This window comes from Salipiger mucosus DSM 16094 (assembly GCF_000442255.1).
Lineage (GTDB): Bacteria > Pseudomonadota > Alphaproteobacteria > Rhodobacterales > Rhodobacteraceae > Salipiger > Salipiger mucosus.
Window position 1 is genome coordinate 88836 of the sequence record NZ_KE557277.1, and the last position, 56208, is coordinate 145043.

At 70.2% G+C, this 56208-nt stretch carries 51 protein-coding genes, 1 tRNA gene and 2 pseudogenes (1 of these 54 cut by a window edge); 40 read left to right on the forward strand and 14 right to left on the reverse strand.

All coding sequences use genetic code 11. The annotated features are described in order from the left end of the window. The coding region (locus SALMUC_RS14375) for an NAD(P)H-hydrate dehydratase (protein ID WP_281168853.1) at positions 1-319 on the forward strand (319 nt) is incomplete at its 5' end. A 40-nt stretch (positions 320-359) separates the two neighbouring features. On the opposite strand, the gene SALMUC_RS14380 is transcribed toward SALMUC_RS14375, so the two are convergent. Beyond that, positions 360-854, reverse strand: coding sequence for a Hint domain-containing protein (locus tag SALMUC_RS14380; protein ID WP_020038818.1), 495 nt, complete (start codon positions 852-854; stop codon positions 360-362). 135 nt (positions 855-989) lie between these two features. On the opposite strand from SALMUC_RS14380, the gene SALMUC_RS14385 reads away from it, so the two are divergent. From SALMUC_RS14385 to SALMUC_RS29890, 25 genes and pseudogenes are all read left to right on the forward strand, one after another. Then, positions 990-1074, forward strand: a tRNA-Leu gene (locus SALMUC_RS14385). A gap of 303 nt (positions 1075-1377) precedes the next feature. Then, on the forward strand, positions 1378-2196 hold the full coding sequence (locus SALMUC_RS14390; RefSeq protein ID WP_020038817.1) for a polysaccharide deacetylase family protein: 819 nt from the start codon (positions 1378-1380) through the stop codon (positions 2194-2196). Beyond that, a complete protein-coding gene (locus tag SALMUC_RS14395; RefSeq protein ID WP_020038816.1) occupies positions 2193-3125 on the forward strand; it encodes a LysR family transcriptional regulator in 933 nt (310 codons plus the stop codon). The genes SALMUC_RS14390 and SALMUC_RS14395 overlap by 4 nt, the downstream gene beginning before the upstream one ends. A 119-nt stretch (positions 3126-3244) precedes the next feature. Then, entirely contained in the window at positions 3245-5293 is a 2049-nt protein-coding gene (locus SALMUC_RS14400; protein WP_020038815.1) for a hydantoinase/oxoprolinase family protein, read from the forward strand. Beyond that, the gene (locus SALMUC_RS14405) at positions 5290-6990 is read left to right on the forward strand and encodes a hydantoinase B/oxoprolinase family protein (RefSeq protein WP_020038814.1); all 1701 of its coding nucleotides are present in this window, start codon (positions 5290-5292) and stop codon (positions 6988-6990) included. The genes SALMUC_RS14400 and SALMUC_RS14405 overlap by 4 nt, the downstream gene beginning before the upstream one ends. Continuing rightward, the gene (locus SALMUC_RS14410) at positions 6990-8171 is read left to right on the forward strand and encodes a M20 family metallopeptidase (protein WP_020038813.1); all 1182 of its coding nucleotides are present in this window, start codon (positions 6990-6992) and stop codon (positions 8169-8171) included. The genes SALMUC_RS14405 and SALMUC_RS14410 overlap by 1 nt, the downstream gene beginning before the upstream one ends. Positions 8172-8303: 132 nt before the next feature. Next, positions 8304-9224, forward strand: coding sequence for a LysR family transcriptional regulator (locus SALMUC_RS14415; RefSeq protein WP_020038812.1), 921 nt, complete (start codon positions 8304-8306; stop codon positions 9222-9224). Positions 9225-9590: 366 nt separating this feature from the next. Then, positions 9591-11252, forward strand: coding sequence for an ABC transporter substrate-binding protein (locus SALMUC_RS14420; protein ID WP_020038811.1), 1662 nt, complete (start codon positions 9591-9593; stop codon positions 11250-11252). Positions 11253-11351: 99 nt separating this feature from the next. After that, positions 11352-12362: an ABC transporter permease gene (locus SALMUC_RS14425; protein WP_020038810.1), complete on the forward strand. Its 1011-nt coding sequence runs from the start codon at positions 11352-11354 to the stop codon at positions 12360-12362. Further along, positions 12359-13255, forward strand: coding sequence for an ABC transporter permease (locus SALMUC_RS14430; protein WP_020038809.1), 897 nt, complete (start codon positions 12359-12361; stop codon positions 13253-13255). Before SALMUC_RS14425 ends, SALMUC_RS14430 begins: the two co-directional genes overlap by 4 nt. 31 nt (positions 13256-13286) lie before the next feature. Then, positions 13287-14588 carry an ArgE/DapE family deacylase gene (locus SALMUC_RS14435; RefSeq protein ID WP_020038808.1) on the forward strand — a complete coding sequence of 434 codons (1302 nt, stop codon included), beginning with the start codon at positions 13287-13289 and terminating at the stop codon, positions 14586-14588. Further along, positions 14585-15307 (forward strand): aspartate/glutamate racemase family protein, encoded by a 723-nt coding sequence (locus SALMUC_RS14440; protein WP_020038807.1) that lies wholly within the window; start codon positions 14585-14587, stop codon positions 15305-15307. Before SALMUC_RS14435 ends, SALMUC_RS14440 begins: the two co-directional genes overlap by 4 nt. A 2-nt stretch (positions 15308-15309) precedes the next feature. After that, positions 15310-17067 (forward strand): M20/M25/M40 family metallo-hydrolase, encoded by a 1758-nt coding sequence (locus SALMUC_RS14445; protein ID WP_020038806.1) that lies wholly within the window; start codon positions 15310-15312, stop codon positions 17065-17067. A gap of 85 nt (positions 17068-17152) precedes the next feature. After that, positions 17153-17746: a thiamine pyrophosphate-binding protein gene (locus SALMUC_RS28285; RefSeq protein WP_198014596.1), complete on the forward strand. Its 594-nt coding sequence runs from the start codon at positions 17153-17155 to the stop codon at positions 17744-17746. 9 nt (positions 17747-17755) lie between these two features. Continuing rightward, positions 17756-18811 (forward strand): thiamine pyrophosphate-dependent enzyme, encoded by a 1056-nt coding sequence (locus tag SALMUC_RS14450; RefSeq protein WP_020038804.1) that lies wholly within the window; start codon positions 17756-17758, stop codon positions 18809-18811. 7 nt (positions 18812-18818) lie between these two features. Next, positions 18819-19265 (forward strand): annotated as a pseudogene (locus tag SALMUC_RS31840) (ATP-binding cassette domain-containing protein); the annotation flags it as partial. Next, positions 19219-20490 carry an ATP-binding cassette domain-containing protein gene (locus SALMUC_RS14455; protein ID WP_281168854.1) on the forward strand — a complete coding sequence of 424 codons (1272 nt, stop codon included), beginning with the start codon at positions 19219-19221 and terminating at the stop codon, positions 20488-20490. The pseudogene SALMUC_RS31840 and the gene SALMUC_RS14455, both read left to right, overlap by 47 nt. After that, positions 20487-21317 (forward strand): NADPH-dependent oxidoreductase, encoded by an 831-nt coding sequence (locus SALMUC_RS14460; protein ID WP_198014598.1) that lies wholly within the window; start codon positions 20487-20489, stop codon positions 21315-21317. The genes SALMUC_RS14455 and SALMUC_RS14460 overlap by 4 nt, the downstream gene beginning before the upstream one ends. 198 nt (positions 21318-21515) lie before the next feature. Further along, positions 21516-22196 carry a hypothetical protein gene (locus tag SALMUC_RS14465; RefSeq protein WP_020038801.1) on the forward strand — a complete coding sequence of 227 codons (681 nt, stop codon included), beginning with the start codon at positions 21516-21518 and terminating at the stop codon, positions 22194-22196. Continuing rightward, the gene (gene bcsA / locus SALMUC_RS14470) at positions 22193-24571 is read left to right on the forward strand and encodes a UDP-forming cellulose synthase catalytic subunit (protein WP_021120429.1); all 2379 of its coding nucleotides are present in this window, start codon (positions 22193-22195) and stop codon (positions 24569-24571) included. Before SALMUC_RS14465 ends, bcsA begins: the two co-directional genes overlap by 4 nt. 7 nt (positions 24572-24578) lie before the next feature. Continuing rightward, positions 24579-26801, forward strand: coding sequence for a cellulose biosynthesis cyclic di-GMP-binding regulatory protein BcsB (locus tag SALMUC_RS14475; RefSeq protein WP_020038799.1), 2223 nt, complete (start codon positions 24579-24581; stop codon positions 26799-26801). After that, positions 26798-27865 carry a family 8 glycosyl hydrolase gene (locus SALMUC_RS14480; protein ID WP_020038798.1) on the forward strand — a complete coding sequence of 356 codons (1068 nt, stop codon included), beginning with the start codon at positions 26798-26800 and terminating at the stop codon, positions 27863-27865. The genes SALMUC_RS14475 and SALMUC_RS14480 overlap by 4 nt, the downstream gene beginning before the upstream one ends. Beyond that, on the forward strand, positions 27862-29337 hold the full coding sequence (locus tag SALMUC_RS14485; RefSeq protein WP_020038797.1) for a hypothetical protein: 1476 nt from the start codon (positions 27862-27864) through the stop codon (positions 29335-29337). Before SALMUC_RS14480 ends, SALMUC_RS14485 begins: the two co-directional genes overlap by 4 nt. A gap of 331 nt (positions 29338-29668) precedes the next feature. Beyond that, positions 29669-29800 (forward strand): hypothetical protein, encoded by a 132-nt coding sequence (locus SALMUC_RS31550; protein WP_020038796.1) that lies wholly within the window; start codon positions 29669-29671, stop codon positions 29798-29800. A 392-nt stretch (positions 29801-30192) separates the two neighbouring features. Beyond that, complete coding sequence (locus SALMUC_RS29890) at positions 30193-30336, forward strand: hypothetical protein (protein ID WP_156883522.1); 144 nt, start codon at positions 30193-30195, stop codon at positions 30334-30336. Between the two features lie 75 nt (positions 30337-30411). Here the strand turns inward: SALMUC_RS29890 and SALMUC_RS31680 are convergent, their stop codons facing one another. The 4 genes and pseudogenes from SALMUC_RS31680 to SALMUC_RS14500 all read right to left on the reverse strand — a co-directional run bounded on the left by SALMUC_RS31680 (position 30412) and on the right by SALMUC_RS14500 (position 34385). After that, entirely contained in the window at positions 30412-31203 is a 792-nt protein-coding gene (locus SALMUC_RS31680) for a gamma-glutamyltransferase (protein ID WP_342663040.1), read from the reverse strand. Positions 31204-31270: 67 nt separating this feature from the next. Beyond that, positions 31271-31996 (reverse strand): annotated as a pseudogene (locus tag SALMUC_RS31685) (gamma-glutamyltransferase); the annotation flags it as partial. 20 nt (positions 31997-32016) lie between these two features. Continuing rightward, on the reverse strand, positions 32017-33591 hold the full coding sequence (locus SALMUC_RS14495) for a GMC family oxidoreductase (RefSeq protein WP_020038793.1): 1575 nt from the start codon (positions 33589-33591) through the stop codon (positions 32017-32019). Further along, a complete protein-coding gene (locus tag SALMUC_RS14500; RefSeq protein WP_020038792.1) occupies positions 33588-34385 on the reverse strand; it encodes a substrate-binding periplasmic protein in 798 nt (265 codons plus the stop codon). The genes SALMUC_RS14495 and SALMUC_RS14500 overlap by 4 nt, the downstream gene beginning before the upstream one ends. A gap of 117 nt (positions 34386-34502) precedes the next feature. Here SALMUC_RS14500 and SALMUC_RS14505 point away from each other — a divergent pair, with 117 nt between their 5' ends. Both SALMUC_RS14505 and SALMUC_RS14510 read left to right on the forward strand, forming a co-directional pair. After that, positions 34503-35654, forward strand: a complete 1152-nt coding sequence (locus tag SALMUC_RS14505) for a mandelate racemase/muconate lactonizing enzyme family protein (protein ID WP_020038791.1) — start codon at positions 34503-34505, stop codon at positions 35652-35654. Continuing rightward, on the forward strand, positions 35651-36415 hold the full coding sequence (locus SALMUC_RS14510; protein ID WP_020038790.1) for an AroM family protein: 765 nt from the start codon (positions 35651-35653) through the stop codon (positions 36413-36415). Before SALMUC_RS14505 ends, SALMUC_RS14510 begins: the two co-directional genes overlap by 4 nt. Before the next feature lie 19 nt (positions 36416-36434). Here SALMUC_RS14510 and SALMUC_RS14515 read toward each other — a convergent pair whose 3' ends face one another. From SALMUC_RS14515 to phnF, 4 genes are all read right to left on the reverse strand, one after another. Then, positions 36435-37208 (reverse strand): maleate cis-trans isomerase family protein, encoded by a 774-nt coding sequence (locus tag SALMUC_RS14515; protein WP_020038789.1) that lies wholly within the window; start codon positions 37206-37208, stop codon positions 36435-36437. Further along, positions 37205-38353, reverse strand: a complete 1149-nt coding sequence (locus tag SALMUC_RS14520; RefSeq protein WP_020038788.1) for a M24 family metallopeptidase — start codon at positions 38351-38353, stop codon at positions 37205-37207. The genes SALMUC_RS14515 and SALMUC_RS14520 overlap by 4 nt, the downstream gene beginning before the upstream one ends. A gap of 162 nt (positions 38354-38515) precedes the next feature. Beyond that, positions 38516-39697: an alpha-D-ribose 1-methylphosphonate 5-triphosphate diphosphatase gene (locus tag SALMUC_RS14525; RefSeq protein WP_037372016.1), complete on the reverse strand. Its 1182-nt coding sequence runs from the start codon at positions 39695-39697 to the stop codon at positions 38516-38518. A 47-nt stretch (positions 39698-39744) separates the two neighbouring features. Then, on the reverse strand, positions 39745-40479 hold the full coding sequence (gene phnF, locus SALMUC_RS14530) for a phosphonate metabolism transcriptional regulator PhnF (RefSeq protein WP_037372048.1): 735 nt from the start codon (positions 40477-40479) through the stop codon (positions 39745-39747). Between the two features lie 111 nt (positions 40480-40590). Here phnF and phnG point away from each other — a divergent pair, with 111 nt between their 5' ends. The 7 genes from phnG (at position 40591) to phnN (ending at position 45678) form a co-directional block, all read left to right on the forward strand. Beyond that, positions 40591-41046 (forward strand): phosphonate C-P lyase system protein PhnG, encoded by a 456-nt coding sequence (phnG, locus tag SALMUC_RS14535; protein WP_020038785.1) that lies wholly within the window; start codon positions 40591-40593, stop codon positions 41044-41046. After that, the gene (gene phnH / locus SALMUC_RS14540; RefSeq protein ID WP_020038784.1) at positions 41046-41615 is read left to right on the forward strand and encodes a phosphonate C-P lyase system protein PhnH; all 570 of its coding nucleotides are present in this window, start codon (positions 41046-41048) and stop codon (positions 41613-41615) included. Before phnG ends, phnH begins: the two co-directional genes overlap by 1 nt. Before the next feature lies 1 nt (position 41616). Further along, positions 41617-42708 (forward strand): carbon-phosphorus lyase complex subunit, encoded by a 1092-nt coding sequence (locus SALMUC_RS14545; protein WP_021120435.1) that lies wholly within the window; start codon positions 41617-41619, stop codon positions 42706-42708. 52 nt (positions 42709-42760) lie between these two features. Beyond that, positions 42761-43627: an alpha-D-ribose 1-methylphosphonate 5-phosphate C-P-lyase PhnJ gene (locus tag SALMUC_RS14550; RefSeq protein WP_020038782.1), complete on the forward strand. Its 867-nt coding sequence runs from the start codon at positions 42761-42763 to the stop codon at positions 43625-43627. Next, entirely contained in the window at positions 43624-44394 is a 771-nt protein-coding gene (phnK, locus tag SALMUC_RS14555) for a phosphonate C-P lyase system protein PhnK (RefSeq protein WP_020038781.1), read from the forward strand. Before SALMUC_RS14550 ends, phnK begins: the two co-directional genes overlap by 4 nt. A gap of 61 nt (positions 44395-44455) precedes the next feature. Further along, a complete protein-coding gene (gene phnL, locus SALMUC_RS14560) occupies positions 44456-45139 on the forward strand; it encodes a phosphonate C-P lyase system protein PhnL (protein ID WP_020038780.1) in 684 nt (227 codons plus the stop codon). After that, complete coding sequence (phnN, locus tag SALMUC_RS14565; protein ID WP_020038779.1) at positions 45136-45678, forward strand: phosphonate metabolism protein/1,5-bisphosphokinase (PRPP-forming) PhnN; 543 nt, start codon at positions 45136-45138, stop codon at positions 45676-45678. Before phnL ends, phnN begins: the two co-directional genes overlap by 4 nt. On the opposite strand, the gene SALMUC_RS14570 is transcribed toward phnN, so the two are convergent. After that, positions 45660-46343, reverse strand: coding sequence for a DUF1045 domain-containing protein (locus SALMUC_RS14570; RefSeq protein WP_037372049.1), 684 nt, complete (start codon positions 46341-46343; stop codon positions 45660-45662). The genes phnN and SALMUC_RS14570 overlap by 19 nt on opposite strands. 56 nt (positions 46344-46399) lie before the next feature. Here SALMUC_RS14570 and SALMUC_RS14575 point away from each other — a divergent pair, with 56 nt between their 5' ends. Continuing rightward, entirely contained in the window at positions 46400-47542 is a 1143-nt protein-coding gene (locus SALMUC_RS14575) for an alpha-D-ribose 1-methylphosphonate 5-triphosphate diphosphatase (RefSeq protein WP_020038777.1), read from the forward strand. A 10-nt stretch (positions 47543-47552) separates the two neighbouring features. Here SALMUC_RS14575 and SALMUC_RS14580 read toward each other — a convergent pair whose 3' ends face one another. Further along, on the reverse strand, positions 47553-48293 hold the full coding sequence (locus tag SALMUC_RS14580; protein ID WP_020038776.1) for a hypothetical protein: 741 nt from the start codon (positions 48291-48293) through the stop codon (positions 47553-47555). Positions 48294-48404: 111 nt separating this feature from the next. Between SALMUC_RS14580 and SALMUC_RS14585 the strand changes: the two genes are divergently transcribed. Continuing rightward, positions 48405-49277 (forward strand): glycosyltransferase family 2 protein, encoded by an 873-nt coding sequence (locus SALMUC_RS14585; RefSeq protein WP_020038775.1) that lies wholly within the window; start codon positions 48405-48407, stop codon positions 49275-49277. Positions 49278-49296: 19 nt separating this feature from the next. Here the strand turns inward: SALMUC_RS14585 and SALMUC_RS14590 are convergent, their stop codons facing one another. The 3 genes from SALMUC_RS14590 to SALMUC_RS14600 all read right to left on the reverse strand — a co-directional run bounded on the left by SALMUC_RS14590 (position 49297) and on the right by SALMUC_RS14600 (position 51826). Further along, the gene (locus SALMUC_RS14590) at positions 49297-49848 is read right to left on the reverse strand and encodes a hypothetical protein (RefSeq protein ID WP_021120436.1); all 552 of its coding nucleotides are present in this window, start codon (positions 49846-49848) and stop codon (positions 49297-49299) included. A 155-nt stretch (positions 49849-50003) separates the two neighbouring features. Then, on the reverse strand, positions 50004-51395 hold the full coding sequence (locus tag SALMUC_RS14595; RefSeq protein ID WP_020038773.1) for a M20/M25/M40 family metallo-hydrolase: 1392 nt from the start codon (positions 51393-51395) through the stop codon (positions 50004-50006). Between the two features lie 149 nt (positions 51396-51544). After that, the gene (locus SALMUC_RS14600; RefSeq protein WP_021120437.1) at positions 51545-51826 is read right to left on the reverse strand and encodes a hypothetical protein; all 282 of its coding nucleotides are present in this window, start codon (positions 51824-51826) and stop codon (positions 51545-51547) included. Positions 51827-52156: 330 nt separating this feature from the next. On the opposite strand from SALMUC_RS14600, the gene hemA reads away from it, so the two are divergent. The 3 genes from hemA to ispG all read left to right on the forward strand — a co-directional run. After that, complete coding sequence (hemA, locus tag SALMUC_RS14605) at positions 52157-53380, forward strand: 5-aminolevulinate synthase (protein ID WP_020038771.1); 1224 nt, start codon at positions 52157-52159, stop codon at positions 53378-53380. Between the two features lie 372 nt (positions 53381-53752). After that, positions 53753-55396, forward strand: coding sequence for a helix-turn-helix domain-containing protein (locus tag SALMUC_RS14610; RefSeq protein WP_020038770.1), 1644 nt, complete (start codon positions 53753-53755; stop codon positions 55394-55396). A gap of 148 nt (positions 55397-55544) precedes the next feature. Continuing rightward, positions 55545-56208, forward strand: partial view of a flavodoxin-dependent (E)-4-hydroxy-3-methylbut-2-enyl-diphosphate synthase gene (ispG, locus tag SALMUC_RS14615; RefSeq protein ID WP_020038769.1) — the 5' portion only. The gene runs 470 nt beyond the window's last position; only the first 664 of its 1134 coding nucleotides appear in the window; the start codon lies at positions 55545-55547; its stop codon lies beyond the right edge, outside the window.

Sequence of the window (56208 nt, forward strand, 5' to 3'; positions counted from 1 at the left end):
AGGCCGCGATCTGCGCGCGGGCTGCCAGGTGCTGCTCAAGGGGGCGGACACGGTCATCGCCGGGCCGGACGGCACGGCCTCGCTCCACGCGGCGGCATACGGGCGCGCGGTGCCTTGGCTGGCCACGGCGGGGGCCGGGGACGTGCTGGCGGGTCTCATCGCGGGGCTGGCCGCGCCGGCGGCCAGTGCAGACCTGCACGAGATGGCGGCGGCGTCGGCCTGGCTGCACGTGGAGGCCGCGCGTGAGGCAGGCCCCGGGCTGATCGCCGAGGATCTGCCCGAGCAGCTTCCGGCGGTCTTTCGCGCCCTCGCGGGGTAGGGTGCGAGGAATTTTCGTCCGAAAATTCCCGGGCGCTGCCTCAGGCCTGTGTCGCCATCGCGGAGGAGGCCAGTTCGAGCCCCTCGGCATAGAGGATGTGGGGCCGGTCGAAGACAAGCTCGACGAGGTCGGCCTCGCGCGGCTCCGTGAGGTGCAGGCCGTCTCCAGCGGCGAGGTGACCGGCCCGGACCAGCGCCGGGGCGGTGCCGAAGAGCGCGCGCGCCCGCCCGTCGCGCAGCAGCACCTGTTGTGTCGGCGGCAGGACCACCCGCGCCTCGGGCCGCCGCCGCCCGAGACCGCCCGCCGCCACCGAGACCATGCGCAGCCGCGCGCGGTGATGGCGCAGCGCGGCCAGCCGCATGGCGCCGCGGTCGCGGGTGACGATCCGGTCGCCGGGTGCGAGGAATTCCACCGGCAGCGCGCCATCCAGCGTCAGCACGCTGGTGCCCGCGAGGAGGGCGTTCAGCCGCAGGCCGGCCCCCGCGAGATGCGCGGGGCGGGTACCGTCATCGGGCCGGTTGCTGTTCGAGTGCATGCCGTGCGTCCCCCTTGGGCCAGCTCGGGCCACACCTGCACCGGGATCGCCCAACATCCGGTAAATTCCGCCCCGTCCGGTGCGATGTTTTTTGCTCGCCTTGGCGGCGGGGCTTTGCTAGGTATCCGCTCCGACGCGGGTGTGGCGGAATTGGTAGACGCACCGGATTTAGGTTCCGGCGCCGCAAGGCATGGGGGTTCAAGTCCCTTCACCCGCACCATTCCCGATCCGCAAGGCGTTGATACGGCGTCGTTTCGGAACCCGGCGCCCCGACAGCCCACCAGCTCACCCGCCAGTCGCTCGGCGACGGCCCCGATCGCGGCGCGCGTCCGGAGAGCCATTCCGCCCCTTCGCCCGCACGGCCGATGCCCGATCCCGCGGATTTTGCTCAAACTTCGCGCAGGCGGCACCGCCGGGTGCCATGTCTTCGCCGTTTTCGCCTGCCGTCGCCGGCTCGTGAATGGACCGGCTTCCCGGTGCCGCCTAATCCGGACAGCGAAGCGGATTTCAGGAAGACTTGCCCATGCTCTGGCCAAACGGGGCGCGCTGCGCCGTCATGCTCACCTTCGATTTCGACGCCGAAACGCTCTGGCTTTCGCGCGATCCGGCGAATGCCCGAAAGCCGGGGGTTCTGAGCCAGGGGATCTACGGCGCCCGTCGCGGGGTGCCGGAGATCCTCAAGGTGCTGAAATCGCACGGTCTGCCGGCCACGTTCTACGTGCCCGGCTGGACGGCCGAGACCTATCCCGACCGGATTCACGCGATCCTCGAGGCCGGGCACGAGATCGGGCATCACGGCTACCTGCACGAGTGGATCGACCCCTCGCAGCCCGAGGCCGAGCGCGAGGCCTTCGAGAAGGGGCTCGAGGCGCTCGACCGGGTGGCCGGGATCGTGCCCACGGGCTACCGCTCGCCGGCGGGCGAGACCTCGCCGAACCTCATCACCATGATCGAGCGCTACGGGCTGCTCTACGATTCCTCGCTCATGACCGATATCGAGCCCTACCGGCACGTGCTTGAGGACGGCGCGCCGGGCCCGGTCGAGCTGCCGTGGCACTGGTCCAGCGACGATGCCCCGCACATGATGTTCGCGATCCAGTCGCCGCGGGCGATCCGCAACAACGACGAGGTCTTCACGCTGTGGCGCGACGAATTCGACGCGATCCGCGAGATGGGGGGCCTGTTCAACCTCGTGATGCACCCGCAGTTCATCGGGCGCCCGGCGCGGCTGGCGCTGCTGCACCGGATGATCGAGCACATCGAGGCCTCGGGCGACGCCTGGATCGCCACCGGCGACCAGGTCGCGCGGCACTGGGCCGCGCAGGACGTGGCGGGACGGTGAGCGACCAGCCGTCGCTTGCCGCGCTGCGCGCCTTCGTGGCGGTGGGCGAGGCGGGCAGCATCCGGGGCGCGGCGCAGGCCATGGGCGTCGATCACGCCGCCGTCTCGCGGCACCTGCGCCGGGTCGAGCAGGCGCTGGGGGTCGCTCTCGTCGAGCAGCGGGGGCGCCGGCAGGAGCTGACAGAGGCCGGGGCGCGATACCACGCGCGGCTGCGCGCCGCCTTCAACGACATCCGGACCGCCACCGAGGAGGTGGCCGGGAACCGGCGGCCGGTCTTCGAGATCCATGCCCAGCCGGGCATCGCGCATCGCCTGCTGCTGCCCGCGCTGCCCGCGCTCTCGGCGCGGCTGAGCGAAGTCGACGTGATGATCCACACGGCGAACGAGCAGCTGGAGACGGAGCCGGAGAACTGCTTCGTCGAGATCTACTTCGGGGTCGAGCCGCGCCATGCCTCGGGCTACCGCGACCATGTCCTCGCGGCGCCGAGGTTCTTCCCGGTGGCCAACCCGGGCGCCGATCCGCGCTGGTTCGCGGTCGAGAGCGCCGAGGACCTCATGGCCTTCCCGATCATCAACGCGCAGAACGCGGCGGGCCTGTGGGAGATCTGGCTGGGCGAGCTCGGCAGCCGGGCCGAGATCCCGCGCTCGGGCCTGCAGATGCCGAACACGCACCTTGCCCTGGAAGCCGCCCGTTTCGGGCAGGGCATCGCGCTGGCCAACGAGATGCTGGTGCGGGCGGATTTCGCCTCGGGTGACCTGCGCGAGATCCTGCGGACGGATACGCGGATCGAGGGTTACCGCCTCGCGGTGCCGGACCGCTGGGCCGGGAGCGCACCGGTGCGCGCGCTGCACGGGTGGCTGAACGAGACGCTGGGCACGCCGGCGCGGCAGGCAGGAGAGAAGAGAGGGGACATGCCGGCAGCGCCCTAGTCCGCGGTGATCTGCGGTCACGGATGCGGTGCCATGAAGGCATTTGATTGCACCGGGACTTCGCCGTCTTCTTGGACCGGCCCGCATCGCAGCGGGGCAGGACATCCGAGAGGCAGCAGATGGACGGAACGATCGCCGCAACGACGCGGACCCTCGTGGGCGTGGAGGTGGGGGGCACCTTCACCGACCTGGTGTGGATCGACCACGCGGGAGCGGTCCGCACCGGCAAGACGCCCTCGACGCCGAGCGAGGTGCAGAAGGCGGTGCTCGAGGTGATCGATGCCGCTGGCGTTCCGGTCGAGGAGGTGGCGCGGGTCACCCACGGATCCACCGTGGCGACCAATGCGCTGATCACGCGGCGCGGGGCGCAGGTGGGCGTCCTGACGACCACGGGTTTCCGCGACGTGCTGATCCTGGGGCGGGCCGACCGGAACCACTCGATCTACGACATGCAGTATCGCCGGCCCGAGCCGCCGATCCGGCGCGCCATGCTGCGCGAGGTCACCGAACGCCTCGGACCGGAGGGCGAGGTGATCGCGCCGCTCGACGAGGCGCAGGCCCGCGCGCAGATCGCGGCCTTTCTCGCGCAGGGTGTCGAGGGCATCGCGATCAGCCTGCTGCATGCCTACCGCAATCCCGCGCACGAGAAACGCCTGGTCGAGATCGTGCGCGAGCTCGCGCCGGGGCTGCCGGTCTCTGCCAGCCACGAGGTCTCGCCCGAGTTCCGCGAGTACGAGCGCAGCGTGACCACGGCGGTCAATGCCTTCGTCGGCCCGGTGGTCGAGCGCTATATCGCGCGGCTCGACGAAGGGCTCGCGACGCGCGGCTATGGCGGCGTGCTGCAGGTGATGCAGTCGAACGGCGGCACCATGCCGGCGGCGCAGGCGGGGCCGAACGCGGTCCGCATGCTGTTGTCGGGACCGGCGGCCGGCATCTCGGCGGCGATGTGGTTCGCGCGGCGCAACGGGATCTCGGATCTCGTGACGCTGGACATGGGCGGCACGAGCACGGACGTGGCGCTGGCCGAGGGCCGGGTGCTGGCCACCGTGCCCGAGCTGGTGGTCGACGGCCTGCCGGTGCGCACGGCGGCGCTGGACATGGCGACCATCGGCGCGGGCGGCGGGTCGATCGCGGCGATCGACGCGGGCGGCTTCCTGGCCGTCGGACCGCAGAGCGCCGGCGCCGATCCCGGTCCCGCCTGCTACGGTCGCGGCGGCGCCGCGCCCACGGCGACCGACGCGCAGGTCGTTGCCGGGCTGCTCAGGCCGGAGCGGTTCTTCGGCGGCAAGATGGCGCTGCGGCCCGACCTGGCCGAAACGGCGATCGCGGGGCTGGGGCAGGGCGGCACCCCGCAGCAGACGGCGGACGCGATCCTGCGGATCGTCAATGCCAACATGGCATCGGCCGTGCGGCTGGTCTCGACCGAGCGGGGGCTCGACGCGGCGCGCTTCGCGCTGGTGGCCTTCGGCGGCGGAGGGCCGGTGCACGCCGCGATGGTGGCCGACGAGCTGGGCATCGGCACGGTGCTGGTGCCGTGGTCGCCCGGCCTGGCCAGTGCCTTTGGCCTGCTCGTGGCCGATACCGTGATCGACGTCACCGAGAGCGCCATCCAGCCGCTGGGGGAGGGCACGCTCGACGCGTCGCGGCTGGCCGCGCTGGAGCGCCGCGCCGCGGAGGAGGCCGCCGCCGCAGGGCTCGAAGACGCCGCGCTGCGGGTCGGGCTGGACATGCGCTATGCCGGGCAGGCCTTCGAGCTGACGGTCTGGACCAACGCGCCCGGCGACGCGCCCGTCGCACTGGATGCGGCGAGCCTGCGCGGCCTGTTCGAGGAGGAGCACCGGGCGCGTTACGGCTATGCCCGCGATGCGCTGAAGGTCGAGGTCACGGGCTACCGGCTGAGGCTGAGCCGCGCCTCCGAGGTCGCGATCGAGACGCCGCTGCCCGACGGGTCGGGCCCCACGCCCGAGACGCGCGACGCCACCATCGGCGGGCAGCGCGGGCCCACGGTGTTCCGGCCCCGCTGCGGGCTCATGCCGGGCGAGGCGCAGGCGGGCCCGGCGGTGATCGAGGAGCCGACCTCGACGGTGGTCGTGCCCCGCGGCTGGAGCGCGCGGTGCGCTCCGACCGGCGACATCATCATGACACGCGAGACGGAGACGGCGACATGAGCGACATGGACACGCAACTGGTCATTCTCGCGCGCGGCCTGCAATCGGCCGCCGACGAGATGGCCGCGAACCTCATCCGGTCGGCCTTTTCCGCCGTGGTGCGCGAGGCGCGCGACTGCTCGACCGCGCTGCTCGATGCCGAGGGCCGGGTGGTGGCGCAGGCGGACATGATCCCGATGCAGACGGCGGGCCTCAGCGAGAGCTTCCGCTGCGCGGCCGAGCAACTCGATCTCTCGGGGGTGACCGAGGACGATTTCATCCTGCTGAACGATCCCTATTCCGGCGGGCAGCATCTCAACGATCTCATCGTCTTCACGCCGATCCTGCACGAGGGCGCGCTGATCGGCTGGGCCGGCAGCACGGCGCATCACCTCGACATCGGCGGCGGCTCGGTCGGTGTGAACACCACCGCGACCGAGCTGCTGCAGGAGGGCATCGTCATTCCGCCGCTGCGCCTGTCGAAGCAGCGCGACTGGTTCGGCGGGATGGTCGAGCGCTTCTTCTTTGCCAACATCCGCACGCCGGAGATCGGGCGCGGCGATCTCGACGCCCAGTTCGCGGCGAACCTGACGGGCTCGCGCCGCGTGCTCGAGATGGTCGCGCGGCACGGGGCCGACACGGTGCGCGCGGCCATGACCGAGGTCATGGACTACTCGGAACGCCGGATGCGCGCGGCCATCGCGGCGCTGCCCGACGGCAGCTGGGAGGGCGAGGCCTTCATGGACAGCGACGGCGTCACGCCGGATGTTCCGGTGCCCGTCCGGGTGCGCGTGACGGTCCGGGGCGACGAGGCGGAGCTGGATTTCACCGGCACCGCCGCGCAGGTCAGGAGCATGTTCAACGCGCCCTTCGCCTGCAGCATGGCGGGTGCGCTCACCGCGCTGCGCAGCCTTCTGGGCGACACGGGCATGCCGGCCAACGACGGCTGCAACCGGCCGGTCACGCTGATCTTTCCGGAGGGCAGCCTGCTCAACCCGCGACCGGGCGCCCCGGTGCGGGCGCGCGGCACGGCCTCGGGGCGGGTGCTCGACGCGGTGCACCAGGCGCTTGCCCCGGCGCTGCCGGACCGGGCGCCGGCGCAGGGCATGAACGCGACGACGGGGGTCTACCTCGCGCGGGCGCGGCCCGAGGGCGGCTACGACATCCACCTCGACGTGCTGGGCGGCGGCTGGGGCGCGGCGAAGGGATACGAGGGCATCCACGCGACGGACTACGTGCTGTCGTCCTGCCGCCTGACGCCCAGCGAGAGCATCGAGATGCTCAACGCGCATGTTCGCATCGAGGCCACGGCGCTGGTCGAGGACGGCTGGGGCGCGGGCGAGTTCAACGGCGGCATGGGGGTGCTGCGGCGCTACCGGGTCCTTGCGGACGACGTGGTGCTGAACCTCTACTCGGATCATTTCACCCTGCCGCCCAGGGGGATTGCCGGCGGCAGCGATGGCGGCTGTGCCTCGCTGACGCTGCTGCGCGACGGCGAGACGCGGGCGCTGGGCGCGACCAGCAGCGTCACCCTGCAGCGCGGCGACGTGGTCGAGATCCGTCTCGCGGGCGGCGGCGGCTGGGGCGATCCGCGGCGCCGGCCGCGCGAGGCGGTGGCGCGCGACCTGGCGGACGGGGTGATCTCGGAGAGCTTCGCGGCACGCGAATACGGCTACCTGCCGACGGCGGCAGACCACAAGGAAAAGGAACCGACCTGATGGCAGGACAAGACATCGCAACCCCGACGCGCCCCGCCGCGCCGGAGACCGAACGCCTCAGGCAGGGCATCGTCGAGTGGGTCGAGATGGAGACACCCTCGGAGCGGCCCGACCTGATCGACCGCCTGCTCGACAAGGTGGAGGCCGATTTCGAAGGGCTGCCGGTCACGCGCGAGCGTCTGCCGGCGCGCGACGGGCACGGCGGGATGCTGATCCTTCGCTACGCGCCCGAGGGCGCGAGCGGCGCGCCGGTGGTGATGATGGGGCATGTCGACACGGTCTGGGCCGTCGGCACGCTGGCGGCCCGCCCGGTGCGCCAGGAGGGCGACCGGCTCTACGGGCCGGGCATCTTCGACATGAAGGCCGGTTCCTACCTTGCGACCGAGACGCTGCGCCAGCTCGCGGCGGAGGGCGCCGCGCTGCCGCGTCCGGTGACGATGTTCCTAAACGGCGACGAGGAGACCGGCAGTGCCGCCTCGCGCGAGACGATCGAGGCGATCTGCGCGGACGCGGCGTTCGTCATGGTGCCGGAGCCCTCGTTCGAGGCCCCGGGCACGGTCATCACCGCGCGGAAGGGGCGGGCGGACTTCAGGCTCGTCGCGCACGGCGTATCCGCGCACGCGGGCGGCAGCCGGGAGCAGGGCGCCAGCGCGGTCCGCGAACTGGCGCATCACACGCTGGAGATCGAGGCGCTGAACGAGACCGAGCCGCGGGCCAGCTTCAACGTGGGCACGTTCCGCGGAGGCACCCATTCCAACGTGGTGCCCCCGGAGGCCAGCATCGAGGTCGACATGCGGGCGGTCGACATGGAGACCGCCGACCGCCTGATCGCGGCCACCCTCGCGCGCACGGCGAAGTATCCCGGCGTGCGCCTCGAGGTGACGGGCGGTCTCAACCGCGCCCCCTTCGAGCGCTCGCCGCAGGTCGCGAAGCTCTACGGCGCGGTGGTGGATCTTGCCGCGCGGCTGGGCCAGCCCATGGCCGAGACCGCGCGCGGGGGATGCTCGGACGGGAACTTCCCGGCGGCCATGGGCAAGCCCGTGCTCGACGGGCTGGGATGCTCGGGGCGCGGGGCGCATGCCATCGACGAGCACATCCTGGTCTCGACCATCGCGCCGAGGGCCGAGCTGATGCGTGCCATGCTGACGGACGCCGCCTTCCAGGCGGCGGCAAGCCAGTAGGCATCGCCTGTTTTTCGGACGTCCCGGCCGGGAGCGCGCGCACGAATGCGTGCTTTCGGCCCTTGCCGCTTGCCGGTCGCGGCCGGCAAGCCGAGCATCGCGCCAAAGCCGTCAGAACCAAGATGATACGCCATGGCCAGGACACCTCTTCTTCCTTCGCTCGTTGCCCTTCGCGCCTTCGTTCATGTCGGCGCAACCGGCAGCATCCGGCAGGCGGGCGAGCGGATGCATGTCGATCACTCCTCGATCTCGCGACACCTGAAGAACCTCGAGGAGCGCCTGCAGGTGCAACTCGTGCGCAAGCAGGGGCGGGGGCTGGTGCTGACGCCGAGGGGACAGGACTATCACCGCCGGATCTCGGAGGCTTTCGGGCTGATCGAGACCGCGACGCAGGATCTCGTGCAGCCCGAGGACGGGCACCTTGCCATCTACGCGCCGCCGGGGATCGCGCACAGGGTCCTGCTGCCGAACCTGCCGGCCCTGCGGCGGCGCCTGCCTGACTGGGAAATCCTCCTGCACACGCAGCCGCGCGGCGAGATCGACCCCGAGGGCGCGGGCCATTGGGTCGAGATCCATTTCGGCGACGAGGCGCCGCCGGTCGAGGGCACGCGGTCGCGGCACCTGTTCCGTCCTCGGCTTTTTCCCGTGGTCAGCCCGCGCGTCGACCCGCGCTGGCTGACGCTGGGCTCGCCTTCGGGGCTCGTGGACGTGCCGCTCATCATGGCGCGGCTCGACGGCGAGTTGGATGCCTGGTTCGCGCATTGCGGGCTGCGGCGCGGATCCGAGATGAGCTACATGCTGATGCCCAACACGCATCTCGCGCTCGAGGCGGCCCTTTACGGCCAGGGCGCGGCGCTGGCCAACGACGTGATCGCCGCGCAGGATCTGGCGTCGGGAAACCTGGCCGAGCTGTTCGGCACCGACTTCCGCAGCGGGTCCTATTTCGTGGTCACCTCGGAGGCCGACTGGGACGAGGCCCACATGGTCTTCGCGCGCGACTGGCTCGACGGGCTGATGCCCCGGAGCGAGACGCGCGACGCGCGCGAAGGCTGAGCGCGGACCGCGCCCCGGCCCGCGGCGCATCTTCTGCAAGTTTTGCAGGCAAATCCCCGAGCCCGGCCCGCCGGACCCCGAGCCGTGCGCCGCGAGGTCCCGCGCGCGGGCGCCGTCTGCCTGCGGCAACTGGTGCATTTCCTGCAAACCGGTGACCGGCTGTCACCGGCATGGTGCCAAAACGGCCGTTGTGAACAGCGGCTCCGTGGTGTGGCATGGAGGTGCGAAAAATGCCTGGCGCACCCGACTGACGGCGCCGGTTCCAGAACAGATCAATCCGACGTCCCGCTCTGCCGGGACCGCAACGGACGGGTGCGCGCCCGCCTGACAGGGTCGTGCGTCGCCACAACAGCGAGAGGTAACCGAATGAACACCGTACGCAAAGATCATCGACCCGCGGGCCTGCGTCACGGCCTGCGTGCCGCGCTGGTGGCCAGCGTGGCGGCGCTTGCCATGCCTGCCGCGGCGCAGGTCTCCGAGGGCACCGAGCTAAACTGGGGCGTGGTCATGGAGATCGCGACCATCGATCCGGCCTTCGCCACCAACAACTGGGAATCCACCATCGCCACCAACGTCTACGACACGCTCGTCTACCCGGACGGCGCGGGCAGCGTGAAGCCCTGGATGGCCGACAGCTGGGAAATCTCGGACGACGGGCTGACCTATACCTTCACCCTCAAGCCCGACCTGCTGTTCCACGACGGCACCACGGTCGAGGCGCAGGATGTGGCCTGGTCGATGGAGCGCATGATCGAGCTTGGCGCGCCGGCGGCCAGCTATTTCGCCGCCGTCGATCCGTCGCTGACCGAGGTGATCGACGCGAGCACCATCGCCTTCACCCTCAAGGAGGCCTATTCGCCCTTCCTCAAGGCGCTGCTGAACTTCCGCATCGTCAACAAGGATCTCGTGATGGAGAACCTCGAGGACGGCGATTTCGGCGAGAACGGCGACTACGGGCTGGCCTTCGTGCGGGGCAACGACGCGGGCTCCGGTCCCTACAGGGTCACGGACTTCCCCACCAGCGACAGCGTTTCGCTGGGCGCCTTCGAGGACTACACGCTGACCGAGTTCATCGAGAACGCGCCGACCACGGTGAACTTCTCGACCACGCCGGAAATGGCGACCATCGCGAGCAAGCTGCGCGCCGGCGAGATCGACATCGCCGACTGGGGCCTGTCCGCCTCGATCCAGGACCGGCTTGCCGAGGAGCCGGGCTTCACCCGGGTCAAGCAGCCCTCGGCGACCGCCTGGTACGTGGTCATGAACACCTCGCGTGCGCCGCTCGACGACGTCGACATCCGCAAGGCGGTGGCGCTGTCCTACGACACCGACACGGTGACGACGCACATCCTGGGCGGCGGCGGTCCGCTGGCGGGCCCGGTTCCGGGGCAGGTTCTGGGCGAGTGCGAGGGCATCGCGACCTACGACTTCGACCTCGACGCGGCGCGCGAGCTGGTGGCCCAGTCGGGCTACACCGCCGAAGAGTTGGAAGAGCGTCCGCTGGAGATCGCGGCGGTCGCCGGTTCGGAGCGGTTCAAGAACATCGCGCTGCTGCTGTCCACCAACCTCAGGAAGGCCGGCATCCCGGCGGAGGTGGTGCCGCAGCGCTGGGCCGACATCGTGCAGGCCGCGACGACGCCCGAGAGCGCCTATGACCTCGTCGTCGTCTACGACAGCGCGCGGGTGCCGGATCCGACGGTGTTCCTGACCTACTACACGCCGGACGGTCACGGCCGGGCCTTCCCGCCGGGCGGCATCTACTGGGAGGATCCCGAGGTCACGGACCTGGTGAACCACGGGCTGGCCTCGACCGACCCCGAGGTCCAGCGGCAGGACTACTGCGAGGCGAGCCGCATCATCGCCGAGGCAAGCCCCGCGATCTTCTCGCACACCGACATGCGGCAGACCTCGTTCTGGGACTACATCACCGCCTCCTACCCGGAGAACGGCGGCGCGGCCTTCTACGACCTGCGGTTCGAGAACTGGGCGATGGACCCGGAGTCGGAGACCTACCAGGCCAATCACTGAGCCCTCCCCGGGGCGCGCCGTTCCCTGTCAGCGCGCCTCATCCGGCCCCCGGCCTCGTGCCGGGGGCGTTCTCGGCTCTCGCAACCGGAGGTCTGCCGCATGGCCATCCCGATCCTGAAACGCCTGGCGCAGATGCTCGTCGTGCTCATCGGCGTGTCGATCTTCATCTTCGTGCTGACCCGCGTGCTGCCCGGCGATCCGATTGCCGCGGCGCTCGGCGAGCGCGCGAGCGAGGACCAGATCGAGCGCTTGCGTGCCCAGATGGGGCTCGATCAGTCCTTGGTGATGCAATACTTCGACTTCGTCGGCGGGCTCTTCGAGGGCCGCATGGGCATGTCGCTGGTCGAGCGTCGCGACGTGGCCGAGATCATCGCCGAACGCCTGCCGGCGACGCTCGAGCTCGTGCTCTTTTCGCTGTTCCTGGCGGTGATCCTCGGCGTGCCGCTGGGCGTCGTCTCGGCGGTGCACCGCGACGGGCCGATCGACTACGCGAGCCGCGTGGTGGCGCTGGTCGGGGTGTCGATCCCGAACTTCTGGATCGGCATCATGCTGCAGCTCTTCCTGGGCCTCACGCTGAGCCTGCTGCCGATCACCGGCCGGCTCGACGGGCCGCCGCCGATGCAGATCACCGGGCTCTACCTCTTCGACAGCCTTGTCACGGGCAACTTCGCCGCCTTCCGCGACGCGCTGGCCCACATCATGGCGCCGGCCATCGTGCTGGCCTCCGGTCCGCTTGCCACGATCACCCGGATGATCCGGGCGAACATGATCGACGAACGGGCCAAGCCCTATTCCGAGCTGGCCGAGGCGCTGGGCATGCATCCGCTGCTCATCAACTACAAGTACGTGCTGCGGAACGCCTTCTCGTCGACGCTGACGGTGATCGGCTTCCTCGTTCCGATCCTGATTGGCGCGAACTTCGTGGTCGAGAAGGTCTTCAGCTGGCCCGGCATCGCGCGCTTCGGAGCCGACGCGATCATCGCCTCCGACTTCAACGGCGTCGTCGGCGTGTCGATGGTGGTCTGTTCCTTCGTCGTCGTCGTCAACGTGATCGTCGAACTGCTCTACCGCGTGCTCGATCCCCGCATCCGCCTGGGAGAAACCCGATGACCGACCTCAACTCCGCCGACCTCGGCGGCTTCGACGACACGGCCGTTCCGGCGGTCTCGTCCCGGCGCCGCGCCATGCGCCGCTTTGCGCGGAATCGCGCGGCGCTGGTCGGGCTGGCGATCTTCGCGCTGATCCTGCTGGTCGCGCTGCTGGCGCCGCTGCTCTCGCCGTTTCCGGGCGACGTGGCCGACGAGGTGCATTTCGACCGTCTGCTGCAGCCGCCTTCCGCGACCTATCTCATGGGCACCGACGAGGCGGGGCGCGACGTGCTCACACGGGTGATGCACGGCGCCAAGCTGTCGCTCGTCATGGGGATATCGGTCATCGCCATCGCCGCGTCGGTCGGCGTGCCGCTGGGTCTTGCGGCGGGCTACTACGGCGGATGGACCGAGATCGTCATCATGCGCATCACCGACGTCTTCTCGTCGATCCCCGCGCTGGTGCTGGCGCTGGCCATCTCGGTGGTGCTGGGTGCGAGCCTGCTGAACGTGGTGATCGCGCTCAGCGTCGTGTGGTGGCGCGTCTTCTGCCGGATCGCCCACGGGCAGACCCTGTCGATCAAGCAGGAGAACTTCGTCACCGCCGCGCAGTCGATGGGGGCCTCCGACGCGCACGTCATGTTCCGCGAGATCCTGCCCAACATGGCGTCCTCGCTGCTGGTCGCGGCCTCGCTCGACGCGGGCATCGTCATCCTGACCGGCACGGCGATCTCGTTCCTGGGCGCCGGGGCCAACCCGCCCACCGCGGAGTGGGGGCTGATGGTGGCCACCGGGCGCCACTACCTGCCCGACGCGTGGTGGGCCTCGCTCTTCCCGGGCATCGCGATCTTCCTGACCGTGATGAGCCTCAACATGATCGGCGACGGCCTGCGCGATTTCTTCGCCGAAGAATGACGCTCCGTCCCGGACCCTGAAAGGAGACAAGATGAACATCCAGACAGGCACCCTCGAGGGGCGCATCGCGGTTGAGGTCGAGCGGCAGATGCCTGCGCTCGTGGCCGACCTGCAGTCGCTCGTGCGTATTCCCTCGATCGTGGGGAACGAGGCGGCGGCGATGGAGCGCATGAAGGAGCTTTGGCAGGAGGCGGGGCTGGACCTCGAGATCACGCGCGTCGAGCCCATGATCGACGCTCTGCGCGAGCATCCGGGCTTCGTCGACACGCAGATGAGCTACGAGGGCCGCTATTCCTACGTGGGCGTGCAGGCGGGCACGGGCGGGGGGCGCTCGCTGATCCTGAACGGCCATCTCGACGTGGTGGATCCCGGCGCGCTGGATGCCTGGACCCGCGACCCCTGGGGCGCCGAGATCGAGGGCGACCTGATGTATGGCCGTGGTGCCGGCGACATGAAGGCCGGGGTCGTTGCGAACCTCTACGCGCTCAAGGTGCTGGCGGGGCTCGGGCTCAGGCCGGCGGGCGACGTCATGCTGCAGGCGGTCATCGACGAGGAAGCGGGCGGTGCCGGCGGCACGCTGTCCTGCCTCGAGCAGGGCTTCCGGGCCGATGCCATGATCGCGACCGAGCCGCACCCGCGGCGCATCACGGTGGCGCATCCCGGCGTGGCCTATTTCCGGGTGCGCACGCGGGGCGTGCAGGCGCATGCGGCCTATGCGCACGACGGCGTCAACGCGATGGTCAAGATGGCCGCGATCGTCTCGGCGCTGGGCCGGCTCGACGTGGAGCGCGGCGAAAGCCTGCGGCATCCGCTGATCGGGCAGGGATCGCCGCGCTCGTGTCATCTCAACGTCGGGATGTGCCACGCGGGCGAGTGGCCCTCCTCGGTGCCGGCCGAGGCGGTGATCGACTGCCGGATCGGTTTCATCCCCGGAGAGAGCCTCGAGGAGATCCGCGCGCTGGTGGCGCGCACCGTGGCCGAGGCCGGCGCGGGCGACGCCTGGATGGAGGAGAACCCGGCCGAGATCGAGTGGTTCGGCTGGCAGACCGATCCCTGGGAGCAGGACCCGGAGGCGTCCTTCGTGCAGATCGTCAAGGCCGAGGCCGAGCGGGTCGCCGGCGAGACGCTGCCGATCAACGGCGGGACCGGGGGCATCGACAGCCGGTTCTCGGCCTACTACGGCATGGACGCCGTGGTGACCGGCCCGCGCGCCTGGCGCATGCACGGCACCGACGAGGCGGTCTCGATCGCGTCCATCGCCGAAACGGTGCGCATCCTCGCGCAGAGCGTGCTGGCCTGGTGCGGCACGGCGGACGGGGAGGGCCGGGCATGAAGATCGCCTTCGTCGTTCCCAACGTCGGCATGAACCCCGAGGCGCTGGACCAGCGTCGCGCCTTCCTGCAATCGCATGCCCGGCCCGACACCGAGATCCTGGGCTTCCGGAACGATGACGGCCCCGCCGCCATCGAGTCCGAGACCGAGCGCGACTGGGCCAGCGTCGAGATCGCGCGGCACATCGCGCGGCTGTCGCAGCGCGGGGACATCGACGCCTTCATCCCCTGGTGCGCCGGCGATCCCGGCATGATCGCGGGCCGCGAGGCGGTCTGCGTTCCCGTCGTCGGTCCGATGCAGGCGGCGGCTCACTATGCCTCGACCCTGGGGTTCCGGTTCTCCTGGATCATCCCGCAGGGCAACCCGCGCCTGAACCGCCTACGGGTCGAGGGCTATGGCCTTGGCGGCCAGCTTGCCAGCGTGCTCGAGCTCGGGACCCCCGTGCTGGAGCTTCGCAACGACCTGCCGGCGACCCGGGCGAAGATCGCCGAGCTTGTCGCCCTCGCGGCCGAGCGCGACGGGGCCGACGCGGTGGTGCTGGGCTGCATGGCGCTCTTCGGGGTGGCGGGCACGCTCGATGCGCCGCGTCCGGTGATCGATCCCACGCTCGCCGCCCTGAACATGGCGCAGAGCCTGGTTGCGATGGGTCTCACCCATGCGCCCGAAACTTATGGCGGGACATCCGGGCCCGTCGCCGAACCGATTCCCGAAAAGGTCTGAACATGCTCGAGAAAATCCTGAACGCGGTGTCGCGCGAGACGCTGGTCGAAGACACCCGCTACCTGGCCGAGGAATGCCCGATGCGGCTGGCTGGCTCGGAGATGGAGCGCAAGGCGGCGTCCTACATAGAAAAGCGGTTCAACGAGATCGGCGTGCCGATCACGCTGCACGAGCTGGACGGCTACGTCAGTTTCCCGCACAGCGCGCGGCTCGAGGTGCTCTCGCCCGAGCATCGCGTGATCGAGGCCAATGCCTTTGCGCAGGCGCAGCCGACGCCGCCGGACGGGCTGGAGGCCGATATCGTCTTCGTCGGCGCGGGCGGGCTCGACGACTACGAGGGCGTGGAGGCCGAGGGCAAGATCACCCTTGCCGAGCTGTCCTACGCGCCGCCGCGCCCGGAGAAGGTGCGCATCGCGACCGAGAAGGGCGCGATCGGCCAGATCATGATGAACTGGGGCCTGCCGGAGCACGGCACCGTGCCGATGGGCACCTGCAAGCCGGTCTGGGGCAACCCGACGCCCGCGACCGTCGGCACCATGCCGCAGATCCCGGCCATCGGCATCAGCCGGGCCGACGGCAACTGGCTGGCGGAGCTGGCGGCCAGGGGCCCGGTCAAGGTGCGCATCCACTGCGACACCGAGAACCGCTGGGGCAAGATCGTGCAGCCGGTCGCGCGCATCGAGGGCACCGAGGAGGCCGAGAATTTCGTGCTGGTCGCCGGCCACTACGATGCCTGGGCCGAGGGCGCGACCGACAATGCCACGGGCAACGCGGTGATGATCGAGATGGCGCGAATCCTGAACGAGAACCGCGACAAGCTGCGCCGCTCGGTCGTGTTCTCGTTCTGGGCCGCGCACGAGAGCGGGATCATGGAAGGCTCGTCGTGGTTCGTCGACCGGTTCTGGGACGATCTGCGCAGCAACTGCGTGGCGACGATGAACATCGACTCGCAGGGCATGGTGGACGCCACCGAGCTGCGCTGCGACGCGGCGCCGGAGCTGTCCGACTTCGCCGCCGACATGGCGAAGGAGGTGCTTGGCATCGACGATGCGCACCCGCGGCCGCTCAGCCGCACGGGCGACCAGTCCTTTTTCGGCATCGGCATTCCGTCGATGTACCTTGCCAACCAGCACCCCAAGGCGATGCAGGAGCTCTGGAGGGGCGCGACGCTGGGCTGGTGGTATCACTCGGTCAAGGACACGATGGAGGTGGTCGATCCCGAGATCCTCGAGCGGGGCGCGCGCGTGAACCTCGGCGCGGCCTTCGAGCTTGCCCGGCGTCCGGTGCTGCCGATGAACCACGCCGTGACCGCCGAGCGCATCGCGGCGCGGCTCGAGGCCCTGTCGGGCTACGACGTGGGTATCGATCTTGCCGGGCTTGCCGAGCGGGCGGGGCGCCTTGGCGGCCGGATCGACGCGCTGGTCTCCCTGCGGGACGGCGCGGCGCATGCCAACGACCCGGAGACGACGCATCTGTGCAACGCGGCCATGATGCGGCTGAGCCGGACCCTCACGCCGATGACGGGGACCGTGGCGGGAAGCTGGGAGCAGGACACCTATGGCCTGTCCTCGCTCAAGACGGTGCTGCCGGGGCTCTTCGAGGTGCCCGCGATGGCCGCGGCCGGGCCGGACAGCGACTATTTCAAGCTGCAGTGGACGCAGACAGTGCGCCAGCGCAACCGCGCCGCCGACACCCTGGACAGCGCGATCGAGCTCATCGACGGCGTGCTCGCCCGCGTGGCCGCCGACAAGGCGGCCTGATCACAGCGCCGGGCCGCCGGCCCGGCAAGGCGCGTCCGCCCGCGGCGGGCGCGCAGGACCGGAAGCTGCAGGGATCAGCATGGACATGACGACAACCGCGGCCGCGACGGCGCTCGAGCGGAAGACCGGCGGCAACCGCGCCGTGGAGGCGCTCCGGGCGCAGGGCATCGACACGGTCTTCGCCCTTCCGGGCGTTCAGCTCGACCCGCTGTTCAACGCCTTTCACGATGCCGGGGACGGCCTGCGCGTGATCGAGAGCCGGCACGAGCAGGGCGTGGCCTACATGGCCTTCGGCTATGCCGAGGCCACCGGGCGCACCGGGACCTTCGCGGTGGTGCCGGGGCCGGGAATGCTGAACGCCGCCGCGGCGCTCTCGACGGCCTTTGCCTGCCGCAGCCCGGTGCTGGGGCTCGTGGGGCAGGTGCGCAGCGACAGGATCGGGCAGCCGCGCGGCGAGCTGCACGAGATCCCGGACCAGAGCGGGATCCTCGCGCGGCTCTCGAGGTCGAACGGTCTGGCCACGGCGCCGGACGAGGTGGCGCCGGCCATCGCCGCGGCCGGGCGGGCGCTGGCGAAGGGAGACCGCCCCGCCGTGGTCGAGCTGCCGCCGGACGTGCTCGCGGCATCCTGCCCGGAGGCGCCGCCCGTCCCGGGCAGGTCCGGGCCCAAGGCGCCCTAGGCCGAGACGATGGCACGGGCGGTCCGGCTGCTGACGGCGACCCGGCGTCCGCTGATGTTCGTCGGGCGCGGCGCCGTGCATGCCGCCGACGGCCTGCGCCGGCTTGCCGAGCGGCTCGAGATCCCGACGGTCGCCGAGGGCCGCGCCAAGGGCGTGCTGGAGGACCGGGACCTGCTGTCCGTCGGTCTGTGGGGTGCCGCGCAACTGTGGGACAGCAGCGATCTGGTGATCCTCGTGGGCAGCCGGGCGCGGCACTCGGTCGGGGTCTGGCCGCGGCGTCCCGGCCAGCAGGTGCTGCAGATCGACATCGACCCGGCGCACCTGCACGATCCCGCTCCGGGCGATGTCGGCATGGTGGCGGACAGCGCCCTTGCCGTGGCCGGGCTGCTGGAGGCGGTGGGGCGCACGGGGCCGCGCCGCTCGGCCCGGCGCGAGGAACTGCGCGGGCTGCGTGACGCGCGGATGAAGACCTTCGAGACCCGGCTGCCGGACCAGATGCGGCACCTGCGCGCGATCCGCGCGGTGCTGCCGGACGATGCCATCATCGTGCCCGACTACACGCAGGTGGGCTATGTCGCCTGCGCGGCCTTTCCCGCGTTCCGGCCGGGCACGCTCATCACGCCGGGATACCAGGGAACGCTCGGCTTTGCCTTCGCCACCGCGCTCGGGGCCAAGGTCGGATGCCCGGATCGGCCGGTGATCTCGCTCAACGGGGACGGCGGGTTCCTGTTCACGCTGCCCGAACTCGCGACGGCGGTGAAGCACCGCATCGGTGCGATCTCCATCGTCTTCAGCGACGGGGCCTACGGCAACGTGCGGCGCCTGCAGAAGACGGTGAACGGCGGACGTGTCATCGCCACCGACCTGCAGAATCCCGACTTCGTCGCGCTGGCGCAGAGCTTCGGTGCGCATGGCGTCCGCGCCCGCGACGAACTGGAGGTCGGCCTTGCCGTGCGCGAGGCGATGCGCCGCGACCTGCCGACGGTGATCGACGTGCCCGTGGGCGAGATGAACGACCCCTGGCCGCTGCTGCGGCCGCAACTTCCCGAAAAGGCAGGAGGCTGAGACCATGATGGACCAGGCGACCGTTCCGCAGGGCACCCCCGTCGAGACGACCCCCGGGATCGAGCCGCTCGTGCGCCTGCGCGACTTCAACCTCGGGTTCCAGACTCCCGACGGGCTCAAGCAGGTGCTGCACGACATCAACCTGACCGTCTCGCGCGGCGAGATCGTGGGACTGGTGGGCGAAAGCGGATCGGGCAAGACGGTGACGGCGAAATACGTTCTCGGCGTGCTGCCGCGCCGGACGGCGCGCGTGATCTCGGGCGAGGCGCACCTGCTCGGGCATGACCTGCTGTCGATCGGGCAGGCGCAGCGCGAGCGGCTCAAGCGGCACATCGCCTACGTGCCGCAGGACCCGATGGCGGCGCTCAACCCATCGTTCAGGATCCTGACGCAAATGACCGACGTGCTTGTCTGGGACTGGGCGGACCAGAGCCTCGCGCGATACCTGCGGATGCGGCGGCAGCCCTCGGTGCGGCGGCGCGCGCGCGCGGTCCGCGGAGCTGCTCGACATGGTGCGCATCAACGACACGGCGACCGTGCTGGACAGCTACCCGGTGCAGCTTTCCGGCGGCATGCGGCAGCGCGTGCTGCTGGCGCTCGCGATGTCGGGAAATCCCGCGCTGCTGATCGCCGACGAGCCGACGACCGCGCTGGACGTGACCGTGCAGAAGCGCTCCGTGGAGCTTATGCAGGACCTCGTGGAACGCGAGGGTCTTTCCGGTCTCTACATCACCCACGACCTGGGCGTCGCGCGCTGGCTGTGCCGCCGCTCGCACGTGATGTACCGCGGCCGCGTGGTCGAGGAGGGACCGACCGGGGCCATCCTCGATGCGCCGCGCGATCCCTACACCCGTGGCCTCGTGGCGGCGGTGCCGCGGGTCGACGAGGCCGTCGCGGTGCGTACCCTGCCTGCGCCGCCGCCCTCGGGCCGGCCGCAGATCAGGGTCATGGACCTGAGGAAGCGCTTCGAGGCGACCGAGGCCGTCAAGGGCGTTTCGTTCGAGGTCAGGCGCGGCGAGACCTTTGCCATCGTCGGCGAAAGCGGATCGGGCAAGTCGACCATCGCGCAGATGTTGACCGGGCTGATGTTGCCGACCGAGGGCGAGATCCGCTTCGACGGCGAGGTCATGAACATCGTCGGCCCGCGTGACCGTCTGCGCTACCGCGACCTGATCCAGATGGTCTTCCAGGACCCGGCCTCGTCGCTGAACCCGCGCCAGACGCTCGAGACCATTGTCGGGCTGCCGCTGCGGCTGCACGGCATGACCGATGCCGCGAAACGGCGCGAGCGCGTGGTGGAGCTGCTGGACAAGGTGTCGCTGCCGGCGGACTTCCTGCACCGGCGGCCGGTGTCTCTCTCGGGCGGTCAGAAGCAGCGGGTCTCGATCGCGCGGGCGCTGGCGGTCTCGCCGAAGGTGCTGGTGCTCGACGAGCCGACCTCGGCGCTGGACGTTTCGGTTCAGGCGCGCATCCTGAAGCTGCTGAAGGATCTGCGCGAGAAGGAGGACCTGACCTTCGTTGTCATCTCGCACGACCTTGGCGTGATCCGGACGCTCGCCGACCGCGTGGCGGTCATGTATCACGGCGAGTTCTTGGAGGTCGGCGGCGTCAACGATATCTTCGAGGCTCCGCGCACGGACTACACCCGCCAGCTCATCGCCGCGGTGCCGGCGCTGTGAGGGGGCAGGCGAAGGACACCGTGCTGCGCGAGATGGCGGAGCGTTACGGCGGAGAGGCACCCGCCGGGGCCGCGGCGCCAAACCCGGTGATCTCGGTCATGCTGCGGCATCGGTCGGTCCGAAGCTACGCGGAACGGGAGCTGCCCGAGGGTCTGCTCGAAACGCTGATCGCTGCCGGCCAGTCGGCGGCGACCTCGTCGAACATGCAGACGGTTTCGGTCGTGGCCGTGCGCGATCCCGCGACGCGCACTGCGCTGTCGCGCGCCGCGAGCGGGCAGGCCTTCGTGGCGCAGGCACTGGTGGTGCTGTGTTTCGTCGCCGACCTGTCGCGGGCCGCGCGCGTGGGCGAGGCGACGGGGGCGGATCTTTTCGCGCTACCGATGCTCGACAGTTTCCTGGCCTCCTGCAACGACTGCGCGATCTTTGCGCAGAACGTCGCGCTCGCGGCCGAGGCCGAGGGGCTGGGGACCTGCTACGTCGGCAACCTGCGCAACGACCCCGAGCACATCGCCGGCCTGCTGGACCTGCCGCCGGGGGCGGTGGCGCTCTTCGGCCTGTGCCTTGGCTACGAGACGGGACAGCCCACCGGGGTACGGCCGCGGCTGCCGCAGGCCGTGGTGCTGCACCGCGAGCGCTACTCGACCGAAGGCGAGGCCGAGGCGCTTGCGCGTTACGACCGGACATTCCGCGACCACGAGGTGGCGCAGGGCCGACCGGTCGGCAGCTGGACCGGGCGGCATGCCGCCCGGCTGGGCTCGCGGGCCTATCTTGCCGGGCGCGAGCACATGCGGGCCGTGCTGAACCGGCTGGGCTTTCCGCTGACGTGATATCGGTGGCGGCGCCGGGTCTTTGCCGCGCGGCCGGGTCAGCCGGTACGGCAGGCAAGCGGAACTGGGGATGCCTGCAAAATTGCAACTCCTGCGCGATTTGACCTGACGCCACGTTCCTGAAAGCGGAATTCGACTGTACCTTCAGCCGAGATTTCTGGGTGCCGCCGCATCGCAGCGACGGACGTGGGGAGTTTTGTGCTGAACATCCTGTACGAAAAGCTGACAACCTGCAGGGCCGCCGCGATGCGCCGGGCGTTCGCGCTTTCCGTGCTGGCGGCGCTGGGCGGGTGCCAGACCTTTCCGTTGACGCCCACCGAATTCGGCATGTCGCTCGAGAGCGAACCCTTCGTCCAGCAGCGGGCATCCGATGCCTGGGTGGCGGTCGACGGAACGCAACTCGTGCTCGAACGGGCGCTCGGTCCGGTCAGCGAGCAACGCATCCTGCTGCCGAACCGAACGGCCCTGAGTGGAGAGAACGTGATGCATCTGCGCGCGCGCCGGGGCGATCTCGTGAACATGGGGCGCTTCCGGCCGCTCGACCTGCTCGGGCCCGAGGGGACGCCGCATCCGTTCGATCCCTTCGAAGATCTCTCGTTCCGCACCGAGGACGATGTGCTTGGCACGCTCAGCTGGGCGGTCTGGACAAACCAGGCGGGCCTGAACTGTGTCCTCGCGTTCCGGCGTCTGGACGCGACCACCCGGGTCGTGCCGGCCGATGCGGCCATCGCGGACATGATGCTGCGCAACTGCATCCACGGGTCCGTGGAAGAGGCGCTCGAGCCCGCGCGGCCCAGCGTTTCGGGCTTCGCGGCGACCGGCTTGCCGGCGCGGGGCGCGCCCGAGATGCTCTCCCCGCTGGCAGGGCCGCAGCCATGAGCGGCCGAATCAACATCGCCCGGGGGACATTGTGGCTGCTGCTGCCGGTCTGGGTCGCGCTGCTGGTGCCGATCCTGTTCCTGGCCTCGGTGCCGACATCGGTGACGGTGCAGGGCCTGCTCGCGATCGTCACCTGCATCGCCATCTTCGCGCTCAAGCCCTTCGTCCACGGCAGCCTGCCGGTGCGCTTCGCCGTGCTCGCGATCGCCTCGGTCTTCGTGCTGCGCTACTGGATCTGGCGCCTTCTGGAGACGCTGCCGTCGCTGGACGACCCGCTGTCGCTCGCGGCGGCCCTGGTCCTGTTCGCGGCAGAGACCTTTACCGTCGGGCTGTTCTTCCTGTCCGCCCTGGTCACCGCGGACCCGGTGTCACATCCGCCTCCGCCGCGGCTGAAGCTCACGGAGGTGCCGAGCGTCGACATCCTCGTGCCGTCCTACAACGAGAGCGACGAGCTGCTTGCCGTCACGCTCGCGGCGGCCAAGCGCGTCACCTATCCCGAGGACAAGAAAACCGTCGTGCTGTGCGACGACGGGGGCACCGACCAGCGATGCAACCACGCCGACCCCGCCATCGCCGCGGCCGCGCGAGAGAGGCGGGCGCGGTTGCAGGCGCTCTGCGAGAAGATGGGCGTGGTCTACACGACCCGCGCCCGGAACGAGAGTGCGAAGGCCGGCAACCTGAATGCCGCGCTGAAGGAGCTCGACGGCGAGATCGTCCTGGTGCTCGATGCCGACCACGTCCCGACGCGGGACATCCTGACGCGGACCGTGGGATATTTCGCCGAGAACCCGCGACTGTTCCTCGTCCAGACGCCGCATTTCTTCACCAACCGCGATCCGATCGAGCGCAATCTCGCGCTCCCGGAGGTCTGCCCCTCGGAGAACGAGATGTTCTACACCGAGATCCACCGTGGCCTCGACCGGCTCGGGGGCGCCTTCTTCTGCGGTTCGGCGGCGCTGCTGCGTCGGCGGGCGCTGGACGAGGTCGGCGGTATCGCGGGCGAGACCATCACCGAGGATGCCGAGACCGCGCTCGAGATCCACTCGCGCGGTTGGGAGAGCATGTACGTCGAACATGCCATGGTGGCCGGCCTGCAGCCCGAGACCTTCGCCTCCTTCATCCAGCAGCGCGGTCGGTGGGCGACCGGCATGATCCAGATGCTGATCCTGAAGAACCCGCTGTTTCGCAAGGGGCTCTCGCTGCCGCAGCGCGTCTGCTACATCAATTCCATGAGTTTCTGGCTCTTCCCGCTGGTCCGCACGGTCTTCCTGCTCAGCCCGATGGTCTACCTGTTCTTCGGTCTCGAGATCTTCGTCGTGACCGCGGAGGAGGTGCTGGCCTACATCCTCCCGTACCTGCTGATCGGCTTCATGATCCAGAACGCGCTTTACGCCAACGTGCGGTGGCCGCAGGTGTCCGAGGTCTACGAGATCGCCCAGACGCCCTACGTGCTGCGGGCCGTGATCGGGACGATCCTGCGGCCGCGCGCGGCGACCTTCAAGGTCACGGCCAAGGACGACGGGCTGGACCATGCCTTCCTGTCGCCGATCGCTCGGCCGCTTGTCCTGCTTGCCGGGCTGTTGCTGGCAGGCCTGGTCGCGGGGGTGGTGCGCTGGATCTACTTCCCCGGCGACCGGGCGGTGGTGCAGATCGTCGGGGCCTGGAACGCCTACAACTTCCTGCTCGCGGCCTTTGCCCTGCGGGCGGTGTTCGAACGGCCCTGGCGGCTGGTCAAGCCGCGGACGGCGGTTTCGACCCCGGCGCGGCTCACGCTGGAACCGGACCCGGACGCAGGGGACACGGACGAGGCGACGACCCTTGACGTCACGATCATCGCCGCCAGCGCAGCCGCGGTGCAACTGCAGCTCGACGTCGCCCCTGGCGGCGCCGAGGGACGCGAGTGGCAGGACGGCGGATGGGAGGGCCGGGCCGTGACGCTTGCGCCCGTGCTGCCGAAGGCGCCCGAGCTCGAAGAGCCGCTGCCTGCCACCATCGGAGACGTGCGGGGCGGCGTCGACGGCATCCGGATCGGGCTCGAGGTGGCGCCCGATCACATTGTGCCCGCCAGCCGGCTTGCGGCGCATATCGTCTACGGCGACAGTTCGCGCTGGCACTTCTTCCGGAAGGTCCGGCCGCAGGGGACCACGCTGCTGACCGGCTTCGTCTACGTCCTCGGCAAGAGCCTGGTGTCGGTCCCGAAGTCCCTCTTCGACTTTGCCCGCGAGCCCGCCCGGCGGCGTCGCCACCTGGCGGCCGACCTCACGGTGCCGGAAGATGCTTTCGCGAAGGCCCTGTACGAACAGCCCGCGCCGGTGGCATCGGGGCCCGCACACGCCCGGCGCCGGGACCCCGAATACCTTGAGATCGAGGATTGAGCCGGTGATGTCGCGTGGCGCAACAGTCTTTCTTCTGACCTTGATCTGGTGGCTGCTGCCCCGGGAGGGCACGGCGCAGCTGATCGAACTCGACGACCTGCCCGACGTGCCCGATGCCGCGACCGTGGCGCCGAGCGAGCCGGGTGTCGCGCCGACGGTCCAGCAGCACGGAAACCGCGGCGTTGCCGGTTCCGACGCGGGGCCCACCACCCAGCCGATCATGCTGCCGCTGCGGCCGACGCGCCCGCAGATCAGCACAGATCGCGTGAGCTACAGGATACAGGGCCAGTTCGAGACCGCCGAGTTCGCCCTCATTCTGCCGTCGGTGCCCGGCGGCGCGACCCTCGCCATGGCGTCGCAGAGCTCCATCGACGTCCTGCCGGAGCGCTCCGAAATCGGAGTGTCCGTGAACGGCACCTTCATCGGCACCCTCGTGCCGGACAACTTCGATGCCGCCAGGACCGACAGGCTGCAGGTTCCGGACGGCGTGCTCCGGACGGGCCGCAACCTCGTCACGCTGGAGGTGCGGCATGTTCACCGGGTCTTCTGCGGACCGGATGCCGCCTTCAGCGTTTGGACGGACATCCTGCTCTCGGGCAGCGGCGTGGAGGTCATGCCGAACGAGCTGGGCACCGATCCGCTGGGCTTTCTGTCGGCCGTGGCCGCCGAGCTGGGGCGTGGGCGGGCGGTGACGATCCGCACCTCGGGCCGGGAGTTTCCCATCGCCGACGCGGCCCCCGTGATCGCGAGGGTCGGAGACATTTTCGACGGGCTGCCGCCCGACATCGATTTTGCCCAGTACTACACCGCGGTCGACGGTCCGGCGCAGCTCGCGCGGGTCACGGTCCTGCCGTCGGGGCGGACGGACCCCGATCTTCCGCAATTCCGCCGCGGCGGCGACGGCGCGATCGTGCTGCTCGCGAACGCGGGTCGATACGCCGACACGGGCGCGCTGCTTCTGGGCGCGCTGCCCAGGGGCGCGGACAAGGCCGAAACGCCCCGACTCGAGCCGGGCGCGCCGCAGTCCCTCGAGGAGCTGGGCGCACCGCAGATCGAGGGACGCGGGCGTTACATCAACAAGGCCGTGTCGTTCCGGCTGCCGCGAAACTGGCTCCTGCTGGCGTCGCAACGCGCGGAGTTGCTGCTCGACTACTGGTTCGACAGCGATCTGCCCGAGGGATCGCTGCTCCTGGTGAAGGTCAACGGCACGACGGTCCGCCTGTTGCCGCTGGACGAGGCCGCGTCGGCCGATCGCGCGCTCGACACCCTGCGGATTCCCTTTCCCGCCAACACCCTGCGGCCCGGCGTCAACCAACTGAGCTTCGAGGCGCTGGTTCCGGGCGATCCCCCGGACGAGGCCTGCGTTCCGCGCTCGTCACCGATCTTCCGCGTCGACGGGACGACGCAATTGCATGTTCCGCCGTCCCCGGCCATGTCCATGCCGGACATCCACAGGGTCTTCGAGAACATCCGGCCCGAGGGCATCGGCATGAGCGATGCGGCCCAGGGCACGCTGTCGCTTGGCATCCTGCCCCAGCTCGCGGCAATCTATGCGACGGGGGACAGCGGCGACCGCGACGAGACGGCCAACCATGCCCGGCTGACCGTGGGCGTTCCCTCGGACCTCACGTCGATGACGGGCGACGTCGTGGGCGGGAACAACTCAAGGTTGCGGGAGGTTCTTCTTACGCGAGTTTCGGAGAAGACCGAGGCAGTGGACCCATGGGAGCGAGTGAACGAAGGCCGCTGGTGGCGGGTATTCCACGATCTGGACCGGGCGCGCGAGCTGCCCGCCAGATTGCGCGAGTGGTTCGTCGCGATCTGGCAGGGACCGGAATCCAGCCTGGAGACCTGGTTGCAGGGGCAGGCGGCCGAGGCCATGCTGATCCAGCCCGACACGAACGCCCCGCAAGATGTCTGGCTGATCGTGCGGCCGAACGTGGACCCGAGGCCGGTCGTCGCCGCGCTGGCACTTCTGCACGGCCAGTACGGCGGGCCCAACGGGCAGGTTTCGCTCTTTTCGTCGGATGCCGGCTGGACCAGCTGGCATTCCTCCAGCCGGCCGCTGCGGCTTCACGAGCCGCTCACCCTGGCCAACGCGCGTGCCGTTGTCGGCAACTACGTGACGATCACGCCGGGCCGCTACGTTCTTCCACTGTTGTCGTTAGCTCTTTTTTCTTCGGTGATCGCTATGGGTATCATGTTGCTGAGCAGACGGAGGCGTGAATGAACCGCCGCGACCTGATATCCGGCGCCGCTGCTGTTTCCTGCCTCGCGGCGTTCCGGGCCCATCCCGTTCTGGCGCAGGACGAGGGCATCGCCAGTCATCTGCGCGATGTCTGGACGGCCTGGCGCGAGGCCAACATGGCCTCTACCGGCCGCGTCATCGACGGGCCTCAACAGGGCGCCAGCCACTCGGAGGGGCAGGGCTACGGCATGCTGATTGCGGCGATCATGGGCGATCGTCGCGCCTTCGACCGCATGGATGTCTGGGCGCGGGTCAATCTCGGCATCCGGTCGGACTCGCTCCTTGCATGGCGCTGGCTGCCGGACCTGGCCGGGCATGTGCCCGACCTCAACAACGCGAGCGATGGCGATCTCTTCCGGGCCTGGGCGCTGCTGCTGGCCTCGCGACGCTTCGGCGTGGGCGAATACCGCGACGCTGCAGGGGCCATTGCGTCTGACCTGGCCGAAAGCTGCATCTTCACCGCAAGCGACGGGGAGCCGCTGCTCCTGCCTGCGGCGCGGGGGTTCACCACCGATGCGGGCGCCATCATCAATCCCTGCTACGCGATGCCGCTGGCGCTGACCGAACTTGCGACCGAATTCAATCTGCCGGTCCTTGCACGGGCGGCGCGCAAGGGCGGTGCCATCGCCGCAGAGCTTGCGGCCGAAGGCGTGGTGCCCGACTGGGTCGAGGTCGCGAACGGCACCTTGCGCCCGGCCGAGGGGTTTTCCTTCGACGCGGGGTACGAGGCGATGCGGCTGCCGCTTTTCCTCATCTGGTCGGGTCTGTCGGACCATCCGGCCGTCCTGCGCTACGCCGAGGCCCAGACCAGGGCGCCGCAAGGCACGGCCGCCACCGTCATCGACCGCGCCACCGGGGACATCCTGTCGACCGGCCGGGAGGCCGGCTACAAGGCCATCGCGGCCTTGTCGACCTGCGCGGCGGAGAACCGGATCGGCTCGGAGATCCCGCCCTATGCCCCGGGCGATCCGTACTACCCGGCGACCATGCAGGTTTTCGCAATGATCGCCCAGGCCAAGGGCTCACCGATGTGCATTCCGCTATGAGAATTTTCCGCCGACCCCTCGCCAACTGCGCGATCGCGATACTCGTCCAGGCGTTCTGCCTGTCACACGCCGCCGCGCAGACGCCGACGGATGCCGACCTCGAGGCGCTGCGGTTCTATATCGCCGAGGACAACGAGCAGGCGATCCGGTCCGAGATCCGCCGCCTTCAGTTGCGCTACCCGGACTGGACGGCGCCCGAGGATCTGACGCGGCTGCAGCGCGGCGTTCCGGCCGAGACGATCGACCGGATCTATTCGCAGATTGCCGATGGGGATTTCGATGGCGCGCGCAGCACGATCGAACGGACGTCGACCGCCTACCCGGAATGGACGCCCTCGGCGCAGCTCTTGCAGACCCTGTCGATCGGCGAGGCACAGGAGCGCTTCAGCGAAGCGGTGTCGGCCGGGAACGGCACCGCCGCCGTTCGTATCGCGCGCAGCAACCCCGAGTTGCTGCGCTGCGAACGGGTGAACAACGCCTGGCTGCTTGCCGAGCAATACGTGGCACTGGGGCAGTCCGGCGCTGCGCTAGAGGTCTACAGGGCGACTGCGCGAAGCTGTACCGATTCCGACATCCTCATCGCCACGCTCGAGAAGTCGGCCGCCGTGGCGAGCGTTGCGCAACTGGCCGAACTGGCCGAGGCGGCACGGGCACAGGCGCCGTCGGCTGCCGGGCGCATCACGACGGTCGAGGACAGGCTGCGCGCGGGGATTGTCGCCACGGGCGTGACGCGCCCGCGCGTCGCGGGACCGGCCGGATCGCAGACATCCACGGTGACCGACCTTCCCGCAAGCAGGACCACGCCCCTGGCCAGCCTCCGGCCGGTCGCGCGGCCGCAGGGCCTCGCCACGCGTCGCCCGACCGTGTCGGCCGCCCGGCCCCGGCCCATTGGCGGAGGCGCCGCAGCCTCGGGCGGCGGTCCGGCCGTGCTGTCGCGCGCGCGGCAGGCGGCGGATCGCGGCGACTGGAGCCGTTGCCTGGCGCTGACCGCGGACTCGCAACATGGTGCCGTGCTGTCGCAGCGCGGGTGGTGTGCCCTCAATTCCAACCGGCCGATGGAAGCACTGTCCGATTTCCGCGTCGCCGCGGCGCGGGCGCCGACGGCGCAGACAAGGTTGGACTCGTCCTATGGCATGGCGCTCGCGATGCTGCGGCTCGACATGGTCGACGATGCTGCTGCTGTGGCGGCGCGAACGCATTTCGACAAGGCGCAGCGGCTGGAGATCGAGAGCCAGATCCTCGACAAGCGCGGTGTGGCCGCCTACCAGCGACAGGAATACCGCCGCGCCATTGCCTATTTCGACGAGTTGGAACGCGTCACCGGCATCGTGCGCAGGGATCTCGCGCTGTTGCGGGGGTATGCCTACCTGAATTCCGGCCAGCGCTCTGCCGCGAAAGCCGAGTTCCTGCGGCTGCACGAACAGATGTCGACACCGGCCTCGCGTCGCGCCCTGTCCGAAGTGCTGCGCTGACGGCCGCGCTGCCGGTCAGACGGCGGCGATTCGTCGGATGGTGCGTGCGGCGCAACCAATGCGGTAGTCTATTTCAAGTCTGAAATTATGAGTTGTCGACGGCGGATTTCCGGCATTTTCGGTTCAATCTTAAGTTGTTTATTTCGCCAATTAATACAACCATATATTGAATGTGGCGCGGTTAATTACAGATTGCCATATTTCCAACACGCTAACGGCACAGCCGTCATGCTTAATGGCCTTATCAGGGCTGATGCGTGGCACCAAGAAAAATCTGCACCGTATCGTCCCGAATTCAAAGTGTTTTTCATGCAATCAGAAGGTTGCGAAAATGACCAGGACCGAAATCGAAAACGAAGTCGAAAAACAAAAGCGCGTCCGTCGCGTGATGTATATTGCCGAGACAATTCTCGTCTCGGGTTTGCTGTTCTGGTTCGTGTCCGCGCTGACGTCGGGCGCATGAGCCGATTGATGACATCGGTATCGCGCGCCGGTGCCACGGGGAATTCCGTACGGCGGTGCTGACCCCATCCTCCCCCGTGGGCGGAGGATTGATCCGGATGGTCTTGGCGCCACACGACATGGCGGCGCGCCGAGGCCAAAGCGGGTCTGCGCCGCTGGTGCGCAGACAATCCGAAAGGATAGGTCCACCTATCCCGATGTCCCCGCGAGGGACTGACCGGGTATCCCTGCTGACCCTCCGCGCAGGCGGATACCCCGGTGCGAGACTGTCGAAGCGGACGGTCGGCACCTAGGACTCGAACCATCGAACGACCGGGTCGCGGAGAGTCATCCGCTGCCACTCGCCTAGGTGCACGCCCGCACTGGTGCTGACCGCAGAACGTGGAGATGAACATGTCCGATGCCGAAATCGAAACGGAAATCGAGCGGGAACGCAGCAGGAAATCCCGCGCCTGGCGCCGGGCCCAGACACTGGAGCTGGTTGTCGGTGTCGCGGTCGTCGTCTGGGTGATCGGCAAGGTCGGCATGGCCATCTGAATAAAGGCCCGCGATCTCGGCCCGCCGGGGCCGTCACGCCCCGGTCACCGATCGGTGCCGGGGCGTTTTGGGTCTTCAGAACGCCAGGGCCTGTCCGTCCTTGCGCGGATCGCTGCCCGCGACATAGCCCGAGGCCGTGCGCCGGATCAGCTGCGCGCCGCCGAAGCCGAAGACCGCGTCGGGGGTCTCGACCCGGATCTCGTGCCCCATGCTTCGCAGCTGATCCGCAAGCTCCGGGTCGAAGGTGTTTTCCACGACCACGCCGCGCCCCGAGGTCACGCGCCAGCGCGGTGCGTCGGCCGCGGCCTGCGGATTCTGCCCGTGGCCCAGCACGCGCAGCGCCATCTGCAGGTGGCCCTGCGCCTGCATCGGGCCTCCCATGACGCCGAAGGACATCTCTGGCGCGCCGGCAAGGTCGGTCGCGAAGCAGGGGATGATGGTCTGGAAGGGCTTCTTGCGCGGGCCCACGCGGTTGACGTGATCGGGCCGCAGCGAAAAGCCCGCGCCGCGGTTCTGAAGCGAGACGCCGGTGCCCGGCACCACCACGCCCGAGCCGAAGCCCATGAAATTGGACTGGATGAAGGAGACCATCCGCCCGTCGCGATCCGCCGCCGAGAGGTAGACCGTGCCGCCGGGGCCGGGCTCGCCATGCGAGGGGTCGCCCGCGCGGGCCGGGTCGAGCAGTTTCGCGCGGGAGTCGAGGTAGTCGGACGCGAGGAAGGCCTCGGGCGCGTGGCGCATGTGGCCGAGGTCCGCGATGTGCTCGTAAGCATCGGCGAGGCCCAGTTTCACCGCCTCGATGGCAAGGTGCTGCACCCGCGCCGAATCCAGGTCGCCACGCCAGTCGTGCCGGTCGAGCACCCCCACGCGCGATCAGCGCGCCGAGGCCCTGCCCGTTGGGCGGGATCTCGTGCACGAGGGTGTTGCCGAAACGGGTGGCGATGGTGCCGACCCATTCGGGCTCGTGTGCGGCCATGTCCTCGGCCGTCAGGTAGGCGCCATGCGCGGCGGCGTCGGCGGCGAGGCGCTCGGCGATCTCGCCGCGGTAGAAGGCCTCGCCCTCGGTCTGGACGATGCGGTGCAGGGTGGCGGCGTGGTCGGGCAGGCGCATGCGCTCGCCCGCGCGCGGGGCGCGGCCGCCGGGCAGGAAGCAGTCAGCAAAGCCGGGCTGGTCACTCAGCGTACGGGCGGCGGCCGCCCAGAGCCGGGCGATGGTCGGGCTGACCGGGAAGCCGTCCTCGGCAAAACGGATGGCAGGCGCCGCGATCTGTTCCAGTGGCAGCGTGCCGAACCGGCGCCAGAGCGCGATCCAGGACGAGACGGCGCCGGGCACGGTGACCGAGTCCCAGCCGCGCTGGGGCATGGCATCAAGGCCCTCGAAACGCTCGGGCGTCCAGGCGGCGGGCGAGTGGCCGGAGGCGTTGAGGCCGTGCAGTTCGGTGCCGTCCCAGACGATGGCGTAGCCGTCCGAGCCGATGCCGCAGCCGGTGGGTTCGACCACGGTCAGGGCCATGGCGGCGGCGATGGCCGCGTCGACGGCGGTGCCGCCTGCGTGCAACATGGCCATGCCCGCCTGCGCGGCGAGCGGCTGCGAGGTGGCCACGGCGCTGTCGCCCATGACGGGCTGGCGGACGGAGGGGTAGGGCAGGTCTGGGGACATGGTCGCGTTGCTCTCGGGTCTCAGGCGGCCCGTGGGCGGACCGGGGTGTCGTGGTCCTCGGCGATGAAGGCCGCCGCCCGCGCGGCCATCATCATCGAGGGAAAGTGCAGCGCCGCGTTGGGGATCGCGGGCATCGCCGAGGCGTCGGCGATTCGCACCCTGCCGGGCGCGCGAAGGCGCAGGCGCGGGGTGCAGGGGGCCGAGGCGTCGCGCCCCATGCGGGCGGTGCCCGCCATGTGGTAGGCGGTGCCGATCTCCTGCCGAAGGCGTAGCGCGTCGATCCGGGCAAGGCAATCGCGTCCGTCGAGATGCGGCGCGAGCGCGGGCCGGGACAGGATCTCCTGCACCTGTGCGAGCGCCGCGCCCATCGCCTCGACATCGCGGGGATCGTCCAGCGCGCCGGTATCGATGGACAGGCCGCCGCCCGCGCGGGGCACGAGACGGCCGCGGCTCTCGGGGCAGCCCTGCTGGATCGCGAGCGTCATGCCGTGGCGGCGCGGCAGGCCTGGCCTTGGCCCGTCGGGGAAAAGCACCGGGGCCATGATGAGCTGCCCTCCGGCCGCCTGCGCGGTGTCGGGGATCGCGAAATAGCCCGCCGCCTCGAAGAGCGGCTCTGACAGCGGTCCGGGCCGGCCGGCCGCCTGGAGCGCCAGCGCGCGCAGGCCTTCGGCGGGGCGCAGCAGGTCCTTCAGGCTGTCGCCGCGGGTCGGCACGCGCAGGGTGAAGGAGGGATGGTTCTGCAGGTTGCGCCCGACCTCGGGCATGTCCTGTGCCACCTCGATGCCGGCCTCTCGCAGCACGTCGGCGGGACCCAGCCCCGAGCGCAGCAGCAGCGCCGCCGTGCCGATGGCGCCGGCGGCGAGGATCAGCTCGGCCTCGGTCAGGACGGTCTGCCGGGCGCGGCGCCTGCGCAGCGTGATCTGCGCGCGGCCCTGCGCGTCGGTGGTGAAATGTTGCGCCTCGGCCCCGCGCCAAAGCGTGAGGTTGTGCGGCCAGGGCGACAGGAAGGCGGCGCGGGCCGAGTGGCGGCGCACGCCCCGGATATTGGCATCGACCAGCCCGAAGCGCGGCCCGCCACGGGTGTTGAGGTCCGCGACCACGGGCTGCCCGGCCTCGGCGGCGGCATCGAGGAACGCGCGCGTGAGGACTGAAGGCGCGCGCAGCTGCCGCGTTTGCATTTTCCCGTTCGCCGCGTCGTGGGCGCCATCACGGCACTGCAGGCCGCGCATCGTTGCAAGGCAGGTCTCGGGAGCCCAGTCGTCGCCCGCGGCCTCCTGCCAGGGGCGGTAGTCCTCTGGGGCGCCGAGGCTCACGACCATGCCGTTGATCTCGGAGGAGCCGCCCGGCATGCGCCCCTGAAAGAGCGCCGCCTCGCGCCCGCAGAGCGTTGCGGTGTGGCGCCAGTTGGTGCCGCGCCGGAAGGGGGCGAAGGCGCCGAGCCGGGGCACGGTGTTGACGAGGCCGGGGCGTGCGCGCCCGGCCTCGACCAGCAGAACGGAGGCCTCGGGGAAGCGCCGGGCGAGATGGCCCGCCACGACGCAGCCCGTGGCCCCGGCGCCCACGATGACGAAATCGTAGGTCGCCGTTGGCGTCATTCGCCGATGTCGTCCAGCGACAGGGCGGTGCCGATCCACTTCTTGGTGATCTCGGTCAGCGTGCCGTCTTCCATGTATTGCGTCAGCAGATCGTCGATGGCCTCGGCCAGCGCCGGGTTGTCGGGCTGGATCACCAGCGCGTTGCCGGACACGCCCAGCGACTCGGGCAGCATCCGCAGCGGGCGCTCGGTCGAAGTGATGAGGTAGGCCGGCGTGATGTAGTTGCCGACGAGCAGGTCGATCCGCTTGTTCTGGAGGTCGAGCAGCAGCTCGGTCCAGCCGGGGTATTCGTTGGGCGTGCCGATGCAGTCGTCGCCATAGGCCTCGGCCACCTTCTCGATCTGCACGGCGCCCTTCACGATGCCGAACTGCTTGCCGCAGACGTCGTCCCAGGAGGTGATGTCGGTGGTGTCCTCGTGCATGGCCGCGCCCACGCCGTTGGCGATATAGGCCTGGCTCATGTGGAAATCGGCGGAGGCCACGCGCTCGGCCGTGCGCGAGACCGACGAGGCGACCATGTCGAAGCGGCCCGACTGCACGCCCGCGAGCATCCCCGACCAGTCGAGCACCACGAACTCGGGCTCGAGACCGAGGTCCTCGGCCAGCTTGGTGGCGAGGTCGACGTCGATGCCGATCAGCTCGGCGCTGTCGTTATACATGGTCGAGGGCGGCGACGAGCCGGTGGTGCCGATGGTCAGCGTGCCGGAGCTCAGCAGCGCATCCTCGTAGGATTGCGCGGCGACCGACGATCCGGCAAGGGCCAGAACGCAGGTCAGGATGTGGGTCGGGCGCATGGTGCGTCCTCTCTGTTGGTTGCGAAAGGGTCGGCATTTGGCTTGCCTGTCGCCATTTCCTGACGCATAAAAAGATATGTCAACAGATATATCACAACATATCGCGGAGGCAATGTCATGAAAATCCGAACTGCGGAGATTTTCAGCGTCCGCATCCCGCTGGAGCGCCCCTACGAGATTTCGCGCGGCCGGCTTTCGGCCTTCGAGAACGTGGTGCTGCGGCTCGAGACCGACGATGGCGTGACGGGCTGGGGCGAGGCCGTGCCGGTTTCGCTGACCGAGGCGCCGGGCGACTTCGCTGCCCTGCTGCGCGACGTGGTGCGGCCGCGCCTGATCGGCCTGGACCTTGCGGGGCTGCAGGCGGACCCGGCGGGCGTGATCGCCGCCGTGGTGGACGAGCTGCTGGAGCGGGTTGGGCCGCATGCGGCGGTGGTCGCGGCGGCGGACCAGGCGCTCTGGGACATCGCGGGGCGCGCGGCGGGCCGGTCGGTGGCGGCACTGCTGGGGGCCGAGGCGGGTCGCGAGATCGCCATCGACTACACGCTTGGCGCACTGCCCGTGCCCGAGACCGCACTACGGGCGCGCGAGGTCATCGCGAAGGGCTATCGCGGTGTCGTGGTCAAGGTGACCTGCCGCGACATGGAGGCCGACCTTGCCCGCGTCCGCGAGACCTGCGCCGCGCTGCCGGAGAGCGCGAGCATCCGGGTCGATGCGAACGGTGGCTTCGACCGCGACGGCGCGCGGCGCTTTCTCGACGCGCTGCGGGGCCTGCGCATCGATTACGTCGAGCAGCCGGTGGCGGCCAGGGACCTCGACGGCATGCGGCTCTGCCGCGAGAGCGGCGTGCCCATCGCGGCGGACGAGTCGCTGAAGTTGCCGGAGGACGCCCGCGCGCTGGTGGCCGAAGAGGCCTGCGACGTGCTGAACGTCAAGGTGACCAAGGCCGGCGGGCTGACCCAGACGCTGCGCGTGGCGCGCATCGCCGAGGCGGCCGGCCTGCCGCTGGTGATCGGCGGCGGGCTGACCTTCGGCATCTCGCGCTTTGCCTCGCGCATCCTGGCCGCCGCCACGCCCGCGACACGCGGCATCTGCCACCAGGGGCCGGGACCTGCGAGCCAGGGCCTGGCAGGCGACATCACGCGGCCCGCGCCGCACCCCCGCGACATGGCCGCGAGCGGCGGCACGGTTCCGGTGCCGGATGCGCCGGGGCTGGGATTCGAGATCGACACCGCCGCGCTTGAGCGGTTCACGAGGGAGCGACTGGCATGAAACTCGGGCTCGTCACCACGGGGCAGGGGCCCCGCGACTATGACAGGTATTTCTCGGGCATCGCCCGCGCGCTGGGCGTGGAGGTCGAGATCGTGAGCGACCACATCCTCGATCCGCTCGGGTGGGACGAGATCCGTCCGCACCTGGCCGAGGAGGGCGCCCCGGTGCTGGGCGCGCATGTCCACGTGCCGGGCGCCACGGGCAACCGGCTGGGCGCGGGCTGGGATCACGTCTACGTCGATCTCGACTGGGCACTGCCGCTCTTTCAGGACGCCATCGACCGGCTCGAGGCGCAGGGCGCACAGGGCATCGTGCTGTGCTGCAGCACCGACTTCGCGCCGGGGCAGTTCCGCGCCGGGGTGCCGCTGATCGCGCCCTGCGAGGCGGTGATGCGCGTGGTCTCGAACGCGGTGGCGACGCGGGGGCGGCTGCGGCTGGGTCTCATGAGCTCGATCGGTCACGCGGTGCAGGACCAGGCGCTCTTTCGCGGGCAACCCTTCGCGGACCGGCTCGAGCTGGCCTACGAGGGGTTCGAGGGTGACCTCATGCCGGCGGCCGAACGGCTGGCGCAGGCGCCGCGCGACCTGGTGGTGATCTGGAGTTTCGGGCTGGGCACGGCCGCCAGCGATGTCGACGGCATGGCCGCAAGGCTCGAGGCCATGTTCGGCTGCCCGGTGGTCATGCCGCACCGGCTGGCCGCGCTGGGCGCCTTCGCGCTGCTGCCCCTGGGCTTCGACGACAAGCGGATGGCCGGCCACTGAGCGGGGCCGGCCGCAGCCCTCAGGCTTCGGCCTCGCGGGCCTCGGCCTGCGCGGGCGTGTCGAACAGCACCCCCGGCGCGCCGGCCACCGGGGTCACGCCCGCAAGCGACATCAGCCGCCAGGCCAGCACCTGGTTGCTGGCGAGGACGGGCATGCCGAGCCTCGCCTCGAGCCCCTCGATCTCGTCGAGGGTGCGCAGGTTGGTGCAGGACAGGAACAACCCGTCGACATCGGCGTCGCGCACAACCGCCTCGGCGGCGACCCGCAGCGAGGGCCCGTCGATCCGCGCCACACGCTCTTCCTCGGCGACCTCGAAGCTGCCGAAGACCGGGGTTTCGATGCCGTGCGAGCCCAGCACCTCGCGCAGCCGTTCCGAGACCGGCGCCACGTAGGGCGAGAGCAGCCCCAGCCGGCGGATTCCCAGCGACCGGCAGGCCGCGACCAGCGCCGAGAGCGGCTCGGTCACGTCGCGCGTCTCGGTGGCGCCGCGGATCAGGTGCGCGATCTCGCCCGCGCCGATCTGGGCCGTGCCGGAGGTGCAGCCGTAGGCGACGGCGCTGAACCGGGCCGAGCGCGGAAATAGCGCGGCGGCGCCGGCGATGTGATGCTCCATCTCGGCCAGGCTCTCGGGCGAGACGACGGTGCCCGAGGGCACGCGGGTCACGAAGAGCTCGGTCTCGAGCGGCACGAGACGGCGGAAATCCATCTCGATGCTCTCGTCTGTCTGCAGCACGATCAGCCCGATCTGCGGCGGTCGTTCCTCGATCAGGCGGTGGGGGAAGGGGCCTCTCATGTCTCCAGAACCTCCATGCGGTCGGCGGGGGGCGAAAGCCAGGCGGCGCCGGTCTCGCGGATGACGATGTCTTCCTCGTGCACGAGGATACGGCCGGGCCCGAGGGTGATGCCCGGCTCCAGCGTCAGCACCATGCCGGGGGTCAGCACGGTGTCGTCGGCGGGGATCAGCGAGGGCGGTTCGGTCAGCTGCATCCCCAGACCGTGTCCCAGCCGGCCCACGCCAGTCTCGCCCACCACCGACGCCATCGAGCGGAAAACGTCGCTGGCGGTGGCGCCGGGCCGCGCGGCGTCGAAGCCGGCGCGCGTGGCCTCGATCAGGCGCTCGTGGGCGCGGGCGACCTCGGCCGTGGGCGGCCCGACCGAGAGGTTGCGGTCGAAGTCGCAGAAGTAGCCCGCGTGCACGAGGCCGGTGTCCAGCATCAGCACGTCGCCGGCGGCGAGCGGGGTGTCCGTCGCGGGCGAGATCACGTCGCCGTAGCCGCCGGGCCCGGCGCCGCCGGCGAGGTAGGGGACCCAGTCGGCGCCCTCGTCGAGGCAGAGGCGCTGGAAGTCGCGGAAGACCGCATCGAGCGGGCGGCCGCCGCGCGCGATCTCGGGCAGGCGGGCGAAGGCGCGCCCGGCGATGGCGCAGGCGGTCTCGATACGCGCGATCTCGGCGGGCGACTTGACCATGCGCAGGTCGCGCAGGATGTAGGCGTCGCTGCCGAAGTGCCGGTCGGGCAGGGCGGTCTGCAAAGCCGCCCAGGAGGCCAGCGGCATGCGCAGGTGCGTCTCGCGGCCCTGGGGCACACCGAGCGTGCCGCCCGCGGGCACGCAGTCGGCCAGGGCCTCGGCCAGCAGCGAGACGCCGTCGTCCTCGTAGTCGGGCGAGGCCCAGGTGCGGATGTCGTCGAGCCAGCCCTGCGCCATGAGATGCGCGCCGATCGCCGGGATCACCGCGACGGGCTTGCCGGTCGCGGGCACCACGAGGAACCAGGGCCGGGTGGGGCTTTCCCAGAACCGCGTGAGGAAGCCGGTGAAATAGCGGATGTCGGGCTCGGTGGTGAGCAGCAGGGCGGCGAGGCCTTGCTCGGCCATGGCGGCCTGCGCGCGCGCCGTGCGGTCCCGGTATTCCGTCACCGCGAAGGCGCCCGTCGCGCTCACGCGCCGCGCCCCCGGCGCTGGGCGCGGCTGAAGTCCCGGGGCGGGGCATCGGGGCGGGGACGCAGTCTCATGCCTACCACTGCCGCACGGCGCCGCGATTCCGTCAATCGGGGAATGAACCCGAGCCGCGGCCCGGCTGTCGTGCTGCCGAAGGCTTGGGCGCTACTCGGCGGCCATCTGCAGGCCCGGCATGGCGCCCACGAGCCGCGCGCCGGCGGCGCCCGAGAGATAGGACAGGCGACCGTTCGTCACCGTGGCCTCGATCGCGCGGGTCCGGGCGTGGACGACGATGAAGTCGGCGCGCTTGCCCCGCTCCAGCGTGCCGCGGTCGGCCAGACCCATGATCTCGGCGGGCGCGGCGGAGATCATGCTCCAGGCGCGCGGCAGGTCCATCACCCCGCGGTCGACCAGCGCCCATGCGGCCTGCGCGAGGCAGGGGTAGTGGTAGTCCGACACAAGCGCGTCGCAGAGCCCGGCCGCGGCGAGGTGCTGCGCCGAGACGTTGCCCGCCTGCGAGCCGCCGCGCACGACGTTGGGCGCGCCCATGAGCACCGGGTCGCCGCAGGCCTTGGCCAGTTTGGCCGCGCTGGCGGTGATCGGGAACTCGGCGATGCGGGCGCCGATGATCCGGTAGAACTCGCGCGTCTCGCCGTCGGGGTCGTCGTGGCTGCCATAGCGCAGGTCGAGCGCGTCGAAGACCTCGGCCAGCGCGCAGAGGTGGCGCGGGATCTCGCGGCGGCGGTCGGCGGCGGCGATGAGACGGTCGTGGAACTCGGTGACTGCCAGCCCGGCGCGGTCGGCCATGGCGGCGAAGCGGTGCGGCGCGCGCGATGCCGTCTCCAGCGCCTCGGGCAGGTGGTTGTTGAACACGACGTAGTCGATGCCCCAGCGCCTGATCGCGGCGATCAGCCGGTCGCGCGTGTCGGGCATGTGCGTCTCGCACCGGACCTGCAGCCGCAGGTCGGTGAGCGCCTGCGCGCGGTAGCCATCGAGCGCCGCCATGACGCGCTCGGCGAAGTCGGGGCCGCGCAGCCCGCCCTCCCAGCTCCAGCTCTGCGCGAGCCAGGCGGTGGTGACGCCGTTCGCGGCCGCCTCGCGGTCGGTCGAGCGCAGCGCGGCCGGGATCGGCATCTGCGTCGTGGGGCGCGGGGCGATGTGCCGCTCGAAGGCGTCGCCGTGCAGATCGACAATGCCGGGCAGGATCAGGTAGCCCGACATGTCCACCTCGGGCAGCGGGCCCTTGGTGATCCGGCCGTCCTCGATCACCAGCGAGCGCTGTTGCAGCGCGCCGTCGCGGAGGATCGTTGCGCCCGTCAGGCGCATGGGGGGAAGCGTATCCGTCATTGCCGTGACCTGCCCTCGGTTTCAGGGGTGTCTAGCGCGGATCTGTGTCACCCCGATGACGTGGGAGGGTCGTCGTCGCTTGCCACGGTGAGCGCGACACGGTCGCCCGCGAAATGCGTGACGCCGTGTTCGACGGGCACGCCGTCCGGGTCCACGTTGCGCCCGACCGAGCGCAGCAGCGGCGCGCCCTCGGGCAAAGCGAGGTGCAGAGCCTGCGTGGCGGTTGCGGCCTCGGCGGTGAGCCGGGTGAAGGCGCGGGTGTAGTCGGCGATGCCGTGGCGGCGCAGCGCCTCGGTCACCGAAGACGTTTCCTGCAGGGTGGCGTCGATGCCGGGCAGACGTTCGGCGGGAAAGACGCTGGTGAAATGCGCGATCGGGTCGCCGCCGGCCAGCGACAGCCCCTCGTAGACGATGACCGGGGCGGCGGGCGCGAGGTCCAGCGCCTCGGCCTCGGTCGTGTCGGCGGGGCGCGTCTCGATCCGCAGGACGCGCTTCTCGGGCAGTCGGCCCGAGGCGCGGATGTTGCTGTGAAAGCGCACGCGCCGGCCGAGCGGGTAGTCGGTGGGCGCGGCGCGCACGAAGACGCCCGCGCCGCGCCGGCTGTGCGTGAGCCCGCGTTCGCCGAGATCCGAGAGGGCGCGGCGCACCGTGTGCCGGTTGACGCCGAAGCGCGCGGCGAGTGCGGCCTCGGTCGGCAGCTTGTCGCCCGCCGCATAGAGGCCGCGCGCGATCTCCTGCTCGAGCGTGGCGGCGATGGATGCCCAGACCGGCGTGCGCGCCATGATGGCCCCCGTCATCGAAACTTCATGCCCGCCGGGCTTGCGCATGCGCAGGGGACCGGCCTATGATTTGTCTAGTTGTATAGGATTCTCGACGAAGGGCAAGGTCGCCGCATGGTCGATGGCACGACAGGGATCGAGGCCCGCAAGGGCTGGATGGGGCTGCTGGCCCGCGCTCGGCCCGCGCGGCTGGCCGAGTTGCTGGATACGCTCGGCGAGCGGCCGGCGCACGCCTGGCTGCGGGCGCCCGAGGTGGGCGGCGTCATGGTGCGCGGTCGCATGGGCGGCACCGGCGCTCCCTTCAACCTCGGCGAGATGACGGTGACGCGCTGCAGCCTGCGGCTGGACGGCGGAGAGGTCGGCCATGCCCACGTTCAAGGGCGCGGCAAGGCCCATGCCCGCGACGCGGCGATGGTGGATGCACTGATGCAGGGGTCGCGCGCCTCCCAGGTGCGTGCGGCGGTGATAGGCCCGCTCGAGGCCGAGGAAGACGCGCGGCGGCAGGCGCGCGCCGCGCGGGCGGCCTCGACCAAGGTGGATTTCTTCACGATGGTGCGGGGAGAGGACTGATGCGGACAGAGGCTCTGACCGGCGGTTTCGCCGATGCGCCGGTGGAGGCCGCGCAGGTCTTTCGCGCCACGCTCGAGGCGCTGGCGCGGCCGGGCCGGATCGCGACGGTGGGCGGCGCCGAGGCTCCGGCGCCGGTCTCGGGCGCGGCGGCGGTGCTGCTGCTGACGCTCTGCGACCACGAGACGCCGCTTTTCCTCGCGCCCGGGCACGACGGGCCCGAGGTGCGCGATTGGGTGAGCTTCCACACCGGCGCGCCGCTGGTCGGGCGCGAGGAGGCGACGTTCGCGTTGGGCCATTGGCCGGCGCTGGCGCCGCTGGGGGCCTATCGCATCGGGACGCCGGATTATCCCGACCGCTCGGTCTCGCTGATCGTCGAAATGGAGGCGCTTGCCGCGCGCGGGGCGCGGCTGACCGGGCCGGGGATCGAGACCGAGGCGTTCCTGTCGCTGCCCGAGACCGAGGCCTTTCGCCGTAACAATGCCCGCTTTCCGCTGGGATGGGACTGCTTCTTCACCTGCGGGCAAAGCCTTGCGGCCTTGCCGCGCTCGACCCGCGTGGAGGAGGCCTGAGATGTATGTTGCGGTGAAAGGCGGCGAAAAGGCCATCGACGCGGCGCATGACTGGCTGGCCAAGGAACGGCGCGGGGATCGCGCGGTCGCGGAGCTGAGCCTCGCGCAGATCCGCGAGCAGATGAGCCTTGCGGTGAACCGGGTGATGGCCGAAGGCTCGCTCTTCGACCCCGACCTTGCGGCCCTGGCGATCAAGCAGGCGCGCGGCGACCTGATCGAGGCGATCTTCCTGATCCGCGCCTATCGCACGACGCTGCCACGGCTGGGCGCCTCGCGGCCGGTCGATACCGGGGCCATGCGCTGCGACCGGCGCATCAGCGCGACCTTCAAGGACGCGCCCGGCGGGCAGGTTCTGGGGCCGACCTTCGACTACACGCACCGCCTCGCTGGACTTCAAACTGGCGGCAGAGGAGGGCGGATCCGGGGGAGGGTGCCGGTCTGCGGCGACGCGACCGATGAGGCGGTGCCCAAGCCGCGCATCACCGACATCCTCGGCCGCGACGGGCTGATCCAGGACGAGCCGCCGGGCGAGGCGGAGCCGCCCGACATGACCCGGGCGCCGATGGACTATCCCGCCGGGCGCGCATTGCGGTTGCAGGCGCTGACGCGCGGCGACGAGGGGTTCCTGCTGGGCATGGCCTATTCCACGCAGCGGGGCTACGGGCGCAACCATCCCTTCGTGGGCGAGCTGCGCATCGGCACGGTCGAGGTCGAGATGGAGGTGCCCGAGCTGGGCGAAGCTGTATGCGTGGGCGAGCTGACGCTCACCGAATGCGAGACGGTCAACCAGTTCGCCGGCTCGAAGATCGAGCCGGCGCAGTTCACGCGGGGCTACGGGCTGGTCATCGGACAGACCGAGCGCAAGGCGATCTCGATGGCGCTGGTCGACCGGGCGCTTCGGTGGGAGGAGCTGGGCGAGGAGGACAGCGGGGCGCCGGCGCAGGACGCGGAATTCGTGCTGGGCCATGCCGACAACATCCAGGCGACGGGGTTTCTCGAGCACATCAAGCTGCCGCACTACGTCGATTTCCAGTCCGAGCTGGAACTGGTGCGCCGCATGCGCGCCGAGGCGGCGCGGGAGGCGGCGGAATGAGCCTGTGCGATCCGTCCCCCACCCCGGCCCTGCTCGCGGAAAGGCCGAGAGAATGACCGACGCCGCCTACAACTTCGCCTACCTCGACGAGCAGACCAAGCGCATGATTCGCCGCGCGATCCTGAAGGGGGTGGCGATCCCCGGCTACCAGGTGCCCTTCGCCAGCCGCGAGATGCCGATGCCCTACGGTTGGGGCACGGGCGGCGTCCAGGTGACGGCCGCCTGCCTGACGCCCGCCGATACGCTCAAGGTCATCGACCAGGGCGCCGACGACACCACCAACGCGGTCTCCATCCGGCGCTTCTTCCAGCGCACGGCCGGGGTGGCGGCGACCGAGCGGACGGCCGAGGCCAGCGTGATCCAGACCCGCCACCGCATCCCCGAGACGCCGCTGACCGAGGGGCAGATCCTCGTCTACCAGGTGCCGATCCCCGAACCCTTGCGCTTCCTCGAGCCGCGCGAGACGGAGACGCGGCGCATGCACGCGCTCGAGGACTACGGGCTGATGCACGTCAAGCTCTACGAGGACATCGCCCGCAATGGCGCGATCTCGACCGCCTATGCCTACCCGGTCAAGGTCGAGGGGCGCTACGTCATGGATCCCTCGCCGGTCCCCAAGTTCGACAACCCCAAGCTCGAGAGCCCGGCGATCCAGCTCTTCGGTGCGGGACGCGAGCAGCGGATCTACGCGATCCCGCCCTATACGCGGGTGGTGAGCCTCGATTTCGAGGACCACCCCTTCGAGGCGAGCAAGGCCGATCATGCCTGCGATCTCTGCGGGGCGGAGGAGAGCTATCTCGACGAGGTGATCACCGACGACGCGGGCGGGCGGATCTTCGTCTGCTCGGATACCGACTTCTGCGCCGGGCGGCGGGCCGGGGGCCATCGGGGCGCGCTGGCGGCGGAGGACGTGGCATGAGGCCGATCCTTGACGTGCAGGGCCTCACCAAGCGGTATGGCGCAAGGCTTGGCTGCGGCGATGTGAGTTTCGATCTGTGGCCGGGCGAAGTCATGGGCATCGTGGGCGAGAGCGGCTCGGGCAAGTCGACGCTGCTGTCCTGTCTGGCCGGACATCTGGCGCCCGACGCGGGGCGGGTGATCTTCGACACCCGTGCCGAGGGGCCGCGCGACGTGCTGACCATGTCCGAGCCCGAGCGGCGCATGCTGGGGCGGACCGACTGGGCCTTCGTGCACCAGAACCCGCGCGACGGGCTGCGGCTGGGCATCTCGGCGGGCGGCAACGTGGGCGAGCGGCTGATGGCGGTGGGCGCGCGGCACTACGGGCGCATCCGGGCCGAGGCTACGGACTGGCTGGGCCGGGTCGAGATCGCCGCCGACCGCATCGACGACCGGCCGCGCGCCTTCTCGGGCGGGATGCAGCAGCGGCTGCAGATCGCGCGCAACCTTGTCACGGGGCCGCGGCTGGTCTTCATGGACGAGCCCACGGGCGGGCTCGACGTGAGCGTGCAGGCGCGGCTGCTGGACCTGCTGCGCGGGCTGGTGCGCGAGATGGGGCTGAGCGCGGTGATCGTCACGCATGACCTCGCCGTGGTGCGGCTGCTCGCGGACCGGCTGATGGTGATGCAGGGTGGACGGGTGGTCGAGACCGGGCTGACCGACCAGGTGCTCGACGATCCGCAGGATGCATATACGCAGTTGCTCGTGTCGAGCGTGTTGCAGGTCTGACGGGGTGCGGCGCCTGCGGCGCCGTTTTTGCGTATTTGGAACAAGAAGAAGGATGGGGCCGATGATCCGGGTGTCGGATGTGTCCAAGAGCTTCGTGCTGCACAACCAGGGGGGCGCCGTGATCCCGGTGATGGCGGGCGCGCGCCTGCGGGTGGCGGCGGGCGAATGCGTGGCGCTCACGGGCGAGTCCGGGGCGGGCAAGTCGACGCTGATGCGGATGATCTACGGCAACTACCTCGCGGCCTCGGGCGCGATCGAGGTGGGCGGGCTCGACGTGGCGCGGGCGACGCCGCGCGAGATCCTGGCGCTGCGGCGCGAGGTGCTGGGGTATGTCAGCCAGTTCCTTCGGGTGGTGCCGCGCGTGCCGACGCTGGAGGTGGTGGCCGAGCCGCTGCTGGCCGCGGGCGGTGCGCGGGCGGCGGCCCTTGAGCGGGCGGAAGAGCTGCTGGCGCGGCTCAACATTCCGCGGGCGCTTTGGGAGCTGTCGCCGACGACCTTTTCGGGGGGCGAGCAGCAGCGCGTGAACATCGCGCGGGGGTTCGCCCATGCCTACCCGGCACTGCTGCTCGACGAGCCGACGGCGAGCCTAGATGCGGCGAACCGGGACGTGGTGCTGGAGCTGATCCGCGAGGCCAAGGCGCGGGGCGCGGCGATCCTGGGGATTTTTCACGATGCCGAGGCGCGGGCGGCGGTCTGCGATCGCGAGGTCGACGTGATCGCATTTACCCCGGGGGTCGCGGCATGAGCGCCCGTCTGCATGCGGTCGTCGGCCCCTCGGGGGTGGGCAAGGACACGCTGATCGACGCGGCGGCGGCGCGGATGCCGGCGCTGCATCGGGTGCGGCGCGTCATCACCCGGCCCGAGGCGGCTGGCGGCGAGGATTTCGAGGGTGTGAGCGAGGCCGAGTTCGACCGGCGTGTCGCCGCGGGCCACTTCGTCCTGCACTGGGCGGCGCACGGGCTGCGTTACGGCATCCCTGCCGGCGTTCGGGAGGTGCTGGAGGCCGGGCGGCCGGCGGTCTTCAACGGATCGCGCGCCATGCTGGAGCCGGCGGCGCGGCTCTTCCCGGGGCTGCGGGTGATCCATGTGACAGCCGAGCGCGCGGTGCTGGCCGAGCGGCTGCGGGCACGCGGCCGCGAAAGCGAGGCGCAGATCGCGGCGCGGCTCGAGCGTGCGGCGCTGCAGATACCGGACGGGCTGGATGTGGTCGAGATCGACAATTCCGGGCCGCTCGAGGAGGCGGCGGACCGGCTGGTCGCGGCGCTTCAGCCGGTGAGGGCGTAGCGATGCAGCAGGTGGAAGCGACCATCCGGCGCCTCGCCGAAGAGGCAGAGGGCATCGAGGCGGAAGGGAGCGGGCGCGAGCGGCATCAGCACCGGCTCGAGCGCCGCGGCGACGCTGTCGAGTTCGTCGCCCGGCAGGCGTCCGGTGAGGGTGAGGTGGAAGCGGAAGTCGTCCATCACGTAGGGATAGCCCCAGCGCAGCAGGTGGGCTTCCTGCCGCTCGCTCAGCCGCGCCTTGCGGCGGCGGGCGAGCTCGGCCTCGGCGGGCGGCGCGCGGTGGGCGTCGAGCGCGCGCACGGTCTGCGCGGCGATCTCCGCGAGGCCCGTGGTGTCGCCCTCGGGCGTGAGCGCGAGGAAGGATCCCAGCCGCGTCAGCGCAAGACCCGGCATCTCGGCCGGGGCGAGGCGCGCGGCAAGCGCGGCGAGGTCGATCTTCAGCGCCTCGAGAGGGCCGGCAAGGCGGAAGGGCGGCTTGAGCGTGCCGTGGAAGCCGTACTTGCGCGGGGTCGCGGTGATCTCGGAGACGGGGCGCGGCAGGCCGGCCACTTCGGGGTGGGGAACTTCGCTCGCCGTGGCGGCGTCCCATCCCAGCCAGCGGGCGGTGAAATCGGCGAAGGCGCCCGGGGCGGGCGCGTAATAGACGGCATAGCGGGAAAAGTCGGTCATGGCGGCGGACATAGACCCGGGATGTCACGAAACCATGACGACGGAAAGGGCTGGCCATGACGGATGTGATCCTGGGCAACGCGCGGATCGTGCTGGAGCGCGAGGTGATCCGCGGCACGCTGGTGCTGGAGGCGGGGCGCATTGCGCGCATCGATCCCGGCGCCACCTCGGTTCCGGGTGCGGTCGACTGCGCGGGCGATCTCTTGGTGCCGGGGCTGATCGAGCTGCACACCGACAACCTCGAGCGGCACATCCAGCCGCGGCCCAAGGTCGACTGGCCGCATGCGGCGGCGATCCTCGCCCATGACGGCGAGCTTGCCTCGGCGGGGATCACCACGGTCTTCGACGCCATGCGCGTGGGCTCGGTGGTCTCGGGCGGCAAGACGGACTACCGCAAGTATGCCCGCGCGCTGGCGAGCGAGCTGCTGGAGACCCGTGCCAAGGGGATGCTGCGGATCAGCCACTTCCTGCACCTGCGGGCCGAGGTCTGCTCGGAGACGCTGCTCGACGAGCTGGCCGAGTTCGACGCGGCGGACCGGGTGGGCATTCTGTCGATCATGGACCACACGCCCGGTCAACGACAGTTCCGCGACCTGTCGAAGCTCAAGGACTACGTCTGCGGCAAGCACGGGCTGTCCGAGGCGGGGTTCGCCGATCACGTGGCCAACCTGACCGAGATGCGCGACCGGGTGGGCGCGGCGCACGAGGCGGGTGCGGTGGCTGCGGCCGGGCGGCTGGGCGCGGTACTGGCCAGCCATGACGACACGACGGAGGATCACGTCGCGGTCAGTGCGGGCCACGGGGTCCGGCTGGCCGAGTTTCCGACCACGGTGGAGGCCGCGCGCGCCTGCCGCGCGGAGGACATCGCGGTGATGATGGGGGCGCCGAACCTGATCCGGGGCGGCTCGCACTCGGGCAACATCGCGGCGGCGGAGCTGGCCGAGCTCGACCTGCTGGACATCCTGTCGTCGGACTACGTGCCCTCGGCGCTGATGACGGCGGCCTTCCTGCTGGCCGATCTCTGGGACGACCTGCCGCGCGCCATCGCGACTGTTACTGCGGCGCCCGCGCGGGCGGCCGGGCTGACCGACCGCGGGCGCCTCGTCGAGGGGATGCACGGCGACGTGCTGCGCGTCGCGATGATCGACGGCCAGCCGGTGCTGCGCGGCGTCTGGGCGCACGGGCGGCAGGTGGGCTAGGGCGCCGCGCTCAGTAGCGGTAGCCGAGCGCGGCCTCGAGATCGGGGACCAGCTGCGCGCGCATGAAGGCGAGGTCCTCGGGCGAGAGGCTGTCCGGAGTGGGCGGGCGGTCCTCGACCGCCGGCGCGAAGCGGGAGCCCAGGCGCTTCACCACCGGGCGATATTCGGCGGCGGGCAGCGAGAGCGTGCCGCGCAGGTCGCGCAGAAAGTCCTCCGGCGCGGCCTGCACCGCCTCGAGCCGGCAGAGCAGAACGGCGCAGCCGCGCGCGCCGAAGCCCAGCAGCGCCTCGAGCTTGGCCCGGCGCAGAGCGAAGAGATTGGGGAAGGGGCGGCCGGTGATCGGATGCCGGTCGTGCTGCAACGGCTGGCGCTTGCCGCCCAGTTGCGCCACCTGCGGGAAATAGCGCGGGCGGTCGGCCACTGTCGCCCATTCGGCGCGGATGAACTCCGGAAAGGGCAGGCGCTGCATCGCGGGCGGGCAGTGCCAGGGCTTGGCGTGGACCGAGCGCGCCCAGTCGCCCGCGTGACGGACGACGCAGACCACGAGGCAGTCCTCGGGGATCGCCGTCATATGCGGGAAGCCATGCTTCCAGCCCAGATCCTCGATGGGGGTGAGCGCGGTGTTCCGGCCGATCAGCCGCTTGACGAAATTGGTGCCCGAACAGCGCTCGCCGAAGACCTGGTAGCGCGTGATCGGCGCTCCGGTCGGCGCGAGGTGCCAGCCTGTGTCCGCGAATGCCTGCCCGATCATGCCCCTGTCCGCGTTGTTTGCCGGTCACGTTAGCGGCGCCTGCGGGGATTGGCGATTCCCGATCCGGCGGCGGGCGGCTAGGGTGGGGAAAAGACAAGGAGAGCCGGGCAGATGCAATCCGTGGCCGCCGCCGTGACGATGGTGCGCGAGGACGCCTTTTTCCTGACGGCCTGGCTGCGCCATTACGGCGGCCTGCTGGGCCGCGAGAACTGCTACGTGGTCAACCACGGTCGCGGCGACGCGGTCGCGCGGCTGGCCGAGGGCTGCAACGTGATCGGCATTCCCGGCGAGCCGCATCCAAACTTCGACATGAAGCGCTGGCGGCTGCTGAACGGGCTCGTGCAGGGGCTGCGCAGCTACTACCGGCAGGTCATCGTCGGGGACGTCGACGAGCTGGTGGTTCTGGACCCCGAGCGGGGCGGCCTGCTGGAGTTCCTCGCCGAGCAGCCGCTGCGGCGGGTGCTGACGCCGGTGGGGCTCGAGGTCATCCACCGCATCGACATCGAGACCGCGCCCGTTGGCGAGACGATCCTCGGCGCGCGCCGGCACGTCCGGCCCGCGCCGCATTACTCCAAGCCCTGCGTGCTGTCGCTCGGAACCAAGATCGCGCGGGGCGGGCATTTCACGCAGGCCTCGAAGCTCTTCACGCCCGAGGGCCTCTACCTCTTCCACCTCAAGTTCTGCGACTTCGACACCTACGTCGCGACCATGGACCGCCGGAACCGCGTGACCGAGGAGGTGGGGGTGGGCGTCAGGGAGGCCGCGATCGGGCGGCACTGGTTTCCCGAGGCGCGGGGCGCGGACCGCGCCGTCTTCGAGGCGTTCGCGGCGCTCGAGATGCAGGATGGCTTCGATCTCGGCTGGCTTCGCAAGCGGATGCAGCGCAGCTGGAAGCCGCGCGGCGACACCGGCTACTGGCAGTTCGACAGGCCGGAGCTGCCGTTGCAATACCGTCTGCCCGAGCGGTTCAACGGCCTGTTCTGACCCGGCGGGGCGGTGCCGATCACCTCCCGTTCGACGATGTGAAGGCGGCGGTCGAGAAGTCGATGCCGGGAAAGTTGTCCTGCACGCTGGAGGTCGCCGCGACGATCAGGTCGCGGGAGTTGCCGTCGAGCATGCCGTAGGCCGCATCGACCACGCTGGGCGGCGTGTGGATCAGCGCGCCCGCGGCGATGACCCCGGCGAGCAGCCCGCCCGAGTTGCGCCGGTCGGTGCCGCGCCGCAAGACCAGGCGGAAGACGTGCAGCCCTAGCATCACGGCCGAGACCGCCAGCAGTGCGGCGGTCCCGCCCAGGACCCAGTCGCCATATTGCGCGGGCAGGCTGCCCTGCCGGAGACTGGCCTCGATCGCCTCGCGATTGCGCGCGACGGTCATCACGAGGTAGGCGGAGCCAAAGCCCGCGAGCAGATACAGGAAGGGATGTTCCCGGTCCGCGTTCCGACGGGCTTTGCTGCCGGCGCCGCGTGACTGGTCGGCGTTCATCCGACCGAGCCGCGCGTCGAAGTCGTCACGGGTCATCTTGCGAAACGCAGCCCGTCCTGTGCCTGTCGTCATGTCCCTTGTCCCTCCAGCCAGAGATCGGCGCCTCCCGCGTTAAGTCCTACGGAACGAATGTGGCGACATGTGGCGGCGTTTTGGGCAGCGAGACGTTAACACTTTGCCTGATCGACGGGATTTTCAGCAATTCGCCCGGCCGGGCAGGGGCCGGATCAGTTCTCGCCGTCCGGGCCCGGCGCGATGGCGTCGAGGATGCGCGCCCAGCTGCGGATGCCCTTGTGAAAGCTCTCGAGGTCGTACTTCTCGTTGGGCGAGTGCATCTGGTCGTCATCCTTGCCCCAACCGACCAGCATCGCGTCCATGTCGAGGTACGTCTTGAAGTAGCCCGCGATCGGTATCGAGCCGCCGCAGCCGGCCAGGGCCGCCGGGTCGGGCCATTCGTCGGTCAGGGCCTTGCGGGCGGCCTCGAAGGCGGGATGGTCGGTCGATATCTGCGAGGCGGGCGAGTTGCCGTGCGCCTTGAACTCGAGCTTGCAGTCCTCGGGCACCTGCACGCGCACCCATTCGCGAAAGCTCTCGCGCAGCGCATGCGGGTCCTGCTGGCCCACCAGCCGGAAGCTGACCTTGGCCGAGGCTTTCGACGGCAGGACCGTCTTGAAGCCCTCGCCGGTGTAGCCGCCGATGATGCCGTTGATCTCGGCGGTGGGACGCGACCAGATCATCTCGAGCGCGCTGCGGTCGGCCTCGCCCGCGGGGTTGGCAAGACCCACGTCGCCGAGAAAGGCCCCGTGGTCGAAGTCGAGCGCCTTCCATTGCTCGGCGATCTCGGCGGGAAGCTCGGGCACGCCGTCGTAGAAGCCCGGCACCTGCACGCGTCCGGTCTCGTCGTGCAGCCCGCCCAGGATCTTGGTGAGCACGCGGATCGGGTTCATCGCCGGGCCGCCGTACATGCCCGAATGCAGGTCCTTGTCGGGGCCGGTGATCGTGATCTCCTCGCCCAGCAGGCCGCGCAGCATGGTCATGATCGCGGGTGTCCTGGACTGGAAGAGGCCGGTGTCGCAGATCAGCGCGAGATCGGCTTTCAGCTCCTCGGCATTCTCCTTCATGAAGGGGATGAGCGAGGGCGAGCCCGATTCCTCCTCGCCCTCGAAGAAGAAGGTGATCTTGCAGGGCATGACCCCATGCACCGCGTGGTAGGCGCGGCAGGCCTCGACGAAGGTCATGAGCTGGCCCTTGTCGTCGGCGGCGCCGCGGCCGCGGATCACCTTGCCGTTGGGGGTGTCCTCGATGGCCGGGTCGAAGGGCTCGCGGTCCCAAAGCTCGAGCGGATCGACCGGCTGCACGTCGTAGTGGCCGTAGAACAGCACGTGCGGACCGGCGCCGTCGACATGGCCCACGACCATCGGATGGCCCGGCGTCGGACGCTTGGAGGCGTCGATGCCCATCGAGGCAAGATCGGCGACCAGCCAGTCGGCGGCGCTGTCGCACTTGTCGGCATAGGCGGGGTCGGTCGAGATCGAGGGGATTCGCAGCAGTTCGAGCAGGCGCTCGGTGGCGGCGGGCAGCTCGGCGTCGATGCGGGCGAGAACGGTGTCGAGAGACATTCGCGGGCTCCTTCACGGGGGATTGACCGCGACCCTACCAGCGCCCGCCGGACTGTCCATAGCAGCGGCGCCCGGGGGCGTCCGGGCCCCGCGCCGGCCTGGAGCGTCACGACCGCGAGACCGATCAGCACCAGCCCCGCACCAAGCGCCTAGCGCAGGTCCAGGCCCTCGCCGATCCATGCGGCGTATAGAAGCACCACCAGCGTCTCGACCGCGACGATGGCGATGTAGATCATCGACAGCCCGGTGCGTCGCAAAAGAAGGACTTCGGCCAGTGCAGCTGCAAGAAAACCGAACATTATCAATGATATGTCGAAAGGTGCCACGCCTGCGGTGGCCAGTTTCATGCCCACGGTCGCCAGTGCGTAGCCAGGCGCGGTCGCCACGATCAGAGCCGGAGCGGGGAGGTGCGCGAAAACCGCGGTTTGCATCGGGAAAACCTTGTAAATGGCGGGCGTCTGCAACAGGTGGAGCGATGCGGAGCTCGTTTGAAAAGTCGGGACAGGTCAATGAATTGGGTGGATAGTGAGCGCATCGGCGCACCTTGGCGAGTATCGGAAACCCGATCCTGCGGAAACCGGGGCCGCCATGCGTTGCGATCCGAAAGTCTTGATGCAAATCAATGCCGCGACCTTTAGTTTCCTTCTAAACCGTAGACATGTAGACCCGTGAGCGTTATCCATTCACAAACTTGAATGAGGGTGCCCACACCCCGAAGATGCCGCTCAACGCAGCGGCCGAAGACCCAGGAGGAACCCCAGGTGGATTACACCGCGACACTCGATCAGGCGCTTGCCCGCCTGCACGACGAAGGCCGCTATCGCACCTTCATCGACATCGAACGCAAGATGGGCCAGTTCCCGCATGCGACCTGGCGCAAGCCCGACGGAAGCGAGCAGCCGATCACCGTGTGGTGCGGCAACGACTACCTCGGGATGGGGCAGCACCCGGCGGTTCTTGCCGCCATGCACGAGGCCATCGACGCCACCGGCGCGGGCTCGGGCGGGACGCGCAACATCTCGGGCACCACGGTCTACCACAAACGGCTCGAGGCCGAGATCGCCGACCTGCACGGCAAGGAGCAGGCGCTGGTCTTTTCCTCGGCCTACATCGCCAACGACGCGACGCTCTCGACCCTGCCGCGGCTGTTCCCCGGGCTCATCATCTATTCCGACGCGCTGAATCACGCCTCGATGATCGAGGGGATCAAGCGGAACGGCGGCGACAAGCGCATCTTCCGGCACAACGACGTGGCCCACCTGCGCGAATTGCTCGAGGCCGACGATCCGGCGGCGCCCAAGCTGATCGCCTTTGAATCGGTCTACTCGATGGACGGCGACTTCGGCCCCATCGCCGAGATCTGCGACCTGGCCGAAGAATTCGGCGCGCTGACCTACCTGGACGAGGTGCACGCCGTGGGCATGTACGGCCCCCGCGGCGGCGGCGTGGCCGAGCGCGACCGGCTGATGCACCGCGTGGACATCATCAACGGCACGCTGGGCAAGGCCTTCGGTGTCTTCGGCGGCTACATCGCGGCCAGCGAAAAGATGTGTGATGCCGTGCGCTCCTACGCGCCGGGCTTCATCTTCACCACCTCGCTGCCGCCGACGGTCGCGGCGGGCGCGGCGGCCTCGATCGCGCACCTCAAGACCGACCAGGCGCTGCGCGAGCAGCACCAGACCCAGGCCAAGATCCTCAAGACCCGCCTCAAGGGCATGGGCATGCCGCTGATCGACCACGGCAGCCACATCGTGCCGGTGATCGTGGGGGATCCGGTGCACACCAAGCAGCTCTCGGACATGCTGCTCGATGGCTATGGAATCTACGTGCAGCCGATCAACTTCCCGACCGTGCCGCGCGGCACCGAGCGGCTGCGTTTCACGCCCTCGCCGGTGCACGGCCCGCGCGAGATGGACCACCTGATCCGGGCGATGGACGAGCTCTGGTCGCACTGCGCGCTCAACCGTCAGGAACTCAGCGCCTGAGCGCTGCAATCATTGCGATTTCCGGCAAAACGCCCCCGCGAGGGGGCGTTTTCGTTGTGCCGAGGAGCGCGGAAACCGGGCTGCCGCTTTTCCGTGCAGCCTGAAAGGTCCACGAACCTCAGCGGCTTGCTTGGTGAACTTCATGTAACGGGAGTTTGAGGTCCTGCGCGCCGTCTGCGCAGAACGGCGCTTATCCCCGTGGAATTCCTGCAAATGCTGTTGTGATGTGCTAACGTTCTATCAATAAGACCCGCAGCGCGAATCGCGTGATCGCGGAAGCGTGGTCAGGCAGGTTAAGGTCGGGATAGCGGTAACGGGGCAGAGCGGATGATCGGGCGAAAATCCCCTCGCAAAGCTGGGACGGACGAGATCGTGGAAGACGCACCGCGCGGCTTTGACGATTTTGCGCTGCGCCTCGGCGACGTGATGCGCGGCGAGCGCGCGACCATGGGCAAGAGCCTGCTGGACGTGCAGCGCGAGTTGCGGATCAAGGCAAGCTACATCGCCGCGATCGAGAACTGCGATCCCTCTGCTTTCGACACGCCCGGCTTCATCGCCGGCTACGTCCGGTCCTACGCGCGCTACCTCGGCATGGACCCCGACGAGTGCTTTGCCGAATTCTGTGCCGAGAGCGGCTTTTCCGTCGCGCACGGCATGTCGTCCAAGGCCTCGACGATCCGCAAGCCCGACGTTGAAGGACCGCCGCGCCCGGCGGCCCGCGATCCCTTCGAGGAGCCGCGCATGCCCTTCGCCCCGGCGGGCGAGTCGGTCTTTTCCCGCATCGAGCCCGGCGCCATCGGGTCTCTGCTGGTGCTGGTCGCGCTGATCGGCGGGATCGGCTACGGCGGCTGGGCCGTGTTGCGCGAGGTGCAGCGCGTGCAGCTTGCGCCGGTGGACCAGACGCCCGTGGTGCTGAGCGATCTCGATCCGCTCGAGGGGGCCTCGGCCTCGGACACGGCCGAGGATTCCGCCACCGAGACCGCAAGCGCCGACGCGGCCGGCCCGTTCTCGCCGCCCTCGGGCGAGGTCTATGACCGGCTCTACCGGCCGCAGGCGCTGGACGTTCCCGTCCTGGTGGCCCGCGACGCGCCGATCTCGTCGCTCGATCCCGACACGGTTGGCGCCTTCGCCAGCGCGGGCTCCCGCCGGCTCCCCGAGCCCGGTCCGGACCCCGACGGCAGCGAGTCGCGCGGCATGGCCACGATCGCGGGTGCCATGCAGGGCGCCTTGGGCGGCGTTTCGGACGGGGTCCTCGCCCCGGCCCTCGCGGGGGATCGCGTGACGCTTGTGGCGGTCCGTCCGGCCTGGGTGCGCGTGCGCGGCGACGACGGCGGCGTGATCTACGAGCGCGTCATGCAACCGGGCGAAACCTGGACGGCACCCGCCGGCGAGAGCGAGCCCACGCTCAACGTCGGCGAATCCGGCGCGCTCTACTTTGCCATGAACGGCACGACTTACGGCCCGGCGGGCCGGGCGGGCGTGGTGACCAGCGACCTGCCGCTGGTATCCGACGTGCTTGCGGCCACCTACAGCCGTGCCGACCGTTCGGCCGACGACGACCTGTCGCGGGTGCTGGCCGACCTCGGCCAGCGCGAGGTGCAGCCCGAGCGGACGCTGGCCTCGGCCGAAAGCGCGAACGGCGCGACGCCCACCATGCCCAAGGTGCTCGAAGACGGCACGCAGGGCGTGATGATGATCGCCGTGCGTCCCTCGTGGGTGCGCGTTCGCGCGGCCGACGGGTCGGTCATCTTCGAGGGCATCATGAACGCGGGCGATACCTGGACCGCGCCCAACACGCAGGAGCCGCCGACCCTGCGCACCGGCGAGGCGGGCGCGATCTACTTCGCCGCGGCCGGGCAAACCTACGGTCCCGCGGGCGGCACGGGCGAGATCAAGGACGACCTGGCCCTTTCGGTGACGCATCTTACCCGGTCCTACGAACTGGCCGATGCCACGCAGGATTCGGACCTCGAGCGCGTCGTGGCCGAGCTCGAGTCCGTTTCGACCCGAAATTGAACGTGGCCGACCGGCTTTCCGGTCGCGTAGACTTGTCTTGGCGTCGCGTTCGATTCTTGGCATGCGTGCCGATGAATTCGGTGACCCCGCGACATAGATCCGCTATGCGTGGACACGACAAGATTGCGCCCTCGGAGGGGCAGACTGAATGAGCCATAACCCGATCCGGCCCTGGCGCAGCATCGAGCGCCGCAAGTCGCGTCAGATCATGGTGGGCTCCGTCCCGGTGGGCGGCGATGCCCCGATCTCGGTCCAGACGATGACCAACACCGCGACGACCGACATTCCCGGCACCATCTCGCAGGTGCAGCGCGCGGCCGAGGCCGGCGCCGACATCGTGCGCGTCTCGGTGCCCGACGAGGACAGCTCGCGCGCGCTGAAGGAGATCGTGCGCGAAAGCCCGGTGCCGATCGTCGCGGACATCCACTTCCACTACAAGCGCGGGATCGAGGCCGCCGAGGCCGGCGCCGCCTGCCTGCGCATCAATCCCGGCAACATCGGCAGCCAGGACCGCGTGCGCGAGGTCATCTGGGCCGCCCGCGACAACGGCTGTTCGATGCGCATCGGCGTGAACGGCGGGAGCCTCGAGCGGCACCTGCTGGAAAAATACGGCGAGCCGTGCCCGGAGGCGATGGTCGAAAGCGCGCTCGACCATATCCGCATTCTCGAGGACAACGACTTCCACGAGTTCAAGATCAGCGTGAAGGCCTCGGACGTGTTCCTGTCCTCGGCCGCCTACATGGGCCTCGCGGAGGCGACGGACAAACCCATTCACCTCGGCATCACCGAGGCGGGCGGCCTGACCTCGGGCA

Bases quoted from the DNA above. Each gene is read 5' to 3' on its own strand.
- SALMUC_RS14380 (WP_020038818.1), bottom strand. From the start codon at position 854: ATGCACTCGAACAGCAACCGGCCCGATGACGGTACCCGCCCCGCGCAT.
- SALMUC_RS14390 (WP_020038817.1), top strand. From the start codon at position 1,378: ATGCTCTGGCCAAACGGGGCGCGCTGCGCCGTCATGCTCACCTTCGAT.
- SALMUC_RS14400 (WP_020038815.1), top strand. From the start codon at position 3,245: ATGGACGGAACGATCGCCGCAACGACGCGGACCCTCGTGGGCGTGGAG.
- SALMUC_RS14405 (WP_020038814.1), top strand. From the start codon at position 5,290: ATGAGCGACATGGACACGCAACTGGTCATTCTCGCGCGCGGCCTGCAA.
- SALMUC_RS14410 (WP_020038813.1), top strand. From the start codon at position 6,990: ATGGCAGGACAAGACATCGCAACCCCGACGCGCCCCGCCGCGCCGGAG.
- SALMUC_RS14415 (WP_020038812.1), top strand. From the start codon at position 8,304: ATGGCCAGGACACCTCTTCTTCCTTCGCTCGTTGCCCTTCGCGCCTTC.
- SALMUC_RS14420 (WP_020038811.1), top strand. From the start codon at position 9,591: ATGAACACCGTACGCAAAGATCATCGACCCGCGGGCCTGCGTCACGGC.
- SALMUC_RS14425 (WP_020038810.1), top strand. From the start codon at position 11,352: ATGGCCATCCCGATCCTGAAACGCCTGGCGCAGATGCTCGTCGTGCTC.
- SALMUC_RS14430 (WP_020038809.1), top strand. From the start codon at position 12,359: ATGACCGACCTCAACTCCGCCGACCTCGGCGGCTTCGACGACACGGCC.
- SALMUC_RS14435 (WP_020038808.1), top strand. From the start codon at position 13,287: ATGAACATCCAGACAGGCACCCTCGAGGGGCGCATCGCGGTTGAGGTC.
- SALMUC_RS14440 (WP_020038807.1), top strand. From the start codon at position 14,585: ATGAAGATCGCCTTCGTCGTTCCCAACGTCGGCATGAACCCCGAGGCG.
- SALMUC_RS14445 (WP_020038806.1), top strand. From the start codon at position 15,310: ATGCTCGAGAAAATCCTGAACGCGGTGTCGCGCGAGACGCTGGTCGAA.
- SALMUC_RS28285 (WP_198014596.1), top strand. From the start codon at position 17,153: ATGACGACAACCGCGGCCGCGACGGCGCTCGAGCGGAAGACCGGCGGC.
- SALMUC_RS14450 (WP_020038804.1), top strand. From the start codon at position 17,756: ATGGCACGGGCGGTCCGGCTGCTGACGGCGACCCGGCGTCCGCTGATG.
- bcsA (WP_021120429.1), top strand. From the start codon at position 22,193: ATGAGCGGCCGAATCAACATCGCCCGGGGGACATTGTGGCTGCTGCTG.
- SALMUC_RS14475 (WP_020038799.1), top strand. From the start codon at position 24,579: ATGTCGCGTGGCGCAACAGTCTTTCTTCTGACCTTGATCTGGTGGCTG.
- SALMUC_RS14480 (WP_020038798.1), top strand. From the start codon at position 26,798: ATGAACCGCCGCGACCTGATATCCGGCGCCGCTGCTGTTTCCTGCCTC.
- SALMUC_RS14485 (WP_020038797.1), top strand. From the start codon at position 27,862: ATGAGAATTTTCCGCCGACCCCTCGCCAACTGCGCGATCGCGATACTC.
- SALMUC_RS31550 (WP_020038796.1), top strand. From the start codon at position 29,669: ATGACCAGGACCGAAATCGAAAACGAAGTCGAAAAACAAAAGCGCGTC.
- SALMUC_RS29890 (WP_156883522.1), top strand. From the start codon at position 30,193: ATGTCCGATGCCGAAATCGAAACGGAAATCGAGCGGGAACGCAGCAGG.
- SALMUC_RS14495 (WP_020038793.1), bottom strand. From the start codon at position 33,591: ATGACGCCAACGGCGACCTACGATTTCGTCATCGTGGGCGCCGGGGCC.
- SALMUC_RS14500 (WP_020038792.1), bottom strand. From the start codon at position 34,385: ATGCGCCCGACCCACATCCTGACCTGCGTTCTGGCCCTTGCCGGATCG.
- SALMUC_RS14505 (WP_020038791.1), top strand. From the start codon at position 34,503: ATGAAAATCCGAACTGCGGAGATTTTCAGCGTCCGCATCCCGCTGGAG.
- SALMUC_RS14510 (WP_020038790.1), top strand. From the start codon at position 35,651: ATGAAACTCGGGCTCGTCACCACGGGGCAGGGGCCCCGCGACTATGAC.
- SALMUC_RS14515 (WP_020038789.1), bottom strand. From the start codon at position 37,208: ATGAGAGGCCCCTTCCCCCACCGCCTGATCGAGGAACGACCGCCGCAG.
- SALMUC_RS14525 (WP_037372016.1), bottom strand. From the start codon at position 39,697: ATGACGGATACGCTTCCCCCCATGCGCCTGACGGGCGCAACGATCCTC.
- phnF (WP_037372048.1), bottom strand. From the start codon at position 40,479: ATGGCGCGCACGCCGGTCTGGGCATCCATCGCCGCCACGCTCGAGCAG.
- phnG (WP_020038785.1), top strand. From the start codon at position 40,591: ATGGTCGATGGCACGACAGGGATCGAGGCCCGCAAGGGCTGGATGGGG.
- phnH (WP_020038784.1), top strand. From the start codon at position 41,046: ATGCGGACAGAGGCTCTGACCGGCGGTTTCGCCGATGCGCCGGTGGAG.
- SALMUC_RS14545 (WP_021120435.1), top strand. From the start codon at position 41,617: ATGTATGTTGCGGTGAAAGGCGGCGAAAAGGCCATCGACGCGGCGCAT.
- SALMUC_RS14550 (WP_020038782.1), top strand. From the start codon at position 42,761: ATGACCGACGCCGCCTACAACTTCGCCTACCTCGACGAGCAGACCAAG.
- phnK (WP_020038781.1), top strand. From the start codon at position 43,624: ATGAGGCCGATCCTTGACGTGCAGGGCCTCACCAAGCGGTATGGCGCA.
- phnL (WP_020038780.1), top strand. From the start codon at position 44,456: ATGATCCGGGTGTCGGATGTGTCCAAGAGCTTCGTGCTGCACAACCAG.
- phnN (WP_020038779.1), top strand. From the start codon at position 45,136: ATGAGCGCCCGTCTGCATGCGGTCGTCGGCCCCTCGGGGGTGGGCAAG.
- SALMUC_RS14570 (WP_037372049.1), bottom strand. From the start codon at position 46,343: ATGACCGACTTTTCCCGCTATGCCGTCTATTACGCGCCCGCCCCGGGC.
- SALMUC_RS14575 (WP_020038777.1), top strand. From the start codon at position 46,400: ATGACGGATGTGATCCTGGGCAACGCGCGGATCGTGCTGGAGCGCGAG.
- SALMUC_RS14580 (WP_020038776.1), bottom strand. From the start codon at position 48,293: ATGATCGGGCAGGCATTCGCGGACACAGGCTGGCACCTCGCGCCGACC.
- SALMUC_RS14585 (WP_020038775.1), top strand. From the start codon at position 48,405: ATGCAATCCGTGGCCGCCGCCGTGACGATGGTGCGCGAGGACGCCTTT.
- SALMUC_RS14590 (WP_021120436.1), bottom strand. From the start codon at position 49,848: ATGACGACAGGCACAGGACGGGCTGCGTTTCGCAAGATGACCCGTGAC.
- SALMUC_RS14595 (WP_020038773.1), bottom strand. From the start codon at position 51,395: ATGTCTCTCGACACCGTTCTCGCCCGCATCGACGCCGAGCTGCCCGCC.
- SALMUC_RS14600 (WP_021120437.1), bottom strand. From the start codon at position 51,826: ATGCAAACCGCGGTTTTCGCGCACCTCCCCGCTCCGGCTCTGATCGTG.